We start from the raw sequence: 57,051 nt of genomic DNA on the forward strand, positions 1-57,051 counted from the left end.
AAGAGTCGCCAAATTCGGTTGAGCAGGGAGTGCCGTCGTCGGTAAAACTCAGTTGTGCTTTTTTCATGCCGCAGGTGGTGCTCTAGTGTTGTGTTGGCAGTGCTAAAAAGCGATTGAGCCAATCTTCAAAGAAGGTTTTGGGTAACACGATATCGTTTAGTGAGAAGCGGTTGAGATCATCAAGGGTGTATTGGCTGGCTAAGTATAGCTCCCACTGTACGATGACATCATCAGCAAGACAGATCGCATCGGCTGGACTGATATGAAATTCTTCGCTGTTGCTGAGGTCGTAGTGTTCAACAAATTGGCTGCACCATTCCACAATTTGGAAATGGCTAAAGCGCGACATCGAGCCTAATAAGCCTTGGCTGAGTAAGTCGGCAAGATTTTCTAAGGTGTGAGGTTTGTCGATAGGTTTTTCAGACCAAGCCATTTGTCGTGTCCATAACCATTTGTTGTCTCCAAAATAATCAATGGACAGAGTGTAGCATGTTCGCTTGGGGTTAAAGAACGCCCTGATGGGCGTTCTTTAAATAACAGGAGGATAAAGCGAGCAAGAAAACTGGCTTAAGACCAGCTGTCGCGACGCTTTTTACCCGCAACGCGAGGTAGGATAACACCCAGAATAATACCTAGGATGATTAGACCGCCGCCAGCCAATAACCACTGGTTATCATTGTATTCACGCAATGATTGGTTCTCGGCTTTTAACACATCGTTTTCATTTTTTAGGTTGGCGTTTTCTTCTGAAACTTCTTGGATACGCGCATCAAGGTCAATCGCATCACTGCTGATCGCTCGAATACGGTTCAGTTCTTTAGTTAATTCGGCGTTGTCGGTACGTAAGGTTAAAATTTCGCCGTTTACGTCGCCTTTGTCGGTCAGTAGATCAGAGTACTTTTTCTCTAGATCTTCAATTTGGTTTTGCAGCTGGTTTTTCTCTGCTTCGATATTGGCAATCTTAAGTGCACTGGTCTGTTCACTGGCCAAGTAGCGACGAGGAATCCAACCTTCTAGGCCGGCATCGGTTCGAACACGGCTGTAGCTGCTGCCGTCAGGTGCTTCTAAAACTTCCATGCGAGTGCCCGACTGAATGACTTTTAGGACACGGCCAGAACTGGATGGCTCTGAACGAATGCTGACCCATAATACATCACTTAACCAAGCGGTTTCTGCGAACGTCGCAATAGGTGCAGAAAACAGTGAGAAGACAAGTAACAGTTTAACGACGGATCTGGAAGGCATGGATATTTCCTATGAATAAGTGGTTATATAAAAAGCTGTTTCGCCTAGTCAAAGGCACCCAGTAACATTAATAGCGCATAAGTTAAGGGCCAGAGGCCTTTAATGCAACACAAAGGCCATATTTTTGTTAACCTGAGCGCATATTGCAAACCTCGTTAAGCTGGTCTTTTCGTGGATTATTTTTATCGGACAAGACACTTAAGGATTCGCATCGTTCATGATACCGAATTGCGCCCACGAATGGGAATTGCATTGCCATAGCCGGTTTTCGGATGGCTCGCTTTCATTACCCGAACTATTTCAACTGGCTCAACAAAATGGTGTGCAACATTTGGCATTAACCGACCACGATACCTGTGCTGGGTACCGTCATGCCGTTGATAATCAGCTAGTGCCCGAGGATTTAACCCTGTATCCGGCTGCTGAGCTTTCCTGTATCTGGGCCAAGCGCACCTTGCATATTGTTGGTCTAGGTATCGATGCTTATTCTGAGCAGTGGCTGGCGATAGAGAAAGACTATGACCGGCGGCGCGAAAAGCGTTTTCAGCGCATCGTCTATTTACTGCAAAAAAATGGCTTGAGCGTTGATGAGGCCGCTATCCGCAAGCTGGCAGAACCAGGGCCGCCAGCGCGCCCGCATATTGCTCAATATTTGGTCGACTCTGGTCAGGCTAAAAATATAGCCGCTGTTTTTAAACGCTGGCTAGGTCAGGGGCAGCTGGGTGATGTTAAAAGCCACTGGCCAGATTTAATCGATGCTGTTGCGGCTATTCAACAGTGTGGCGGTATCGCCGTGATCGCTCACCCGCATCGCTATAAACTGACTTGGACCAAAGCCAGAGAGCTGATTGCAGACTTCAGCGCAGCGGGTGGCCGTGGCATCGAAGTCGCTTGCATTGGCATTCACCCAGATATGAGTAAGTTTTTAGTGGCGCAGGCGCAAGAGCACGATTTGCTAGTCAGCGGTGGTAGTGATTTTCACCACTTGCACACCCAATGGCTCAAGCTCGGCACCTATCCGATGTGGCCGAACCATGTAACCAGCGTTAAAGAGTGGCTCTTGCAGCGCGATGTTGCACTGGCGCGTTAAGCGAGTCTCAAGCTTCGCATACGAAAGCTTTGCCGTTGTTCAATTTGTGATAAAGTAGCGGCCTATTCTATCGAGTACTTGGCGGGAGCCAACATGAGTCAATTTTTTGTTATTCACCCCGATAACCCGCAGCCGCGTTTAATCAAACAGGCTGTCGATATTTTACGTAGCGGTGGCGTCATCGCTTACCCAACCGATACCGCCTATGCATTGGGTTGCATGATGGGCGATAAAAACGGTATTGACCGCCTTCGTCGTATTCGGCAGATCGACGATAAGCACAATTTAACCTTGGTTTGTCGCGACCTGTCTGACTTATCCACCTTTGCCAAGGTCGATAACGTCGCCTTTCGCTTGATCAAAAATAACACCCCCGGCCCCTATACCTTTATTTTAGAAGCCACGCGTGAAGTGCCACGCAGACTGTTGCACCCAAAACGCCGAACCATTGGTTTGCGTGTGCTGAGCAACCAGATTGCCGCAGATTTATTGCAAGAGTTAGGCGAGCCGATGTTATCAACCTCGTTAATTTTGCCGAACGAAGAAGAACCATTGGCCGACCCTTACTACATCCGCGATGTCTTAGAGCATGATTTAGACTTGGTCATCGATGGCGGCTTTTGTGGTTTTGAAGAATCAACCGTTGTCAGTTTGCTTGAAGGCGTCCCTGAAGTTGTGAGGCAAGGCGCTGGCGACACCGCCCCGTTCATGTAAACTCGACCCTATGATAGAAGATAACCAACCCACCGAAACATCGGCCGATGATGCCACACCTAAAGCCTCTGAACTGTTTAATGCAGCAGAGCTTCCGGTGCCGCAAGATAAGCTGACGCCAAAGCAGAAAGCCTTGCAGGCTTTGCGTGAGCGCGCTGCGGCTGAGCAGTCGGAAATGCCTTTCGCTGTTGTCGAAGGCGAAGCCATGACGCAGATCCCGATCGATCTGTACATTCCACCGGATGCGCTAGAAGTATTTCTCGATGCCTTCGAAGGGCCGCTCGATTTGCTACTTTATTTAATTCGTAAGCAAAACCTCGATATTCTCAACATCAACGTGTTCGAAATTACCCGCCAATATATGGATTACATTGGCTTAATGAACAACATGCAGCTCGAGTTAGCTGCAGAGTATTTGGTGATGGCCTCGATGTTGGCCGAAATTAAAAGCCGCATGCTGTTGCCACGCCAAGTTGCAGAAGGCGAGGAAGAAGAAGGCGATCCAAGAGCAGAGCTGATTCGTCGCTTACAGGAATACGAACAATTCAAAGAGGCAGCTGAAAATATCGATGAAATGCCACGTGTTGGCCGCGATATGTTTACCGCCGAAGAGATGCGCCCCGATTACGAACGGCCAAAACTTCACCCTGAGGTCGACTTACGGGAAGTGATGCTAGCATTCAAAGAGGTAATGGGCCGAGCTGAAATGTTTGAAGAGCATGAGGTTCATAAAGAAACCCTATCGACCCGAGCGCGAATGTCGGAAGTGTTAGAGCAGTTACAAGGCAAGGCGTTTGTGCCATTTATTAACCTATTCAACACAGACGAAGGTCGAATGGGTGTCGTGGTGACATTTTTAGCGATTATGGAGCTTTCCAAAGAGTCGCTGATTGATCTGGTGCAGAACGAGGTGTTTGCGCCGATTCACGTTAAAGCACGATCAGAATAATGCATGGCAAAAACGATAAATTGTAAAAACGTTAAAAAGTACAGCAGTCGGATAAATTATGACGGATCAAAATAATCAACATTCGCAACAGGATGCCCAAGGCTTAAACGATGAGGCTGCATCCGGCGAGACAACTGAACGCCAAGAGCAGGCGGTTGAAGTCGAAGATCAAGCGATTGATGAAAGCCAAGATCAAGCGGATCAAGGCCAAATAGATCAAGCAGCAGGCGAAACTGAAGAGACAGCCGAGCTAAGCGATCAGCAAGAATCGGAATCGTCTGCCAGTACTGACACTGAGTCAGCGCAAACAGAACAGAAGCCGTTAACCGACGATTCAGCAACAGAGAGCGCTACTGACGAAAGCGCGCAGCTGCAAGATGCCGACCCAGCTGCGCATGGCGATATCGAAATGACCGAGCCAAACGAAGATGTGCTCGACGATAACGAGCAGGGCGACCCTTATGGCGGGCATACCCCTGAAGCGTTAAAAAATATTATAGAGTCAGCTTTGTTTGCCTCCGGTACCACACTGAACGTCAGTCATTTACGGGCGTTATTTGAAGATCATGAGCGCCCGCACGGTCGAACAGTTCGGGCGTTGTTAACTGAATTGGTCGCAGCCTATGAAAACCGTGGCGTGCAATTAGTTGAAGTTGCCAGCGGCTATCGCTTTCAGACCGAAGCTAAAACTGCCCAATGGGTGGCACGCTTGTGGGATGAAAAACCGCAACGCTATTCACGCGCCCTGTTAGAAACGATTGCGCTCATTGCTTATCGCCAGCCGATTACCCGAAGTGAAATTGAAGACGTACGTGGTGTCGCCGTCAGCTCTAGTATTATTCGTACGCTTTTGGAGCGCGAATGGGTACGAGTGGTTGGTCATCGCGATGTTCCCGGTCGCCCTGCAATGTACGCTACAACCCGTCAGTTTTTAGATTACTTTGGTTTAAGCTCGTTAGATCAGCTACCTAATTTGTCGGAAATTAGAAACATGGAAGAGCTGAATCCTCAGATGGATTTAGACACCAAAGAAAACACTGCTGAAACTGATCAGCAGTCAGAAATATCGTTCAGCGGCCTAATCGACAAAATACGCGATACTCAAGCGAGTGGTAAAACGGGTAATGAATTTATCGACGAGCAGCTCGATGATGAATTACAACAGATGGACGATGTGAACAATCAATTCGAACAAGCATTAGAGCAACAGCGGGCAGAAAAAGAACACCCCAATTTAGACTTGGAAGATGAAGACGAGGCAGAAGCAAGCGCGCCGTCAGAGTTAACCGAAGAACCAACCGAACAAACAGATGTGGCGCAGATAAATACGCCAAACCCAACTGGCAGTGTCCTAAATCAAACTGACAGTGCCTCTCAGCCTGAAGATGCCGATCTTGAGCTTTCCGAGCAAGAGAAGTGGAAAATCATTCAGGAAAAACTAGCACAGCAACAAGCTCTGTTGGACGATCGTGAGACCGACCAGCCGAGCGAGGAAAACGATGATGAGTGAAGAAAGAATTCAAAAAGTATTGGCGCAAGCCGGTGCCGGTTCACGCCGAGAAATGGAACGCGCGATTGAAGAAGGTCGCGTCATGGTTAATGGTGAATCAGTCAAGCTCGGCGATAAGATGACACTGTCTGATGAACTGACTCTCGATGGCAAAAGCATTAAGTTAGAAAGTAAAGCAGTGCGTCGTGTGCTGATTTATAACAAGCCCGAAGGCGAAATTTGCACCCGTAAAGACCCAGAAGGCCGACATACGGTTTTCGATAAACTGCCTAAGTTGCCCGGTGAGCGTTGGGTTGCGGTTGGTCGTTTGGATATCAACACCTCTGGCTTGCTGCTGTTTACCAACGACGGCGAAATGGCGAACCGTTTAATGCACCCAAGCCGACAGGTTGAACGCGAATACGCCGTGCGCGTGCTCGGTGAAGTGACGCAAGAACAAATCGATACCATGTGCGAAGGCGTACAGCTGGAAGATGGTTTTGCTAAGTTTACCGATGTGCAGTTTTTTGATGGCCGCGGTGCTAACCAGTGGTTCCATGTGGTGATTATGGAAGGGCGTAATCGTGAAGTTCGTCGCTTATGGGAAAGCCAAGGCTTGCAAGTTTCTCGTTTAAAACGAGTGCGCTATGGTTCGGTGTTTTTAGATTCAGAAGTGCGCGCCGGTACTTGGCAAGAATTACCGAAAAAAGAAATCGATAAACTTGCCGCCAGTGTTGAACTGCCCGCCATGCCGTGGAAGTCAATCGTGAAAAATAAGTTTGATCCACTAAAACGAAAAATGGAAAAACAACGAACAAGACGTTCGGTAGGAAAGCGTTAATCGAACAATGAATGACATTCAGAGCGTTGATGTTTTAATTATAGGGGCCGGAGCATCCGGCCTTTTTTGTGCCATCGAAGCGGCTAAGCGAGGCCGTAACGTTTTGGTTGTCGACCATGCCAACAAAGCTGGTAAGAAAATCTTGATGAGTGGCGGCGGTCGTTGCAACTTCACCAATATGGATGTTACACCGGCTCACTATTTAAGCCAAAACCCACACTTTGTGCGCAGCGCGTTAAGCCGTTATAGCCAATGGGATTTTATCGGCCTCGTTTGCCAGCATGAGGTGGCTTACCACGAACGAGACCACGGCCAGTTATTTTGTGATAACAACTCAAAAGATATTTTGAATCTATTACTGAGTGAATTAAAAACTGCCGGTGCTCAGTTACAACTCAATACTAAAATCGAATCAGTCGAGAAAAAAGACGGCTTGTTCCTACTGCAAAGCAGTTCTGGCGTTATACAGGCGCAATCGTTAGTTGTCGCGACAGGCGGACTTTCTATACCAACAATGGGCGCTAGTGATTTTGGTTATAAAATCGCGCAGCAGTTTGGTCACAGTTTGGTGGAATATCGAGCCTCGCTGGTTCCTTTCACTTGGAACACGGCAGATAAGCAAAGCTGGAGTGAGCTTTCTGGCTTATCACAAACCGTCACGGTCAGTACAGAAAGTGGCCAGGCTTTTCATCTCGATGCATTAATTACTCATCGAGGTTTAAGTGGCCCAGCGATGTTACAAATTTCTAACTATTGGCAACCCGGTGAGGCGCTGTTTATCGATTGGCTGCCAAGCATTGAGATCGAAGTAGAAATTCAACAAGCCAGACATCAACAGGGCAAAAAGCAACTGAAGAATTTTTTAACAGGCTTTATGCCCACTCGCTTAGCAGAACATTTTTGTGCGCTTTGGCAACTAGAAAAACTACTGGCCGATTTAACTAAAGACGATGTTGCAACCATTAAAAGCCAGTTGCATCAGTGGTGTTTTAAGCCCGGTGGAACAGAAGGCTATCGCACCGCTGAAGTTACCTTGGGTGGCGTCAGCACCGAGCAAGTATCATCAAAAACCATGCAAAGCCAGCTGTGTGAAAATCTCTATTTGATTGGTGAGGTGCTGGATGTTACCGGTCACTTAGGCGGTTATAACTTTCAATGGGCATGGTCCAGTGGTTGGGCTGCTGGCCAAGAATGTTGATGGCGTTTGTATCTATGTTGATGGTTTGTATATATGAAGAATGATGAATATTGCATTTTAAAGAGTTGCTCAAATGAATGATCTTAAAAAAATCGAAAACTCGATTAATGCCCAGAAAAATAACCTTTACCAGATAATAAAAAAACCTGCTTTGCTTGTTTGTTTTTTAATGTGGGTATTTCTATCACTATTAGTGACGCATAGTGAAAAAGATATCGGTGACGCTTTTTTTTACTTCGTAATGTTTTTTTGCATATTAATAGCAGCCTATATGCTTGTTATTTTTTTGCTTAAATTTACTGTTGGAGGCAAAGAGACTGTATTAGCTACTGCGACTGTTGAAGGCTTTATCCGTGAAAAGAAGGTTGAATACTTTACGCCAAAAACAGGAACCGTCACTAATTATATATATTATCTGGATGTCATAAATTCATCACCACGCTTAAGAACAGTGACGATTAACTTTGTGCAATACGATTGCGTGAGTGAAATGTATCGCCGTAATCCAGATAAGCTGATCAAAACGGAAGTCGCAATCTTAAAACCTAAAGCTGCTGACTTAATCTCTAGTTATACATTAGACGGAACGCTGGTTCTATTACCATTTAAAGAATATGTTTCTGACAAGGATACCGCAGGGAAAATTGTCGAAGATAGTGCAATAGATGAGCAGTACGTAGCTCCGTTGCAGCTCGGCCGACAGCCTGTTTTCAATGCTGCCAGATACCCTGAAATTAAAGAGAATGCTCAATATGAAGATGTGCTAACGCCCGGCATGTCAATTATTAAGTTTGAACACTTTGACGACGTAACGCTAGAGCAGGAGACAGTCTTCGAAGGCGATAAGTTAATGGATTATAGCTATATCAAAGATGCTATATCTGAGTCGGGTAATGTCTATAATGAGTTTATGGATTTTCGTACACGCGAGGAGCCTAAAGTACACCGTAAGGGGCCTAATTTTTTAGGCTACTGCCTTATCTTTTACGCGGTTAACTTTTTTTTCATCCGAAATCATTCCAGCTTCCAAGATTCATACTTGTTTCTAAACATATTGATCACTTCTGTTTTAGTACTAGGTTATGCTTTTTTTATCTATGTTCCTCTAAGGGTTTCGTTACCCGTTCGGTTTCATCGAAATAATGACGAAGTATATCTGTATGAAAAGCAGGGGCTGTATAAAGTTCCTTGGCAAGAGCTTGATGTTTCTATCGTTGCTAGAAAACAGGATTCCGATACCATTTATGATTTAGTTGTCTGGTTGCCAGGAAAATATAATCATGAAAATAAGAATGCGCCAGATACCTATAGAACGCTCTATAGCTCTAGCAATATACATGGGAAAGTTTATTTTTATTGGGATTATATTAACCGCTACATGAACTTTGATCCTTATTTTGAGCAGTATATTGAATCAGACGATAAGCCAAAAAAGAAAGAAAAAGAACAAAAAGACCCAACCAAAGGAGCGAGTTTATTTGATCTTTTTATAGGCCTTGTTGTGTTTTTTATGATCCCGGTAGTTATAATTTTTTTGGCATCAGACACAAGTGCTTTGAGAGCGAGGTTAAACCCGAATAAACAAAAGTGGCCCGATATCGTACATAAATGGAGCGGTCGCATTTCAAATTGGTACTGACTTGCAGTACCAATTAATCGTTATGGTTATTAAATTACAGGCTCTTGTTGATGGCTTATAAATTCTAGTAAGGAACTTTCAAAGGCAGTGAGAGCTTGGTCGAACTCTTCACGATAGGTAAAGCTACCCAATGCCATTCTTATGGCGTTTTCTTTAGTTGGTGTCGTAGCAGGGTGGTTAAATAAATCCGCAGTTCTTACTTTAATGTTTTTGGAATTCAGGTAGCCGCTAAGTTGGTTCATGTTGAATTGAGGAGGTAATTTTAGCCAAACATTCAAACCGCCTTCGGTTGCCTCTAAATGATGCTTGACGGAAAACTCCATAAAACGCTTCTGACGATAACGCATTTCTTGCGCTAATAGTTCTTGGTTGTATTGAAAGCTTTCATGCATTAAAAAGCGGCTGGCCAGTTCAATGTTTATGGTCGAGACCATCCAGCATTGGCTGTGTAGGTTTAAGTTAAACTCTTTTTGCCAGCCTTCTGGTACTAGAGTAAAGGCTATTCTTAATCCGCCAGCGACGTATTTAGATAAACTAGAAACATAAAACACTCGATCGGCTGCCAGTTGTTGCAGCGGCGTTCGCCAATCTTCAGGTAAGCAATAGTTAACATCATCTTCAATGATATAAAAATCATATTGCTGGCTGAGTGCAACAATCTTTTCTAACACTTCTGCGGTATAGCGAATGTTTGTTGGGTTTTGCATGTTTGGAGTAATGTACAGCACCTTAGGTCGATGCTGTTGGCAATAGTGCTCTAGAGCTTCAGTATCTAGGCCATCTTTAGTCAGCGGCACGGCTAAAGGCTTTAGACCGCAGGCATCAACGGCACGAAAAAATCCAGGGTAGGCGAGCTCCTCGTGTAAAATAAAATCTTCTTTATGTGTGAGTATTTGCAAGCAAGTATAAATACCCTGTTGTGCGCCTTGAGTAAAAACTAAAGTTTCTGCAGCCGTGTGAATGTTTTTACTAGCCAGCCAGTCGATAAAAATAGTTCGATGTTTATCAATGCCGGTGGCTGCATAAGTCATTACTTCTTCTATGGCGTGAGTATCTAACGCTAAATCCTGTAACGCATTTTTTACTAAATTTTGTTGCCCGAGCATTGGCTGCATGCTTGATGCAAAGTCATATTCTTTATTTTCTTGTTTGCTGATATCCATAACTGTACCCATAACAATTAAAATGCTGCTCATTTCATGGTGTATTAAAGCCGTTAGTTGAAATGTATACTTTAAATTATGTCGGTACAATTTGTTTATCGACTATAACGAGACTATTATCACTGCGTTACTGTTAACAAGCTTGCCAACGATATTTTTATAATTCGTTGCTGCTATTCTATGATTCGCGGTTGAACCCGCGTAACGAAAAATCATTAAAAAACTAAAAAGGAATAAGTTCGTGAGTATTATTGTAAGGCGAGCAGAAGCAAATGATGCTCGGGCAATCAAAGAGGTTTATGAAGGCAAAGCGGCTTATGGCAATACCTTGCAGCTACCCAAACCTTCGTATGAATTATGGCAGCAACGCTTTAGTAACGTGCCAGAAAATGTATATGCTTATGTAGCGCTGATCGAAGATGAAGTTGTTGGTAACTTGGGTTTTCATGTGCAGACTAATCCTCGTCGTCGGCATGTCGCAACCTTTGGTATGGGTGTTAAAGATAATTTTACTGGTCAGGGTGTTGGCAGCGCTTTACTCGCGACAGCAATCGATTTAGCCGATAACTGGCTCAATATTAAACGCATTGAAATCACGGCTTTTGTTGATAACACCAGTGCGATTAGCCTGTATAAAAAATTTGGTTTTGTTATTGAAGGCGAAGCGCCTGCTTACGCCTTCCGTAACGGTGAGTTTGCTTCGGTGTACCACATGGCTAGAGTCGTGAGCTAAAGCGCTTGACACTCTGGTAATGCTTTAGACATGATGTCACCAATAAAACCTGCACCAATAGTTAATGAGATATGCCTCGACTCTACATCGATATGTGTGTCAAAGTTGGCCTAATAGTTCTTCTAGCTCGTTTTGCCATTGCTGCTGTTTTTTCGGTTTTTGGAATTTTTTCTTCCTTGCTTTATCTTCTGTGAGTAATGTTTCTAATTGGTAGACGCGTTCTAATAGTAACTCTTCATTAGTTGTTGAGCCTGTATCTTCACCTGCAACCGAGGTTGAGCTGTTATTGTTTCTAGGTCTAGCAACAGAATCAATAGAAGTATCTCTGTTAGGGTGGTTGTTTAATGAGTCGTGGATCGTTGTATCAAGCGAACGATAGAAGTCATTCAGATCGTGAATTTCTTTTAATTGCCCAGCCTCTATTAACCAATAGCGAGTCGCCACTCGTTCAATAAATAATTTATCGTGTGAGGTGAGTAGCAAGGAAAGTCCATCGGCCATGAGTTCCTGCTCTAATTGTTCCTTACCCTGTAAATCAATGTGGTTGGTCGGTTCATCCATGATCAGTAAGTTTGGCTGCTCTAATTGAAAACCTAGTAAAACTAACCGTGCACGTTCGCCACCACTGAGCCTGTTAACGAGACGAGAGTGGTCGCGATACGCAAAGCCCCAGTGAATTAAGGTTTGGGTTATATCGTCTGCTTGTGCGTGGCTGTGCTCAAGTAGCCAGTCGAAAATGCTGATCGGCTGATCGAATAGCTCCAACTCCTGATCAAAATAACCAATGCGAACATTCGGGTTGAAACGAGTTGTGGTTTGTTGGCCAATATCCTTTTCGCTGTTAGCTAATAACGACTTAATGCAACTGGATTTGCCGCTGCCGTTAATACCTAAGAGTGCAATTCGATCACCGGGCCGAAAAACCAGTTCATCAATAGCATAAAGTAAGCGACCGTCAGGTGCAGTGATGCGTTCGTTCTCAAAAGTGAACAGTTGTTTCGAGCGCAAAAGCTCGGTATCAACCGATAGCGATAAGCCTGTACCTTGCGAGATAAAGGTTTTGTTTGCTTCTAGCTTATCAACACGTTTTTCCATCGTTTTTGCTTTACGAGCGAGATCTTCGTTATCGTAAACCTTACCCCATGTTGCGAGCCGTTTTGCGCTAACTTTTAGCTTATCGATTTGCTTCTCTTCGCTGGCACGAGTTTTAGCGGCGGCTTCATCTTGGTCGGCGAGCGCAAGCCTTGCCAAGCTGTAAGGTAAAGCGAAACTATAACAACGTTCATCGCGTAGCCATAAGGTTCGATTAGTCACACTATCGAGCAAATCCCTATCGTGCGAAATCATCAAAAAAGCCGGAACCTGTGGTTGCGATAAAAATTGCTTTAATGCATTCATAGCGCTTACGTCCATATGGTTTCCGGGTTCGTCGAGTAAAATCAATTCCGGCTCCTTGATAATCGCGCGCGCAAAAAGAATTAAACTCTTTTGGCCACCGCTGAGTTCGGCCATTTTTTGTTTAAACTGGTCGTTGCTAAAGCCAAGACTGTAAAGGAGGGTTTCTGCTTCGTATTTGCGGCTGAGACGTTCATCGAATTCTATCGTATCGAGTAATGAATCGAGCATGGTTAGCTCGGCTAAACCTTCAGGAACAAACTGTTCAACTGAGCCAACCTTTAATCCGCGTTGAATCTGAATGCGTCCGTCGTCTGGCGTTTGCCTGTTGAGTAAGAGTGATAATAGTGAAGACTTTCCACAACCGTTATGACCTACAAGACCAATGCGATCACCGGGTTCAATAGAAAAGGAAAGATTATCAAACAGCTTTTTAGTACCTGCTTGAAAAGAAATATTAAGAACATTTATTAAGGACATGTTTCACCTATGCGCAATTGAATTAATCATTGCACAGATGAGCACTGAGAAGGGTGGTTCAGTTTTTCAGCGAAATCTGTGCGTTAAACAAGATTCGCTAAGCGTGGGTCGCCAAGATGAAATGCGTAAGTTAATACGCAAGAAAATGCAGCAATGTGCATGGGTAGCCTCCTTATATAATCGTGATGGTTTTTAGTGTCGCCTTGGTTAAAGCGTACAGTGTACCGCAAAGATTTATGGTTAATATAAAACCTTATACGTACCTTGAAATCTTATAGGTACTGAGAAAGCTCAGTACGAATAGCTCAGTACCCATAACCTCGACCCTGAAACGCTATTTTACCTTGAACTATCGGTAGAACGCTAGAGTTGTTCGGCTTATAAGTTTTCGGCCACCTTAACATCGGCTTGCCAATGCGAGACGATGTCGGCGATCTCAGGACGGCAGCTGCCACAATTACTGCCACAGCGGAGTTCACGCTGAAGTTCACTTTGGCTTGCCTCGGGGTGTTGTTTTAAGTAATCGCTAATGTCGCTGTGATAAACATTAAAACAACTGCATACGCGTTGACCGATGACGTCGATACTTTTAGACATCAGCTCGTTTTCTAATTCGCTGTTACATTGGCCTTGTTCGAACATGCGCATTAACGCATCTAATGCTGGAATGGGCGATTGTTCTGAAACACTGACGATGTAGTCAATCTGCGAATCCACAATGCCGGTAATGCGATATTCATCTTGGTTGGGTCGCCGGTATTGCAACTGCTTTTCTACGTTTGGTAAGAGGCTAAGACACTCCGATTCAAGCATTGATTCTGATAGTGCCTGTAGATAAAAATAACCACGATTGACTTCAATAGACACCGAAAAATTATCGTTATGATTCAATGAAATAGCTTGCTGACTGAATAGTGCTAACCAGCGCTTGGTTGTAACTGCCTGTGCCTGAACCCGATTCTGTTTGTATTGTGGCTGCCCAGAAACAGGGTCGGCAATAAATTGAGTTAGATTGTTAGCTTTGGTTTTATTCGCGAACTGCTGGTTCCAATGAATCGACATATAGCACTCTCCTGGACTCTGTGATGTGCTGAGTTTTGCGATAGCTAGCGTGTTCGAATTTTTGTTGGCTATTTTCACAAGGTCATTAGCCATTATTGATAATTTTTTTGCATCGAGTGGGTTAATCAGCACACTTGGGTAAAGCTCGTGACTGTTGAGTTTTTTTGCAGCACTGGTGCGAGTCATGGTGTGCCATTGATCGCGCCCGCGCCCATTATTGAGTATTAAGCTATTTTTATCAGCGGCGTTAAGTTCAGGTAACTTAGGCGTAATGGCGATAAAATTGGCTTTTTTATCAGCGGTAAAAAACTGCTGGTCATCAAACATTCGCGCTTTGCCACTGGGGTAGGTTTCATTCACCGGCCACTGAATCGGCTTTAGGCTATCGTATTGCTGTTGAGTGATGTTGGAAAATGCGCTGATGTCGAAGTCTCGGCTGCCGTTGTTTTCAAAGCCGCTTAGCTGAGCGTGTTCTCTAAAAATTTCGTAGGCGTGTTCATATTGGAAGGCGTCACCGTAACCTAGCCGCTTTGCAACTTCGCTGATAATCCACCAATCGTGGCGTGCTTGGCCGAGTGGCTGGATAAAACCACGTTGTCGAGAAATAGTGCGGTCAGCGTTGGTCACGGTGCCATTTTTTTCACCCCAGCCCGTGGCGGGTAACAGCACATCGGCGTATTGGGTGGTGTCTGTTTCGGCCATGCAGTCAGAAACAATTAGGCACTCGCACTGTTGCAAGATTCTTTTTATGCGGTCTGAGTCGGGTAATGAAACCGCTGGGTTTGTACCGATTACCCAAAGCACTTTAATTTTATCTTGCTCAACCGCTTCGAACATATCTAATGCTTTTAAGCCGGGTGCTTTAGCAATGTTGTTGCTGCGCCAAAAACGGCTGACTTTATCGATGCCTGTGGCATCGAATTCCATATGAGCGGCCAACGTGTTGGCTAAACCGCCAACTTCACGTCCGCCCATGGCGTTAGGTTGGCCAGTGATGGAGTAAGGGCCACAGCCCGGTTTGCCAATTTGGCCACTAGCTAAGTGGACATTAATAATGGCGTTGCACTTATCGGTGCCACTGTTGGATTGATTAATGCCCATAGAATAAAAACTAATACTGCGCTTAGCATTGGCAAACCAATCATAAAACTGGCGTAATTTATTTTCTGAAATACCACAAAACAGAGCGACCTCTGTTAGCGTTTGTGGGCAGGCTTCAAGTGCCTGTTCAAAATTGTTGGTGTGCTGATTAATAAATGTTTGATCGAGTTTCCCAACACGCGCTAAATAAGCCAGTAGACCATTGTAAAGCATGGCATCGGTGCCGGGTTTAATTGCCAAATGCAAATCTGCTTCGCCAGCCGTCGCCGATCTTTTAGGGTCGATCACCACCATTTTATAGTGGGGATTTTTTTTCTGAGCTGCTCGCATGCGTTGATACAAAATCGGATGCGTCCAAGCCGCATTGGAGCCGATGAGGATCATCAAGTCGGTTTCTTCTAAATCGTCATAGCTGTTCGGTACGGTGTCGCTGCCAAAGGCACGCTTATAGGCCGCGACCGCCGAAGACATGCAGAGCCGTGAATTGGTATCAACGTTCGCGCTACCGATAAAGCCTTTCATCAGCTTATTGGCAACATAATAATCTTCGCTAAGAATCTGGCCGCTTAAATAAAAGGCGACTGAATCGGGACCGTATTGTTCAATACTTTGGCGAAACTTCTCTGCAACGTAGTCCAGAGCTTGTGTCCATGACGTCTGTTGGTTTTCGACAACGGGGGCTTGCAAACGGCCATGGCTGGTTAACGTTGACGAAAGCTGACTGCCTTTAATGCACAGCTTACCGGCATTGGCAGGGTGCTCGGCATCACCCTGAACGCTGACGCTATCATTGACTGGTTTGGCTAAAACACCACAGCCAACACCACAGTAAGGACAGGTTGATTTAATCGTCTCGCTAGCAAGCGGTTTTAGCTTTGGCACAACAAAACCTGTTGGTTTTCTATTTTTGCCGCCCAAACAGGCACGTACATATTTTCATCTTCTAGGCACAGGCCAGTTAAAAAACTAAAGTGCTGCTTGTAAAGTGGCGAGGCAACACAGAGCTGCCCTTTAATGTCACAGACAATGCCTCGCGCAAGCACGTTGGCTCGACTAAAAGGATCGAAATGGCCAATGGCGTAGACGCTGGGCTCTAAGTGTGGCAAATAAAAAATCGCCACCTGTTGGTTGTCGAATTTGGCGGCAACGCCAGAGTATGGGATTAGGTCCTTTGTACTACAGACGGCTTGCCAAGTTTTGTGTGTCGTAGACATGCTGTTCTCCTTGAAAGCTTGTAGGGGTTAACCGGCGTTGCTGACGGCAATGAGTTGTTCTTTTTCATCCGTGCGAGCAGGGCGTATTTGACCGCGCTCTTGTACGAAGACAATGTTGTCGTCGCTATCGGCGGCGTTGACAAAGGTGCGGAAGCGTTTCAGTTTTTCTTCGTCGCGTAACGTTGTTGCCCATTCACATTGGAATGTGTTTAGTAGCCGTTCCATCTGTACTTCAAGGTCGGCATTGATACCTAAGTGATCATCGATGACGACAGATTTTAAATAATCCAAACCGCCTTCTAAGTTTTCTAACCAACGAGCAGTACGCTGTAAGCGCTCGCCAGTACGGATGTAAAACATAAAGATTCGGTCGATGTATTTAATCAACGTGTCATCGTCGAGGTCGGTTGCAAATAGATCGGCGTGTCGAGGTTTCATGCCGCCGTTACCGCAAACATAAAGGTTCCAGCCGTTTTCGGTAGCGATGACGCCAAAGTCTTTACTTTGTGCTTCGGCACATTCTCGAGTACAGCCACTGACGGCGAACTTAACTTTGTGTGGTGCGCGAATGCCTTTGTAGCGGTCTTCAATATGGATCGCCATGCCAACCGAGTCTTGAACACCATAGCGACACCAAGTGCTGCCAACGCAGCTTTTAACGGTACGTACCGACTTGCCATAGGCTTGGCCGGTTTCAAAACCCGCATCGACCAACTGCTGCCAAATCAGCGGCAGCTGATGCAGTTGTGCACCGAATAAATCAATACGCTGACCGCCGGTAATCTTGGTGTAGAGCTTAAATTCTTTAGCGACTTCGCCAATTTTAATCAGCGCGTCTGGGGTGATTTCGCCGCCTGCAATTCGCGGCACAACAGAATAGGTGCCATCCTTTTGCATGTTGGCTAAAAAAGTATCGTTGGTGTCTTGCAAGCTAACATGCTCTTCGTTGAGTACGTGCTCGTTCCAAGTCGCTGCCAGAATACCGCCGACTGTCGGTTTGCAAATTTCACAACCCAAACCTTGGCCGTGCTCGGCTAAAAGTTGCGCATAGGTTTTAATTTGTTTAGTTAAAATAATGTGCGTTAGTTCTTCACGGCTGTAAGAAAAGTGCTCGCATAAATGGTTGTTTACTTCCACGCCACGTTTGGCTAATTCGGCGTTGACGGTGTCTTTTAATAGTTGAGCACAACCGCCACAGCCACTGCCTGCGCCGGTGCAATCCGATACATCCGCAGCGGTACAGCAGCCGTTATCAACTGCGGCAATAACATCGCCTTTGGTGACATTCAAACAAGAACAAATGGTGGCTGTATCGGGCAGCATATCTGCACCAAGCGCTGGCGCCGAATCGGTAGAAGGCAGGATTAACGACTGAGGTTCCGCTGGTAATTCAATCGCATTTAGGCTGTATTGCAGCAGGGTATCGTAGTAGCTGTTATCACCGACCAACACCGCGCCGAGTAATTTTTTACCATCTGCACTGACCACCATTTTACGGTAGGTTTTTTTGGTGCCATCGTAATATTGGTAGATTTCAGCGCCTTCGGTTTGGGCGTGAGCGTCACCAATGGAGCCGACATCGATGCCCAATAACTTCAGTTTGGTCGACATGTCTGCGCCAGTGAAGTTGGCTTCGATAGAAAAAATATCGGATGCCGCTGTTTCTGCCATGCGATAGCCGGGAGCGACTAAGCCATAAATTTTATTTTGCCATAACGCCACTTCGCCGATGGCATAGATATTTTCGTCTGAGGTTTGACATTGGTCGTTGATAATAACGCCGCCGCGTTCGTGAACATCCAAACCGCATTCTCGCGCCAATTGGTCTCTTGGCCGAATACCGGCAGAGAACACCACCATGTCGGTTTCTAATGGGTCATGATCTTTAAAGGTCATTCGGTAGCGACTGCTTTCGCCAGCTTCAATCAGTGTCGTGGCGTAGCCAGTATGCACCTGAACATCGGTTTCTTCGATTAATCGCTTGAGCAATTCGCCGCCGTCTTCATCAACCTGAACCGGCATCAGCCTAGGTGCAAATTCAATGACGTGCGCTTCTAAGCCGAGTTGCTTTAACGCGTTCGCCGCTTCTAAACCGAGTAAGCCGCCGCCAATAACAACGCCGGTTTTGGCTCCTTGAGCACTGTTGCGAATGGCATCTAAATCGTCGAGGGTGCGATAAACAAAACAGTGTTCTTGTTCGTGCCCAGGCACTGGCGGCACAAAGGGATACGAGCCTGTGCCCAGAACCAACTTATCGTAGTTAAAACTTTGGCCGCTGGCTGTAGTCACCTGCTGTGTTTTGCGGTTAATGCCTGTTACGGCATCGCCCATAATAAAATGAATGCCCAGCTGGTCGTATTCTTCCGCGCTGGTTAGAGCTAAGTGATCGGCATCGTTGTCAAAGTATTCCGATAGATGAACACGGTCGTAAGCAGGGTAGTGTTCTTCACCGATTACCGTGACTTGCCAGTCGGCAGCGTTTTTTTGTGCTTTTAGATTTTGCATGAACTGAATAACAAAATGGTGGCCGACCATCCCATTGCCTACAACAACCAATCGATTCATTTCTCTTCTCCTAGGCAAAAAAAAACGCCCGAAACATCCTGCAGTTAAGCAGTGTGTTTCGAGCGCCTTTGCTCTTATGATTTTTCTATCTGTCGTGTGATTTTTTAGCTTGCTAAAAAATCAATTAAATCTGTTTATGTCTAAATTTAAAGGCATTAATTATGCCATTTTAAAAATAACCTCGCGGTGTTCCTTTGAGACCGTTGATGTTACTGGTCTGGCTTGGCATAAAACAGCTCGCGCAGTTGAACCGCTACTGTGCTTTTTTGCACCGTTGAAGTGCGGTTGTCAAAATCAGGCGTCACAATCGGGTCGCTTTTCGGTACAGTTCAAGGTCGAAGGCTTGTTGAGCGGACTCAATATCCTGTACTACCCGTTCAGGGTGCCAGCGCTTAATGTTTTCTGCGATTGCTTTGGTGCGCTCAAAAGTTTGTTCGGTTGCCTGATTAGAAAAATATATTTTTTTACCGACAGGATTTTTAAAGCAACGGCTAACATCTTCATTGCTCATAGAGAGTACATCGCACTCAACCATCCATTCGGTCAGTTGTTGTGATTCAATGTTTTGCTCTAACCATTCACAGGCTTTATAGATAGCCCGTGTTAGGCCTAATACCGCGGTTTCATTTTTATTGGCCCATAGACTGTTTAGGCCGAGGCTTTTTTCTGGTGCATCTGGCCAAAGTTCATGCGCAGAGGCAACGACTTCGCAGCCACCCTGTTCTTGGGAGTAGCTGTTCCATGGTTCGCCAACGCAAAAACCATCGATATCCCCACGCGATAGCGCTTGCCACATCGACTTAGGCGGCACCACGCGGATGTTCACTTCGCTTGGGTCGACCTGCTGTTGTTCGAGCCACATTCGCAGCTGTAAGTTATGCATAGAAAAGGGATAAACCACACCAAAAGAAAGCTTGTTATTGCCGCGAGCTTCTTCTTTAACCAGCTGTTTAAGAGGTTTGTCGGTTTTAGTAATACGATGAGATAACGTAATGGCATTGCCATTAAGCCCCATGTTTATCGGGCTGATCATTCTTGGTGTTTCATGATAAAGCGCTTCGGCAACAATGGCCGGCGTCAGCATGTGGCCGCCTTGGTAAACTCCTAAGGTTATTTTTTCTATGAGACTGGCCCAGCTGTATTCTTTGTGAAGCTCCACTTGAACATTGTTTTGTTCAAATAACCCCAGTTTTTGTGCCACGATCAGCGGCGCGCAATCTAACAATGGGATAAAGCCTAATTCTATTTTATCGGACATAACTAACGTACTTTCCTGTTAACTAAATAGCTCAACGATATCGCTTGCGACATCACGTAGTGGTCGATTTTTTTGCATCGCTAGGTTACGTAAGGTGGTATAGGACTCGTTTTCATCAATGCCTTTGTGTTTCATCAGTAGCCCTTTGGCTTTCTCGATGACTTTACGATCTTGTAATTCGGAACGAGCGCTAAGTAACTCTGACTTTAGCGCTTGGTATTCATTAAATCTGGCAATGGCTGTGCGTAGCACGCCTCGTAATCGACCTTCGGTTAAGCCGTCGACCACATAAGCACTGGCGCCAGCTTTGATCGCTTGTTCGATAATACCCTCGTCATCGTGCTCAGAAACAACCAACACGGGCTTGGGGTTTTTATCACTGACTAGTGCAAGGTCTTCTAATACGTCTCGGTCGGGTGCTTTGGTGTCAACGATAATGACATCCGGTGAGAACGCATTCACCATTTGATAAATAGAGCTGGTCGTTCGGCTGCGATAAATGACCTGGTGCCCATGACTTTGCAATGCCTCTTTTAATATTGCTGCACGACCGGGTTCGTCATCGACAAGCATAATGTTTAGAGCGTCTGTTGCAGGCATAGTGTTCCGCTAATGGTTTTAACTTAGTCACATTTTGCAGCGAATAGACAAGCTTGGCTAGCAAAATTTATAGCGCTATGTTTTTGCCGAAACATGATGCATGTGTCTATTGGCGTCATTGAATAAGCTGATTCGATTTGCAATGTGACGCGATTAGAGTAGCGCCTTCGAGTACTCATCTATTACTTTATTAAAGTGCTCAGACTAAAAAATTCAAGAAACTTTGCAGCTATATTTTTTTATAGGCTAATTGTTTTTTGCATAAAAATGGTGCGAGAGAAATTATTTTGTGCCATCGCTGCCCAATTTTGTTGAACGATTAACAACGAATAAAATACCTAACAGGGCTCGCGCCGCGCTATTAAGCCAGTTAGCATGTTGTGGCACAGCAAATGCAGGAATAACTCGAACATGAAAATTACAAAGCCCGATTTTATGGCTTTGACATAAACTGAATTTAGGCAAAGGCGCCAAAGACTAAACCAACTATACTGGTTTAGCTTTGGCGCTTTTTTTTTTGGGGAGAGAAAAATGAATTTTAAAAAGATCCTGTCAGCCGTTGGTGTGAGTCTGGTTGTTGGCGGTTTAGCGTCGGTGCAAGCAGAGGTCGGTGCACCAGAAAAAGAAGATTTAAAATTTGGCTTCATTAAGTTGACCGATATGGCGCCGTTGGCAATCGCTTATGAAAAAGGTTACTTCGAAGATGAAGGCCTTTATGTTGAGCTTGAAGCGCAAGCAAACTGGAAGGTCTTGCTTGATCGTGTCATTACTGGTGAATTGGATGGCGCTCACATGTTAGCAGGTCAGCCATTGGCCGCGACGATTGGTTACGGCACCAAGGCGCACATTATCACTCCATTTTCTATGGACTTGAACGGCAATGGTATTACCGTTTCCAATCAAATCTGGGATGAAATGCAAAACTATGTACCTAGAGACAGCTCTGGCAAGCCGGTTCACCCGATTAAAGCAGACTATTTAAAACCAGTTGTCGATAGTTACATTGCCGATAGCAAGCCGTTTAACATGGGCATGGTATTCCCAGTATCGACCCATAACTATGAACTGCGTTACTGGTTGGCGGCAGGCAATATTCACCCAGGCTATTACGCGCCCCATAAAGGTGATACTTCTGGCCAAATAGATGCCGATGTTTTGCTATCGGTCACACCACCGCCACAAATGCCTGCAACGATGGAAGCCGGTACTATTTATGGTTATTGCGTTGGTGAACCGTGGAACCAGCAAGCAGTCTTTAAAGGCATCGGTGTACCGGTCATTACCGATTATGAAATTTGGAAAAATAATCCAGAAAAAGTTTTTGGTATTAACGCTGAATTTGCAGAAAAGTATCCGAACACGACTGTACGCTTAACTAAGGCGTTGATCCGTGCAGCGAAATGGTTAGATGAAAATGACAATGCTAACCGTGAAGAGGCCGTTGAGATTTTAAGTCAACCTTATTACGTTGGTGCAGATTACGAAGTGATTGCCAACTCGATGACTGGCACCTTTGAATACGAGAAGGGCGATAAGCGAGACATTCCAGATTTCAACGTGTTCTTCCGTTACAACGCAACCTATCCATACTATTCCGATGCTATTTGGTATTTAACTCAGATGCGTCGTTGGGGGCAGATCAGTGAGCACAAAGATGATCAGTGGTATTTCGATATTGCTAAAGACGTCTACCGTCCTGACATCTATGAAACAGCCGCCAAAGCTCTGTTAGAAGAGGGTGGTTTCTCCGCTTCTGAATTCCCTAACTTTGCAACAGAAACAGGCTTTAAAGCACCACAGAAAGATTTCATTGACGGTATTACTTATGATGGCAGTAAGCCTGTTGAGTACCTAGAGAAATTCAAGATTGGTCTTAAGCAAGAAGTATTGTAGTGAGTTTTCAGTTAACAAACTGATTTGTAGTTAACAACTGATTAATAGCTAACAAACTGATTTTTAGTGTATAGAAGTAAATAGCCACCGGGGTTGCAGTTCCTTGAACTCAACCTCCATTAGCAAAAGAGGTTCTTGATATGGAGCAGGCAACAATCGCTTCCTTGAATGTCAAAAAAATAAGTTTTCGCTTTGCAAAAAAATTGCAGATGCTGGCTTATCCGCTGTTAGGTATTGCCATCTTTATGGCGTTATGGAGTTTTACTGCCTCCAATATCAATACCTCGCTGGGCACCTTTCCGGGGCCGTTAAAAGTTTATGAGCAAGCCGGTAACTTGCTGAAAGAGCATCAAGCAGAAAAACAACGAGAAGCTGCATTTTATCAACGCCAAGAAGAGCGTAATGCAAAAAAATTAGCAGCAGATCCAAACGCAGAAATTCGAGTACGCGAATTTAATGGCCGGCCAACCTTTATTACGCAAATTGGTACCAGCCTTGTAACAGTGTTGTATGGTTTTGTTTTAGCCAGTGCGATTGCTATTCCACTGGGCGTGTTAATTGGTTTGAGTAGTGTCGCCTATGCAGCGGCGAATCCGATTATTCAGATACTTAAACCGGTATCACCGTTAGCTTGGCTGCCGTTGGTGACTATTGTGGTCAGTGCGGTTTATGTTTCGGATGATCCGATGTTTGAAAAGTCTTTTTTAACATCGATGATTACCGTCACGCTGTGTAGCCTTTGGCCAACACTTATTAACACCGCTGTGGGCGTAGCCTCGATCGAAAAGGACTTTAATAATATTTCTAAAGTATTGCGCTTAGGGCCAATAGCTCATGTGCAAAAAATTGTTTTACCTGCCAGTGTGCCGATGATTTTTACCGGCTTGAGGTTATCTCTTGGTATTGCTTGGATGGTACTGATCGCAGCAGAAATGTTGGCGCAGAATCCAGGTTTGGGTAAGTTTGTTTGGGATGAATTCCAAAACGGCAGTTCCGATTCGTTGTCGCGCATTATGGCAGCGGTTTTGGTGATTGGCTTTATCGGCTTCTTGCTCGACCGTGCCATGCTGCTGTGTCAAAAATGGTTTTCTTGGGATAAAAGCGCCGTTCTGCGCTAGGAGAAAAAGATGGAAAAAGTATTGTTAGAGTTATCTCAAGTAGCCATTGAATTCCCAACCGACAAGGGGCCTTTTTGCGCGGTTCAAAACGTACAGCTTAAAGTTAAGAAGGGTGAGTTTGTTTCGTTAATTGGTCACTCTGGCTGCGGTAAAAGTACAGTATTGAATATGGTTGCAGGTTTGAACCAAGCGACCACTGGCGGCATTGTTATGAACGGTCGAGAAATAAACCAGCCGGGCCCAGAGCGAGCAGTGGTGTTCCAAAACCATTCGCTGCTGCCTTGGCTAACCTGTTATCAAAATGTTGAGCTAGCGGTAAAAACTATTTTTAAGCAGCAGATGTCGCGCCAAGAGATGCATGAATGGATTCTGCATAATTTAGACTTGGTGCATATGACGCACGCTAAGGATAAGCGGCCGTCAGAGATTTCTGGTGGTATGAAACAGCGTGTCGGCATTGCGCGAGCGTTAGCGATGAAGCCAGAAATTTTGTTAATGGATGAACCTTTTGGGGCGCTGGATGCGCTGACCAGAGCGCATTTACAAGATTCATTAATGGATATTCAAGCCAAGCTTAATAACACCGTGATTATGATTACGCACGATGTTGATGAGGCGGTGCTGCTTTCGGATCGTATTGTCATGATGACGAACGGCCCAGCAGCTACCATTGGCGATATTTTAGAGGTTAATCTGGAGCGGCCGCGTAAGCGTTTAGCTGTTGCTGAAATGCCTGAATATCATCGCCTTCGCACTGAGGTTTTGAGTTTCTTATATGAAAAGCATAACAAGGTAGAACCGATCGATCAGGCATCGACGGAAAAGAATAAAAATAAGGCAGGCAAGGTTGCTTAAGCCAAATAGGATTGCTTACTGAGTTTTGTTGCTTGGTTTGTCATTCCTCTAGTGTTGTCACACTTTTAAGATTGTCATACTTAAGGCCGCTTTATTAGCGGTCTTTTTATTTTAGAGCCTTTATGCCGATGCTCGTCGTTGACCAAACTAAGTCATTATTTCTCAGCAGGAATCGTGGCAAATACAGTAAATGATAATCATTTTTATTGAATAATCATTCTAAAATAGTATCCTCAGCCCCAGATTATTGATTAGAGCCGAATATCTACTTTCGGATTCACTGCTGTATGGGGAAATCAAATGCCTGCCGTTCTCGCTAAAATACCATCTGCTTGGTGTTGCCGAGTGTTTATGATAACTGCCACTGGACTGATGTCTGCCGCCTTATCGGCTAACGAGTTGGATACAGCTCGCGCGCTCGATGGTGAAATTGTTGAAGCCGCAGCGCTTAGCCAAGAACAGATCGATGCCATCGAAGATCAGCGTTTAGACTCACTTGCGCAAATCGCGGCACTAGAGGAGCAAATTGCAGACCTCAACATCTATCGCGATCATTTGATCAGCCTAATTGCAGACCAAGACAAAGAAGCCGACTCATTAAACCAGCAAATGCAAGGTATTGCCGATACTCGGCAAGGTGTTGTGCCGCTGATGTATCGCATGATCGCAGGGTTAAAGCAGCACTTGGCTGAAGATGACCCGATCCGTTACCAAGCCAGAAAAGCCCGAATTGAACGGTTAGAAACCATGATGTCGGTTGCCAATGTGAGCGATGCTGAAAAGTTCCGCCGTATTCTAGAGGCTTACCAAATAGAATTGGATTACGGCAAAAAGCTGGGTGTGTATCAAGCTGAAATTAGTGTCGATAACAATAATCGCATTCCTGTTGATGTGTTGTATCTAGGTCGTGCGTCATTAGTTGCTCGCAGCTTGGATGGACAGGATTTTTGGGCGTGGAATGATCTGGCGCGAGTTTGGCAGCCACTAAAACGATCTCATGCCACTCAGGTGAATCAAGCATTTGCCATGGCGAGCCAACAGGTTGGTCCAAGCATTTTGCAATTACCGCTCTCTTTTAAACTAGAACGTCCTGCAGAAAGTTCTGCGCAGCCGGAGGAGCTTTAATATGAAAGCAACAATTAAGCCCTTACTGTTGGCGCTGTCTTTTTTACCTGCTTTGTTATGGGCTGAAGATACTGCAACCAATTCCGTTGATCAGGCGAACTCGGCTGACCAGAGCAATCTAGTCGAACAAACCATTCAGGCGCAGCAGCAATCGGCAGAGCATAATGCATTGCGTGAGCAGCAATTCGCGCTTACTGCTGCCGAAGTCGAAGCCAAACGTCAACAATTAGAAGCCATAAAACAACAGCTAGAGCAGCAGACAGAAGCACTCAACCAGCAGTTTAATGCCAATGAAGATGAACTGGCTCGCCTAGAAGAAAAGCTACGTTTAGAAACCGGCAGTTTGGGTGAACTATTTGGCGTTGTACGCCAAGTTGCTAAAGAGCTGCAACTGGAAGGTGAACAAAGTTTGGTGTCGATTAGTAATCCAACCTTTAGCGAATTGCTTGACGATATTGTTGCCGCGACAGTGTTGCCGTCTATCGAGCAACTCAATGCGTTATGGCTAGGAATGCAAACGGATATCAGCGCGGGCGCTGAATTACAGCAACTGACTTTGCGTGTTTTAACCAGCAAGGGTGATGTAGCCGAGCAGTCGGTTTACCGCCTAGGTAATGTCGCTCTGATTGGCGAGCAAGGTTTTTTAAAGTGGGACGCGAAACAACAGCTGGCCAGTGCCTATTTAAAACAGCCTGATAACGCGCCGACCTTAAATGGAATATCAGAACTAATCGAAACAGGGCTGCAAAGTTTAGCGATTGATCCAACCTTGGGAGTGATGTTAGAGCAATTAGGCAATACGCCGAGCCTTTCTGATCGTTTGGCGCAAGGCGGCGTTGTTGGCAAGGTGATTCTAGCGTTGTTGCTCTTAGGCTTGGCGATTGGTGGCTTTCACGGTTGGCGATTATTTACTATTGGGCAGAAAATCACTCAACAACTTAAATCGACAGACCAACCTGGTGATAATCCGCTAGGAAGAATCCTCAGTGTTTACAACGAAGAACAGAGCCAAACATTGGAAGCCTTAGAATTGCGCTTACTTGAAGCCATTGTTGATGAGCAGCAAGGGCTAGAAAAAGGCCTTTCAATGATCAAACTGCTTGCCGCCCTAGCGCCAATGCTTGGCTTGCTCGGTACCGTGACAGGCATGATCGAAACTTTCCAAATGATTACCCAATTCGGTAACGGCGATCCTGCCATTATGGCCAATGGTATTTCGATGGCGTTGATCACTACGGTACTTGGTTTGGTGGCTGCAATGCCGTTATTGCTATTGCATAACCTATTAAGCTCACAAGCCGACCATATCCGTGTGGTGCTAGAAAAGCAGGGCATTGGATTAGTTGCCAATAAAGCAGAAAGTGCGCAAGAGGCTGCTTATGTCGCTTAGTTTGAATTTTCTGTCTGTGGCTGGCCTGCAAGATGGCTTGTTTATGGTCAGTCAATTTATGAACAAGGGTGGCCCTGTTTTGTGGTGCTTGGCGCTGGTGGTGTTTGCCACCTGGTTGTTGGTCGCCGAACGCATCCTATTTTTAAAGTGGGGCTTTCCAGAAAAGCAACAGCAGTGGCTGGCGGCATGGCAAGCGCGCCAAGATCAGTCTTCTTGGTATGCAACCGCGCAGCGTAATGCTTGGTTAGGCGAGGCTTATTTATTGCTTAATCAACATCTTAATTTAATTAAGTTGTTGATCGCCATATGCCCTCTGTTGGGATTGTTAGGTACGGTGACCGGCATGATTTCGGTATTCGACCTGATGGCTTCGCAAGGCAACAGCGAACCGCGCTTAATGGCGTCAGGTATTTCCTTGGCAACATTGCCGACAATGGCTGGCATGGTTTGCGCGCTGACCGGATTGTTTGTACACGCGCAAATCGCCAAAGCCTGTTTACAGCGTGAACGTCAATTAGAAAAATTATTAAGGAGTCAATAAAGGATGCGACTTAATCGCCCCGTTGCTGCGCGCGAAGAAGCGCAGGTGGATTTAACCTCCATGCTCGATATTGTTTTTATTATGTTAATTTTCTTTATTGTCACCAGTTCTTTTGTGCGTGAATCCGGTGTGGAAGTGAATCGGCCGCAAGCAGAAAATTCGGTGAGCCAAAAAGAAGCCGGAATTTTTATTGCTATTACCGACGCCAATGATGTTTACATCGACAAACGAGTCGTTGATGTGGAGCGAGTGCAGGCGACATTAGAGCACCTTTTAATCGATCAGCCGGATGCTTCTTTGGTTATTCAAGCGGATGAATACGCCTATAACGGCACGGTGGTTAAAGTCATGGATGCTGCCAAAGGTGCCGGTGTTGGTAATATTGCGTTAGCGACTGAGGCGCGCTGATGACTCGTTTTCTGCTTGCTGTTCCTTTATCGCTGATGGCTGCATTTAGCATCTTTAGCTTTATGGCCTGGCTGGTTAATGAAGACCATTACGCCGTGGTTGAGACACAGCCGCCATTAAGATTCGACATGCTGATGATTGAGCAGGAGTCCGATACGCAACGCCGGAAACGAGCCGCGCCTGAGCCACCAACACCCTTAACACCACCGCCGCCACAAAGCCTAGCCAGTGCAGCAGCGCCATCGCTCAACACCAGCAGCGCCTTAGATTTACCCGAATTTGATTTTGATATGAGCGTCGGTGACTTGGCTATTACGCCACCATCTTTTGCCGATTTAGGTGGCAGTCAAGAACTGGTGCCGCTTTATCGCGTACCGCCGCAATATCCGCCAGCGGCACAGCGACAAAACCTTGAAGGCTATGTTGAGCTGAGTTTTACCATCGACCCCGAAGGGAAGGTCCGCGATATAAAAGTACTCAATGCTGAACCGAGAAATGTTTTTGATCGCGATGCGATAAGAGCACTGCGCCGTTGGAAATATCAGGCAAAGATTGTCGACGGTGTTGCCGTGGCACAAACCGGTCAGCGTATTAAGTTGGAGTTTTCTTTAGAGTAATGAACCTTTCTATCCGATCGATACGACGACTCTTTTATAATGTTGGCTTTTTCTTCAGCCTGTTGCTGTTTGCTTATTCTAGCTATGCAGAAAATCTATTGCCCCGCAGTGCGGTGATTGTGCAAAAGGCGCAAGCATTACAGCAAGAAGACGAGCTGGTTGAAGCGATCGACTTGCTGCGTAATTATCAATCCAGAGCACCCTATGACCGGGCTTTTATAAATCGTATGCTCGGCGTGTTTTATTGGCAAAACGAACAGCCTGAACTGGCGGTGGATTATCTACGCCAAGCGGTAGAAAGTGGTTTGCTGCAAGATCAGCAAATGCAGACAACACGACGGATGCTAGCTGATTTATTGCTAATGCAAGAAGAATTTCAAGCGGCCTTGACGATCTATCTAGAGTTGGTGAATACCGAAAGCGAAGCCGATAGCCGTCAGCAACTTTGGTTGAGAATAAGCCAGAGTTATTTTCAACTTAAACAGTGGACTGATGTACTTTCGGCAACCGATCAGTATCTGAATCTCGATGGCGCTGCGGATAGACCCTTGTTGGTGATGCGTTTAGGCGCTCAGTTAGAACTCAAACGTTGGCAAGCGGCGTTAGTGAGTTTGGATGGGCTCATTTTATTAGAGCCTAACGAAACTGGCTGGTGGCGACAAAGTGCCGGTTTGCAGCTGCTATTAGAAGACCAGCAACAGGCGCGAGCAACACTTGCGTTGGCGTATCGAAACGGAGTTGCGTTAACTCCTGATGATTTAAAAACGCTGGCTCAACTTTATTTGCAAACCGGTGTTCCTGAGCAAGCGGCCTTGTTGATTAGCGAAATACCTGAGCTGCAACAGGATGTCGATCTTCTCACCATGCAAGCGCAGCTGTGGCAGGTTGCCAAAGAATGGCAACGAGCTATTGATGTTTGGATATTAGCAACAGGGATTGATAACAGCTTAGGTTGGAATTTGGTACGGCTATATCACCAAGAGCAGCAGTTTGAATTAGCACTGCAAGCGCTCGATAACATAGCAGCAGAAGATCAAGAACAGCAAGAGCGTATTGAACTGACTAGAGTGCAATTGTTGTATCGGTTAAAAGATTACTCCCAAGCCTTGCATTACGCTCGCCTAGCCAATCGGAAAACCGAATCAGAGCAAAGTCGCTCTTGGGTAGAATTATTACAACGCAAAATCAATAACCAATCGGCCAGCTAATATCTTTTAGTCTGGCCTTGGATTTTTCGTTATTAACTCTTACGCGCCAGTAGATGAACAGTACTGGTTGCACGTTCTAAAAAAGCACCTTCACAATAACTTAAATAGAATTGCCATAAGTTTTTAAAGGCTTGGTCGTAACCATGCTGGCTAATTTGCGACCAGTTTTTATTAAAGTTTTGCTGCCAAATATTCAGTGTCTTCGCATAGTCTAAGCCGATGTCGCTAATCGATTCGGTCACCATGTCGGTGTGTTTAGTCAGTTGCTGAGTCAGCAAAGTAATAGAAGGTAAAAAACCGCCAGGGAATATATAACGCTGAATAAAGTCGACATGGTTACGATAGTGCTCGAAACGTTGGTCGGCAATGGTGATCGCTTGGATCAGCATTTTGCCTTTGGGTTTGACTAGACTATTACACACTTGAAAGAATCGACTGAGATGCTCGTAGCCAACGGCCTCGATCATTTCAACGGACATCAATTTATCATACTGGCCGGTTAACAGGCGGTAATCCTTTTTAAGCAGTGTAATTTTATCGCTTAAGCCGAGCGCCTCGATTCGTTTTTTGGCATAGGCATGTTGAGAATCAGAAATGGTCGTAGTTGTTACACGGCAGCCGTAGTGTTGTGCTGCATAAATGGCTAAACCGCCCCAGCCGGTGCCAATTTCAACTACATGGTCGGACTCGGTTAGCTCTAACTGATCGCAGATGGTTTTGAATTTATTCAGCTGAGCATCGCCAAGTGATTGCAGCGGCTCTGCAAAAACAGCCGACGAATAAACCATTTCGTCACATAAAAATTGGCTAAACAACTCATCGCCTAAATCGTAATGGGCTAAAATGTTTTTCTTTGAACCCTTAATGCTGTTTGCTCGTAAGCGATGCAGCAGTTTGTTTTTTGCAGCGCCAATCCAGCTATAATACTTTTCTAGTTTATCGGTGATTTTTTGTGCTCGAGCAAAAACGCGGATCACGGTCGTTAGGTCATCGGCTTGCCATTTTCCTTCGATAAAGGCTTTTGCGGCACCAATGCTGCCACCGAAGATAAAGTCTTTATACATCGATAAGTCATAAACCTGAATGCTGGCCACTAGCTGTTCTTGGTCGCTGCTGTGAGTACCAAAACTGAACTGCTGTTGAGCAGAATCTTCGATTTGCTCTTTAATCATCAGTTGGCCGTCTTCGAGTTTAGAAAAGAAGTGGTGAACAATGGCGCGACATCGAAGTGTTAACCAGCTTGCGCCTTTAGCGGATTGAAGTTTTGCAGTTTGATCCATACGAATATCTCCGATTAATTATTTAGCCGTCGAATCAGTCTGTTTGACTTGATAGGGGACAAATTTAATTTTCTTTCTGAAAAGGTGAAACGCCTGAACATAAATACCTTTAACGACAGCAAAGGTCATCATCGGCTGTCGTATCCAGACTTTAAAAAGTTGTTTATTGGTTAGAGGGCGTCGATCCAACTTTAGCGTTGCGTCGAATGCCTTGGTGCTGTTCTTGGTGCTGTTCTTGGTGCTGCTGGTTCGTCGATTTTCGATATGAACACTGAGTTTTTCTTTCTCGTGACTCGGTGCTTTAACTTGCCAGTGATAACTCATGTCTAAATCCATAAAGGGCGATACATGGAATGTTTTTTCTGATGGCTGAGTTTCAGCTTGTGTCATATCGACAAGATAGTAATGGCGTTTGTTCCAAGGCGTATTGCTGACTTCTACAAGCAATTGCGTACATTGGCCTGTTTTGTCGTAGCAAAAAATAAAATTTGCCGGACTGAAATAAATACCAAAGCAGCGGCACTGTACTAACAGCGTAACCTTATCTGGCGTACTGTCTTTAGCGCCTAATTCTTTCAGTTTTGTTGTAATGCGTTCTCTTAAACTGCTGTTGGTAGTTAAATTCTGCCTATTTGAATTATCCGCTGCGCGCTTTAAATTTAAATAGTCTTGCTGTTTAAATCGAATCGCTTTAAACCATTGGGTGCCAAAGAGTGAAAATCGATTCAGCTGACCTTGTTCTAATTCATCAAGGTCAACGGCCATCATATAAAGTGGATAATTAAAATTATGCGCCTGCTGTTCAAATCGACGATGCGTTACATTGCCGTTATAGATGGCACTGTGTTTGGGTTGTACTTTAGTCATTAACGGGCGCCTTATTGTTTAGGTAGCAGCCAAAGCGGCCAGCAACATCGACCGCACTCTTTACGCCATCTTCATGAAAGCCGTTGTACCAATATGCGCCAACAAAATGAGTGTTATTGACGCCGCAAATAGCTGCACGATTCTTTTGCGCGGCAATCGATTGCACATTAAATACCGGATGGTGGTAAACAAATTTTCTTAACACTTTATCGGCATCGATTTTGTCGTCTTGATTCAACGTGACGCAGTAAGTCGTGTCTGAGCTTAAGCCCTGTAAGATATTCATGTTGTAAGTAACGCTGGCAGGCTTTTCGTAATTGCCATCTAGCTGATAGTTCCATGACGCCCAGGCAAGTTGCCTTTTCGGTAGCATGCCGGTGTCGGTGTGCAGTACCACGCTGTTTTCGCGATAGGGTATGGCACCTAAGATTTTGGACTCTTGTTCGCTGACATCGGCCAGAAGTTCAAGTGCCTGATCACTATGGCAGGCAAACACCACTTCATCGAATGTCTTTATCGCGCCATCTGCAAAGCTAATCTCAACATGCGATTGGTGGCGCTTAACCGAACGGATATCGGCGTTTAGCTGTATCGATTGTTTAAAGGGCTGGATCATCGGTTCGATATACATTTTTGAACCGCCAGGAATAACATACCATTGTGGCCGACCAGCGATATCGAGTAGGCCATGGTGCTGAAAGAAGCGGATGAAAAATTTCAACTCAAACACTTTCATCTCTTTTAATGACGCAGACCAAATAGCGGCACCCATTGGCAGGATGTAATGTTCGCAAAAAAATTCGCTAAAATTATGTTCGGTTAAAAAATCGCCTAAGGTGTCGTTGCAGTCTTCAAGACCTTGTTGATACAAAGCCTGACACTGCTTATTAAAGCGTAGAATTTCTTTAATGAGACGCCAAAAATTGGCTCGGACAATATTGCGGCGCTGAGCAAATAATGTATTCAGCGTATGGCCGTTATACTCCAAGCCGGTTTGTTGATTATGGACGGAAAAGCTCATCTGGGTTGGTTGGCGGCCTACGCCAATTTCGTCTAATAACGCCAAAAAATTTGGGTAGGTACGGTCGTTAAAAACAATAAAGCCAGTATCCACATTTAACGGCTGGCCGTTATCCGTTACCTCAATGGTTGCGGTATGGCCACCAATGTAGTCGTTTTTTTCAAATAGCGTGACCTGGTGTTTTTTAGATAGCAAGTAAGCTGTTGTTAAACCAGAAATGCCGCTACCGATAATTGCAATGTTCTTCATGACGCCGATCGTCCTTTAATCGCTTTAATAATTCTTCCTAACAGCGGGATTTGTTCATATAGCATAGCGCCAACATCCAAATAATCGCGGTGATAGTAAACAAGATTTTCTTGGCCTTTAAGATGACTGTGACCTTGGACAGTTACTTCTGCGCCGCCATTTAATTTTGGGTGCACATAGGTCATGGTCCAAAATACTGAAGCATTGTTGTTTTGATAAAAAACTTCATCGATATGAAAGCGGCATTCTTTTAGGTTGGTGTACAGCTTATTAAAATAGGCTGTCAGATGTTTTAGACCGTAGATTTCATGCATTGGGTCTTGGAACTCAACAGTGTCACTGTAGATGGTTTTTAATAGGTGCAGGTTGGAGGTGTTTAAACTTTCATAGGTGGTTAAAAATTGTGCTAGCCAGTTGGGTAGCCCTTCATCAAAGTTGGAGTCCTGTTGCATTTTTTATCACCTTTGCTTGATCACTGTTTGGTCGTCGTCATAGTTACGTACCGGCGCGCAAAAAAGATCAATTTTATTGTGAGTAACGTAACCTTAAATCTTCAGGGTAAGGATTGAAGTAAGTCTGTTGTTGTAAGTAGCTTTTCGGGTAAAGATTAAGGTAATGCTTGAGTTGCTCAATGGGTACCAAAAGAGGTACCAGACCTTGGCGGTAACGATGGATTTGATCGGTTAGAATTTCTCGCTCTTGACTGTTCAGCTCGTCTGCAAAGTAACCTTGTAGATGCTGTAACGTGTTGGTGTGTTTTTTTCGTGTTGCGATTAATTTCAAGGTTTGCATGCAGCCTTGGATATAGCGTGAAGCCTGTTCGTCGACAGCGATGGATGCATCGGCAAGGATCTGACCCAGCCGTTTTACTGCTAGCGGATCATGGCTCATTAGGGTGTATTTTAATTGGCTGTGAAAATCGATTAACTTTTTTCGGCTAATGCCGCTGGCAATAAGTTGTTGCCAACGATGATAGATGTAGACACGGGCGATAAAATTTTCACGGATGTCGGCATCGTTTAGTCGGCCATTTTCTTCACATGGCAATAAAGGGTTGTGCGCCATAATTTCTGCCGCGAACAGACCAACACCATTGGAGCTGCTGGATTGGCCGCTGGCTGCGTAAACCTTGACTCGCTCCATACCGCAGCTCGGACTTTTGGCGCAAAAAATAAAACCACTGAGGTGGTCTACTTTTTCAGCGATCTGTTTGCCGTAGTCGATCATGGCGTCAGTGACATCATTGCTGCCATCGGCAGATGCCAAGATGATGCGTTCTTGCTGTTGTGTTTGGCGAATGGTTGGTCGGGGAATAGTCATGCCGACCGCAACTTCTGGGCAGTAATGCTGATATTTAACGTGCTTACCAAGCTGATCCATACAAAAACTGGATCGCTTGGCGCTACCGTCGTAACGAACTTTTTCGCCTGCTAAGCAGGCGCTGATACCGATGGTTATGGTTTGTTGTTGTTCCATCTGGCTTCCTTCGATGTTCAATAAACCTTAAATTTCCAATAAACCTTAGATGCTCAGTAAATAAGTTTGCCGATTGGGTTCAATAATTTATTTAGACCTTTGTTAAAGTGCATGGAGTTATTCAACACCGTGTAGCATAGGCAACCTTCTTCGGTAACTGGACTGTGATGATGACTGGCGTCTAGCACCATAAAATCGCCAGCCACGTAAGAGCCCATATCATCACTAAAGCTACCGTCTAAGATCAGAGTGATCTCAAAGCCTTTGTGAGTATGCTCTGGCACGGTACCGCCGGGCAAAATTTGCAAAAGGCTGGCTCGGATATCGCCTTCATCAAGTGATAGGCGGCTTCTTGCAATATAGCCCAAACTGGTCCATTTGCTTAATGCGATATTGGTCAGCGCATTCGGCAAGGTGTATTCGGTGTTGTTCACCTGAATGGTTTTACGCTGCCGAGTATTAGGAACGTCTTGAGCGTCAGATTCGGTAATCAGCTCAATCATCGCGCTCATGCTTGCAGGCAGATTGCTGTTGCTCGCTCTGTTAAAGTCAACCACGTTGTTAAAATCAGAGTGGCTGTTAAAGTCGTCAGCATCGTTAAAGTAACGCTCAGCTTCTAGCTCTTGCAATTCCGCAATGTTTTGTTGGCAGTGTGGACACATTTCTTGGTGAATCGCGACAGCCGTTGCCATGGCTGCGGGTAAGTCGCCACGCACATAAGCGGCGAGTATTTCGTTATCTGGGTGGTGATTAATCATCGTCCACCTCCATCATTTGTTTCAATTTCACAATCGCCAAGCGTAGGCGAGACTTTACCGTTCCCAGTGGGATCTCAAGTTGTTGAGCAACCTGTTCATGGGTTTGTTCTTTAAAGTAAAACTCATGAATGACCTGCTGCTGTTTTTCTGGCAGCTTGGCGATGGTCTGTTTCACCCAAGCTTTATCGAGATCGCCAGACAAAAGGCTAAGCGGTGTTTGCTCGTCTTCCATGACCGGCCAGAGATCTTCACTGAGGTTATCTTCTTTGCTGTTATTGATTTTACGCAACAGATCAAAAGCGACGTTTCTGGATAAGGTATAAACCCAAGTCGTTGGCGCGCCTTTATCTGCGTTGTACAGGTGAGCTTTTCGCCAGACGTTGGTCATCGCCTCTTGCACGACTTCATTCGCGAGAGATTCATTGCCGTACTTGCTCAGAGCAAATTGATGCACTCTGGGTGAAAAGTATTTAAATAATTCAGTAAAGGCAGCCTTGTCGCGATTTGTTGCGACCTTGCTGAGCCATTGGGCAAGTTGTTGATGTTCATCTTGTTGTTTCATAGCGACAGATTTAATGCAATTTGCCGAGTATTGCAACGTCGATGATTGTTTTAGCTGCATAAGTTGAGTTCTCTTAAGCGCGAAGCTGTCATCATTCGGATTCATCGTAGTGTCTGTTTGATTATTTTTTACGCGGCAAAACTCGTTTTGGATCAGTCTTTCTACGATAAAACCCGAGGTGATGTAATTGCTACGATTTAACAGGCTGTTTGGAGGACATTTATCTGCGCTATGATCGAGTGGTCTGTTAATCAAAGGAGTGATTAGGATGCAAACGATACTTATGCTGCTGATTGTCAGCTTTTTACTGCTATTTCCTATTGTGTCGGTGGCGGCACAAAACGGCTTGGCGTTAATGCATGCCAAGCAGAGTAACGTCGCGATTGCCGACTTCAGTCAATATCAGGTAACAGAAAAATACGATGGCGTACGAGTGCTTTGGCATAAGGGTGTACTCAGCACCCGTAGCGGTAATCGCATTGCTGCTCCAGCATGGTTTTTAGCGGCATTGCCAGAACTGAGCTTGGAGGGGGAATTATGGCTTGGCTATGGCCAGTTTGATCAGGTTTCGTCTCTGGTTCGCAGCCACAGTGAAGACGATGAGCGTTGGCAAAGCGTCAGTCTGATGGTGTTTGATTTACCGATGAGCCTTTTGCCTTATCAGCAACGATATCAACTGTTAGAGCAATTGGTGACGCAGGTTGAGCAGTCATGGTTTCAGCGCGTCGCAGGTTATCCGGTCAATGATCAGCGCGAATTAACAAATACCTTAGCTAAAGTTGTTGCCGCAGGCGGTGAAGGGTTAATGCTGAATCAACGCGATGCGCTTTATCAGCCGGTACGGTCTGACGCCATTATTAAGCTTAAACCTAAATACGATGCCGAAGCCGAAGTGATCGGTTACAGCCCTGGTAAGGGTAAGTATCAAGGCATGATGGGGGCGTTGATTGTGCGCGACTCTGATGGCCGGCGGTTCAAAGTAGGTACTGGTTTTAGTGATGCCGAGCGCGCTGAGCCACCAAAAATAGGTCAATGGATCAGCTATCAATATTCTGGCCAAACATCGACTGGGTTGCCTCGGTTTCCAAGCTTTTTGCGTCTTTATCAAGCGCTCTAACGTATAGCAATTCTATCGTTTTTGCACAGAGGCATTTATACTCAAGACTGTGATATTTTTCTATTAGGTGCCTTTGTGATCGATAACTCGCCAACGCTGTCATTTCTTATTCTAGGTAGTGACAGTCAGGTTGGAGCCGCCATGGTTCAGCTGCTGAAGTCGCGTTCTATTCCTTATGTTGCGTTACGCTGCGAGCATTGCTGGCAAGAGGATGCTTTGCGCGCCTTTTTAGCCGAGCATCGAAAGGTTCAGTTTGTGCTCAATGCATTATTTGAGCAGCCTGAAGAATCAGCGCAGCCAGATTTTAAGCAGTGGTATTCACTCGCCCAGCGACTGCAAGTTGAAACCCACGCTAATAAACAGGTGTTATTACTGCTTTCGTCTGCTCAGGTTTTTTCTGGTGGCAGCGCTCGGCCATATTTAGAAACCGATCAGCCAGATGCTGGTTTACCTTATGGCGATGCTATGGCAGCGATTGAACAGTCGGTTTTAAAAGCCGGGCAGCAGAGCATAGTTGTGCGCGTTGGCTGGCTGTTTAGTGATCAGCCTGAGCACTTTTTGGCTTGCTTGGTCGACGCTGCGGTACAACAAGAAAAGCTCAGTTTTTCTGGTAAATTAAGTGGTAATCCGACCGATTCAAACGCCGTAGCCAAGGTTTTCTTAGCTATTGCTGAGCAGGTTGATTGTGGCGTTGAAGAACCTGCGCTCTGGGGCATTTACCATTATGCCGATAGTGACGCCTGTACTATGCATACCTTTGCCAAAGCGGTTATCACGGTGGTGAAGTCGATGACTGAGGTGCGGGTTGAAAGCATTTTAGAAAGCGACTCGCCAGATATGGTCGATGCCGTGTTGCAGCCAGAAAACTATGAGTTGAGTTGCCGGAAAATCTTATCGACCTTTGGCATTAAACAGCGCCCTTGGCGTCGTTCGGTGCAAGAGGTTCTTACTGGCTTGCTCGATGAGCCGCTCTCTTAGTTCGTTACTATTAAGATATTAGATCGTTACTACGAAGATAAAAGTATCGGTTGTATATCGCCGTCGTCGCCCCTATATATCAGGCAACTTAACGACGGCAGCGGTACTGATGATTCCATTCTCTATTCTTGATCTTTCAACTGTATCAGAGGGGCAGTCTGTTGCGGACTCCTTAACACAAACTCGTAATCTTGCCGTTGAAGCCGAGTCTTTAGGCTATCAGCGTTATTGGCTGGCGGAACATCATGGCATGAAAGGCATTGCCAGTTCGGCTACCTCAGTGATTCTGGCCAATATTGGCGCAGCAACTCAAACGATTCGCCTAGGTGCGGGTGGCGTCATGTTGCCCAATCATGCACCGTTAGTGATTGCAGAACAGTTTGGCACCTTGGCCGAGCTGTATGGCGACCGTATCGATTTGGGGCTAGGTCGTGCGCCTGGAACGGATATGAATACGGCGCAAGCGTTGCGTCGTGCTTTGGATGTTTCAGTCGATCAATACCCGCAAGACATCCAAGAGTTACAGCGTTATTTAAGCGATGCAGAACAGTCAGTTATCGCCGTGCCAGGCCAAGGCACGCATGTGCCACTTTGGTTGCTCGGGTCGAGTTTATACAGCGCTGAATTGGCTGCGCATTTCGGATTGCCCTATTCATTTGCGTCGCACTTTGCACCCGATCACTTGCAGCAGGCGCTGCAAATTTATAAAGAAACCTTTCGTGCCAGTGATGCCCTTGCTAAACCCTATGCCATGGCTGGCGTGATGGTGGTGTTGGCGGATACTCAGGTCGAGGCAGATTATCTATTCACGTCGGTTCAGCAAAAGTTCGTGCAGATGCGCACCGGCGGTAACAGCCGTTTTCCAGCACCTGTCGATTCTATGGATGGCCGTTGGACACAGGCCGATAAGCAAATGGTTGATCACGTATTGCGCTATGCGTTAGTTGGTACCAAAGACAGTATTAAAGATCAGCTCGCTCGCTTTATAGCGACCACAAATATCGATGAGCTGATCATTTCGATTCCTGTTTTTGATACCGATGCGCGCAGCCACAGTATGAATTTAATGGCTCAATTGAGAGACAGCATGTAAGACGATGAGCTACTTGGCTCAAAGCTTACATGCTTGTTGGATATTGATTGTTAGCCAATGGGTCCTGCTGCTTTAATTTCTTGCCTTACATCGTACTGCTCAAAGTTTGCTTGGAACTCTTTTGCCAGCTCGCTCGCGCGTTGTTCGAATGCATTTGAGTCGGCCCAGGTCTCTTTTGGGTTAAGCAACTGGCTCTCAACACCCTCAACAAGCGTTGGGATATCTAAGTTTAAGACATCAATATGCTCGGTTGGTGTGTGCTCAAGTGAGCCATTGGTAATGGCAGTAATGATTGCTCGTGTCGTCGGAATGCTAAAGCGCTTGCCAGTACCGTAAGGGCCTCCAGTCCAGCCAGTGTTAACCATATATACCTTGGCATGACTTTGCTCTAAGCGTTTGATTAACAATTCTGCATAAAGCTGCGCAGGCCTTGGGAAAAAGGGCGCGCCAAAGCAGGTGGAAAAGGTTGAGGTAATATCGCTGGCTGTGCCCACTTCTGTTGAACCGACAAGTGCCGTATAGCCACTTAAAAAGTAGTAGGCGGCAGCCTCGTTACTTAATATGGCGACTGGTGGTAAAACCCCGTTTAGATCGCAAGTTAAAAACACCACCGCTGATGGTTCGCCTGCCAGATTATCCGGCTGGCGCTTTTTAATGTGGCTCAGTGGATAGGCAACACGGCCGTTTTTACTGAGGCTAACGTCGAAGTAGTCGGTGCTTCGGTCGGGCTTAAGCATAACGTTTTCGAGTATGGCGCCAAAGTGTATTGCCTCCCAAATCATCGGTTCATTCTTATGGGTTAAATCGATGGTTTTAGCGTAGCAACCGCCTTCAAAGTTGAATACGACATCAGGGCTCCAGCCATGTTCATCGTCACCAATTAAATAGCGATCGGGGTCGGCCGATAGGGTTGTCTTACCGGTGCCAGATAAACCAAAAAATAACGAGGTCTTGCCATCTTCACCGACGTTAGCAGAGCAGTGCATTGGCAGAATATCCGCTTCAGGCAGCAAAAAGTTTTGCACCGCGAATAAGGCTTTTTTCATTTCTCCGGCGTAACCGAGCCCTGCAATGAGTACCTTGCGCTGATCAAAACTGATGATTGCAGCCGCTTCGCTGTGAGTGCCGTCGCGTTCTGGCAAGCAGCAAAAGCTGGGTACATTGAGTACCTGCCAAACTGGTTTTTCTTGCGCGTTCCAATGTTCAGGCACAATAAAGAGATTGCGCGCAAAAGCCTGGTGCCAAGCTAGCTCGGTAACGACTTTAACCGGCAGACTAGAGTCCGCCGCCGCACCTACTTCTAAGTGACCAATAAAACTGTCCTTGGCTGAAATATAGTCGCTGACGCGTTGCCAGAGTTGATTGAAGTGATCGATAGAAAAGGGTCGATTAATTTCGCCCCAGTCGATTAACTGGTTTGAGCTGGGCTCGTCAACAATAAAGCGATCTTTTGGTGAGCGGCCGGTACGATTACCAGTCGTTACGGTAAAGGCGCCGTTGGCGGCAAAGCAACCTTCGTTTTTTTTAACGGCAATTTCTAACAGCTCTGCGGTGGGTAAATCTACGTATGTAAACTCTTGAATGGCGTTCATGGTTTTTCTCCTAGAGGGATGAAATTACGCCAGGTGGTGCATCGATTTTATGATTATATTGCTACACCGATAAAGCTTCACTAGGCACCTTCTTCTAGTGCCTTGTTGGCGGCCGTCGAACAGCCGCTGTTACACAGGTAAAATCGAGTCACCTTTGCCTGTTGCAGCTATAACTATAGACGGTTTTGGTTAGGGTAGGGTGAGTTGCGGTTGATTGTGATCAATAGCTTTTATTATTGCGCTATAAGCCGCTATTTAAGCGGCTGAATAGGCTCAATTTAAGTAACGCTTGAAGAACGGTGAGCTGATTAGCTTTGTCGATTGACGGCAATATCAGCAAGGCTGAGTAATGCGGTTTTGTAATCACTATCGGCAAAGTCTGCCAATGCTTGTTTAGCGAGCTGAGCATGTTGCTGTGCTTTCGCTTCTGCATAATCGATAGAGCCGTTGGCTTGGATGATTTTTTGAATCGCGGCCAATTGCTCCAGACTGCCTTGGCGGATTGCTGAGCGAATCAATTGAGCGTCGGCTTCGCTGCCATGACTCATAGCGTGAATCAGTGGCAGTGTTGGTTTACCTTCGGCTAAGTCATCACCGATGTTTTTGCCAAGCTTTTCAGCGTCGCCGCTGTAGTCTAGAACATCATCAATGAGCTGGAAGGCCAAGCCTAAATGCAGCCCGTAGTCGGCAAGTGCATTGGCTTGCTGTTCGTTACAGCCTGAAAGCAGCGCTGATGTTTGAGTCGAGGCTTGAAATAGAATCGCCGTTTTCCCGGTGATGACATCCATGTATTGCGCTTCACTGATGTTTGGGTTTTTCACGTTCATCAGTTGCAGTACTTCGCCTTCGGCGATTTTTCGTGTCGTACTGGCAAGGCTGTTCATAATCTCTAGATGCGCTATTTTTACTAACAGTTCAAAAGAGCGGGCATATAGAAAGTCGCCAACTAGTACGCTTGGAGCGTTACCCCATTGAGCGTTAGCCGTTGGCCTTCCTCGGCGCATATCGGATGTGTCGACAACATCATCGTGCAGAAGTGTCGCAGTGTGTAAAAATTCGATGACGGTGGCCAATTCACAGTGTGCTCGGCTAATGTTTCCATTCATTCCCGCGGCTAAAATAACCAACATTGGGCGCATGCGTTTGCCACCACTGGAAATAATGTAATCAGCAATTTTCTCAACCATGGGCACATGAGAGGCCAATTGCTCATGAATAATGGTGTTCAGGGTGTCGAAATCTGGCTGGATTAGTTGAGAAATGGCGTTGGAATTCATGAACAGCGTTATCTTTATTAGGATTGTATGCGCGATGCTAGGCAGCTGCGTTCAGCCTGTCAAGATGGCACAAAAACGACTTGCATCCACAGCGCTGAATCCGTATTATTCCGGCCCCAATCGGAATGCACCATTCCCTGCCATAGGGTGCCAACAGCGTAGGCGTCGCCTTTAGAAGCAGGTAGAAATGGGTTTCACCGATCGGTTTATTACTAATTTGGAGAATTACATGTACGCTGTAATCGTATCTGGCGGTAAGCAATACCGCGTCAGCGAAGGCCAAACGGTCAAGCTGGAAAAAATCGAAGCTGAAACAGGCGCTAAAATCGATTTTGATAAAATTTTATTAGTTGCAGATGGCGACAAGATCAACATCGGTCAGCCAACTGTTAAAGGTGCTAAGGTTTCTGCTGAAATCATCGCTCAAGGTCGTCATAAGAAAGTTAAGATCTTGAAGTTCAAGCGTCGTAAGCACCACATGAAGCAAATGGGCCACCGTCAGTGGTTCACTGAAGTTAAAATCACAGGCATTAGTGCATAACGGAGATTAATCATGGCTCACAAGAAAGCTGGTGGTAGTACTCGTAACGGTCGTGACTCGGAAAGCAAACGTCTTGGCGTTAAAGCCTTTGGTGGTCAGTCCGTTTCAGCTGGTTCTATTATTGTTCGTCAACGTGGTACTCGTTTCCACGCTGGTGAAAACGTAGGTATCGGCAAAGACCATACTTTATTCGCGAAAGCAGATGGTAAAGTCGAGTTTGTTGTTAAAGGTGCTCACAACCGTAAGTTTGTAAACATCGTAGCGTAAGCTGCTCTAGCAACACCTTTAAAAGCCTCGCTACTTTGCGGGGCTTTTTAGTTTTTACAGGGTTGCTAAAATAACAGTCACAGTACTATTACCTGCAGCGACGAAGTTTGATGCAGGTGGCATAATGCAATACACAGGCACGATACCGGACCTCAAAGCTCAGTGACTGGCCGATCATCAAGCACAGCCTATTAAGCAAATACAGAGAATAGATATGAAATTCGTAGATGAAGCAACAATCGCAGTGGAAGCAGGTAAGGGTGGCAAAGGCTGCTTGAGCTTTCGCCGCGAAAAATTTATTGCTAAAGGTGGCCCTGATGGCGGCGATGGTGGCTTTGGTGGCAGTGTTTGGGTTCGTGCCGACGAGAATGCCAATACCCTGATTGATTATCGCTATACCCGGCGTTATAAAGCTGAAAATGGCCGACCTGGCCAAGGTGCCGATATGACTGGGCGTGGCGGCAAGGATACTTATTTAACGGTGCCGGTTGGAACAACGGTGATCGATGTTGATACCGATGAGGTGTTAGTCGACCTACGTCACCACGGTGAAGAATTCAAAGTCGCCGAAGGTGGTGCCCGTGGTCTTGGTAATACACGTTTTAAATCCAGTATTAACCGTGCACCAAGGCAAACGACACCAGGTAAAGAGGGCGAAAGCCGTAACCTCAAGTTCGAATTAAAAGTCTTAGCCGATGTTGGTTTGCTGGGTTTACCGAATGCCGGTAAGTCGACTTTGATTCGTTCGGTTAGTGCTGCCAAGCCAAAGGTTGCTGACTACCCGTTTACAACGATGGTACCGAACTTAGGTGTGGTGCGTGTTGATGAGATGCGCTCTTTCGTTATGGCGGATATTCCAGGTTTGATCGAAGGTGCATCAGAAGGTGCCGGTCTTGGTATTCGATTCCTTAAGCATTTGGTGCGTACTCGTGTATTACTGCACGTGGTAGATATGTTCCCATTTGATGAAACAACACCTGCTGATAATGCTTTAGCGATTGCCAACGAATTGACTGCGTTTAGCCCGACATTAGCAGAGCGCGAACGTTGGTTAGTGTTAAACAAAATTGATTTAGTACCTGAAGATGAGCGTCAAAGCCGTATCGATTCGGTGATTGAGGCGCTGGATTGGCAAGGGCCTGTGCATGTTATATCGGCGATGACTCATCAGGGAACTGAGCAGCTTGCTGCCGAGCTCATGACTTGGTTAGAGCAACGAAATGAGCGTCTAAAAGAAAACCCTGAGCTGGCAGAAGAAGATGAGGCCTTGCGTGAGCAGGTCGAGTTTGAAGCGCGTGAACGCATCGAAATGTTGTCCTCTGAGCGTAAGGCAGCCCGTGCTAAGGCAAAAGCCGAGCAGATGTCAGATGACGACGATGATGATGACGATCACGATATGGAAATCATCTACCAACCTTAATCTAACCGATGCCAATAGCCCTAAACAGCAATGATTAGGGCTTTTTTAAAGCGCAAGCTTTGACACTTTATGACTTTAATGCCGCAGCTTTGATACTTTAATCTAGAGGGTACATAGTGCAACAGATCGCTTCTTCCATCACTCATGGACAACGCTGGGTTGTCAAAATAGGTTCCGCCTTGTTGACCAACGATGGTGCTGGGCTTGATGCTACGCGCATCGCAAGCTGGGTTCAGCAGATGGCAGAATTGAAGCAGGCAGGCATTGATATCGTGCTGGTCTCTTCGGGTGCTGTTGCTGCGGGGATGGCGCGTTTAGGTTGGCAAGAACGACCAGAAAGTATGGAGTTATTACAGGCTGCTGCTGCGGTTGGTCAAACCCAGCTGGTTCAAACCTATGAAGCCTTGTTTGAGCAGTATCAGCTACATACCGCTCAGGTGTTATTAACTCACGATGACTTGGCTGACCGTAAACGCTATTTAAATGCTCGCAATACTTTACGAGCTCTTCAGGCGATGCCGATTATTCCTATTGTTAATGAAAACGATACTGTCGTGACCGATGAAATTCGCTTTGGCGATAACGATACCTTAGGTGCGTTGGTCGCAAATCTAGTCGAAGCCGATGCACTGATTCTGTTGACCGACCAAGATGGCCTTTATGATGCCGATCCTCGCTCTAACCCGAATGCTCAGCTTATCCCTCAAGCCCAAGCCAATGATCCAGCGATTGTTGCTGTTGCTGGCGGCGGCGGTAAATTAGGTCGTGGCGGCATGGCAACAAAGGTACGTGCAGCCCGTTTGGCGGCAAGATCTGGAGCAATGACGGTAATTGCTGGTGGCCGCATTGATGATGTTCTGTTGCGTTTGCGTGCTGGTGAGTCGTTAGGTACTCGTTTGGTGCCGGATATGGAACCGATTGCTGCTCGTAAGCAATGGCTTGCCGGTCACTTACAAACCAAAGGTGATGTCATTATTGATGACGGTGCTGCCGCTGCATTGATTAAAAAGGGTAAGAGCCTTTTACCGGTTGGTGTTGTTTCGATATCTGGGCATTTTCAGCGTGGCGAATGCGTCTCCGTTAAAAATACTCAAGGCGCGGTTATTGCCCGTGGTCTGGTTAATTACGATGCATTGGAGGCCAGCAAAGTCTGTGGTCAACACAGTGATCAGGTACAGCAAAGCTTAGGTTATATTGCAGAGCTAGAATTGATTCATCGTGATAATTTAGTGCTGTTGTAATGATTTTTTGAGGGTATTGATATGCAACGTTGTCATTGGTGTGGCGAGGACCCAGTGTATCAGCATTATCATGATACGGTTTGGGGACGGCCTGAATACGACAGTTTAGAGTTGTTTGAAAAGCTTTGCCTAGATGGTCAGCAGGCCGGTTTAAGTTGGATTACCATTCTTAAAAAACAAGCTAACTACGAAGCGGCGTTTTTCAATTTTGATCCCTACCAAATGGCGCAAATGGATGAGGCGGATGTAGAACGACTCATGCAGGATACTGGTATTGTGCGTAATCGGTTAAAAATACAATCACTGATCCGTAATGCGAAGGCCTATGTGGCGTTTGCTGAGCAAGGTGATTTTTCTCACTTTTTATGGTCATTTGTTGGCGGTCGTAGCATTGTTAATCAGTGGCAAGAATCATCGCAAATACCGACCCAAACAACAGAAAGTGAAGCCATGTCGAAGGCGTTAAAGAAATTAGGTTTTAATTTTGTCGGCCCGACTATTTGTTATGCCTTTATGCAAGCCTGTGGGCTGGTAATGGATCATGTGACGAGTTGCCATTGTTACCAAGAATGTAAGACGCTGGCAGAAAGGCAGAGTTAAGGCTGGATTTTGCGATTAGCCGGTCGATGACAGGCTAATCGCAAACTTTTGATTGTCAGTTCGCGACACTGACCTCAAAAGAGCGTACCCGACGATTATCTGCCGTGGTTACTTTAATTTCGATAGCATCGATCTGAATGGTATCGTCTCGTTTAGGTACACGGCCAAACTCATGCATCACCACACCGCCGATGGTATCGAACTCCTCGTCACTGAAATTGGTAGAGAAGTGATTGTTAAAGTCTTCAACCGGTGTCAGTGCCTGCACGATGTAGCCGCCGTTGCCATTTGAGGCGATGTTTTTAATGGTTTCGTCGTCGTGCTCGTCTTCAATTTCCCCGACGATCTCTTCCAGTACATCTTCAATAGTCACCAAACCAGCAATGCCGCTGTATTCATCAACGACAATCGCCATGTGGTAGCGATTGGTACGGAAGTCCCGCAGTAGCACGTTAACGCGCTTGCTTTCGGGGACAAAATTCACATCGCGAATAATGTCTTTAATGTGCTTTTGCATCAGTTCTTCACTGAAGTCGTATTTCAGTGTCAGCGAAAGCATGTCTTTGGCGAGCAATACACCAACGACTTCATCGCTGTTTTCACCTAATACTGGGAAGCGCGAGTGACCCGATTCGGTCACTTTGGTGGCCCATTGCTTGATGCTTTCGCCGTATTCAAGGCAGACCATGTGGGAGCGCGGAATCATAATGTCGCGCACGTGTAGGTCGGATACGTTTAACGCGCCCTGAATAATACGTAACGAGTCATCATCAAGAATCTTGTTCTCATGTGCCTCATGGATGATAGCGAGTAGCTCATCTCTGTCTTTAGGTTCCCCGGTAAAGGCGTCTCCGAGTCTTTCAAATAAAGACTTTTTACCGGGGCTTCTACTCGTCGGTCGATCATCACTCATAATGTTTGTCCTTGGTATTCACTCAAATAGGGGTCAGGAATGCCTAGCGTTTCCAGAATATTGCGCTCTAGCTGTTCCATTTCAATGGCTTCTTCATCATTTTGGTGGTCATAACCCAATAGATGAAGCGTACCGTGTACGACCATATGGGCCCAATGGTTGAGCTCGGGTTTTTGTTGTTGTTTTGCTTCGTGCGCAATGACCGATGCGCAAATAACCAGATCACCTAATAGGTGATCGAGTTCGGAACTGGGGATTCCCTCAGGTGCCTCAAAAGGAAAAGAAAGCACATTGGTTGGCTTGTCTTTACCGCGGTATTGGGCGTTAAGGGATTGGCTTTCGTCTGCGTCGACGAGTCGAATGCTGAGTTCAGCTTCGTCTCTTCTGCCTGCTAAGGCGGCGTTTAACCAGCGCTCAAAATCGGCTGCCGAGGGAGGAGGTTCGTCGCTGGTTGCTAGCTGTAAATCGAGAGTTAACATCATTTGTCTTCTTTCGCCTCATAGGCATCGACAATACGTTGCACCAGCGGGTGGCGCACAACATCACTCGACTCAAAGTGGGTGAAGCTAATGCCTTCTATATTTTCTAACACCTCAATGGCGTGACGTAAACCAGAAGCTTGGCCTCGTGGTAAGTCGATCTGTGTTGGATCGCCGGTAATCACTGCCGTAGAGCCAAAGCCAATACGGGTTAAGAACATCTTCATTTGTTCACGTGTGGTGTTTTGGCTTTCATCGAGAATAATAAAGGAGTGGCTCAAGGTTCGGCCACGCATATAAGCCAGTGGTGCCACCTCGATAACATTACGTTCAATTAGTCGGTCGACCTTTTCAAAGCCGAGCATGTCGTAAAGCGCGTCATACAGCGGGCGTAAATAGGGATCAACCTTTTGGCTTAGATCGCCGGGTAAGAAACCGAGTTTTTCACCGGCTTCGACAGCAGGCCGAACTAATAAAATTCGGCGTACTTCGTCTTTTTGTAGCGCCTGCACTGCGCAGGCAACGGCTAAGTATGTTTTACCGGTACCGGCTGGGCCAATACCAAAATTAATGTCGTGATTCAGAACGCTGTGAACATAACGTTTTTGGTTGCCGCCACGCGGACGCACGACCAACTTAGGTGTGTGCACCACGTAAAGTTTATCGTCGTGCATCTTGGTCGGCGCTTTTAGCCGTTGAGCCTCGCTAGGCTGCAATGCTAAATGGATGGCGTCCGGTGTTAAGTCTCGCTGACCGCCGGTTTCTTTATAGAGCTGCTTTATGGCGCGCTCTGCCATACTGACTTGGTCTGTTTCACCGCTGACTTCGAACTGATTGCCTCGATTGGTAATGCGTACGTCGAGCCGCTCGGCAATCAATTTTAGATTGTCGTTGGCTAGGCCGCATAAGGATGCCAAGCGTTGAGGATGGTCAGGTTCTAACGAAAATTGTGCCGAAGATGAATGGCCGTCAAGCCTGCCTTCAGCCGATGAGGGGGTGTTCAAGTCAATTAAGTCCTTCGTTTTTTCAGTTTAAGCATACTGAGTAGTTCGTGCATGTCAAAAAGTCTTTTCCTCAGCGCTACCTAATAGCGTTAGGCATGCTGAGAAGTGACTTGATTGATACTCAATATGGATGTCTAAGTAAGCCAAATAGTTACTTGTTTAGGATCAATAGGCAAGGTCTGCGTTGATGATTTCACCGCGTAGGCTGTTGGTGAAAGCCTCGGTGATATGCACCTGTACAAACTTGCCGATTAGGCTGTCGTCGTCACAGACAAAGAAGGTATTACGGTTGTTTTCGCTGCGGCCGTAAAGATCTTCAGGGTTGCGTTCGCTGCGGCCTGTGACGAGGATCATTTGAACAGTACCAACCATACGTCGAGCGATTTGGTTGGTTTGCTGGATAATGCGTTGTTGCAAAATTTGTAAGCGCTGTTTTTTGGTTTCTTCAGGTAAGTCACAGCTTAGCTCGGCTGCTGGAGTACCTGGTCGAGCGCTATAGATAAAGCTGAAAGAATGATCAAAACCAATCTGCTGAATCAGGTTCATGGTGTCTTCGAAGTCTTGGTCCGTTTCACCAGGAAAGGCAATGATAAAGTCTGACGAAAAGCTAATGTCTGGTCGGTTAGCGCGAATACGCTCCATTTTATCGATGTATTCGTCGACCTTATGGCCTCGTTTCATCGCGGCTAAAATATTGTTAGAACCACTTTGCACAGGCAAGTGCAGATGGCTAACCAGCTCAGGAACGTCTTTGTAGGCGTCAATGAGGCTATCGCTGAATTCAACAGGGTGGCTGGTGGTAAAGCGAATACGGTCAATACCGTCAATATGGGCGGTCAGCGTAATTAGGTCGGCAAGATCAGCTACTGTGCCGTCGTGCTTAGTGCCGCGATAGGCATTTACATTTTGACCTAAATAGTTGATTTCTCGAACGCCTTGCTCTGCTAAGTGTATGACCTCTGCAATAACATCGTCGAATGGTCGGCTAACTTCTTCACCGCGCGTGTAGGGCACAACACAGAAGGTACAGTATTTTGAACAGCCTTCCATCACGGAGACGAACGCAGAAATGCCATCACTAGAAGGTGCAGGTAAGTGGTCAAATTTCTCTACTTCAGGGAAGGTGACATCCACCATGGCGATGCGGTTGCCGGTTGTTTTAGCGGCAGCATCGGTTGCATCGATCATGGTTGGTAGGCGGTGCAATGTCTGCGGGCCAAAAATCAGGTCAACGTGCGGTGCACGCTCAGAAATAGCCTTGCCCTCTTGCGAGGCAACACAGCCACCGACACCAATTTTTAAATTCGGATTTTTTTCTTTTAGTGACTTCCAGCGACCGAGCTGGTGAAACACCTTTTCTTGCGCTTTTTCGCGGATAGAGCAGGTATTTAGCAGAATGACGTCCGCTTCGGTTTCGTCATCTGTTAGCTCATATCCGTGGCTGTCATTCAATAAGTCGCCCATTCTCGATGAGTCGTACTCATTCATTTGGCAGCCATGCGTTTTAATAAAGAGTTTCTTTGTTGTCATTAGGTTTTATTTAAGTCAAAAAATCAGGGTGCGAAATTATACCTGTCAGCGAGTAAATTCCAAACAAAGTCTGTAAAAATCCTAACCAGTGTGTAGACTTGGCGGCTGATTTTTCTGTCAATTCAGTGAATTATTGTCTAATCGGAAAGCTATGAGTTCTAAAAAATCCATTTACCGCGTTATTTTTGTCAATCAAGATAAACTCTATGAGATTTACTGTAATCAAATTTTTCAAAGCGATATGTACGGCTTTATTGAGGTCGAAAATCTGATTTTTGGTGAAAAAAGCCAGCTAGTGGTCGACCCCGGTGAAGAGCGCCTGCAAAAAGAGTTTTCAGGCGTCAATCGATCCTATATCCCCATGCATTCTATTGTTCGTATCGATGAAGTCGAAAAAGAGGGCACGCCCAAGGTGTCCGATTCAAAAGGCGCGACGATAGCCAGCTTCCCAAGTGCCATACCAAAAAGAGTCGATTAACCTGCCGCTACCACTTTTTTATGACATTCCTGTGGTTATTTCGGTCTATACTGCAAGAGGTAAGCTCTTGTAAGTTAGAAAAATAGCCCCATACCTTAGATATGCAGGGAATGATTGTCCTTAATAAAAAGAGAGGTGCCTTATGGAAGTCACAATGTTAACGACTCTTAGCGCTGTTCTAATTGTTTTGTTTGTACAGCAAAAAATCACGGCGAAACTTAAGCCTGTGCCCGTCAAAGTGCAGCGACAACAGCCTTATCAAAGGTAATCGCTCGCTTAACTCTGTTAGGTCCTCATTTTGTTTAGTCCTCGTGGACAGACAGTGTGGACCTAACGAGTAATAGGCTAAAAGCTTCTTACCTATAAGTGCTCTTTACCATTTCACCTATTTTGATGTTCTCTCAGCGTTTTCCCCAACTTCTACTTCTATTTAAAAGTGCCTATGTCATGCCTGTAGATAGTGCTGTCTTCATTTCGGCTAACTAAGCCTAGATTGAAGCTTAATGATTGGCTCATCTATAATCGGTTTTAATGCACTGAAGAGCGTGATTTACTTTTTTGCGAACCTATAAACGAGATCTAATGTTGAATTATCGATTTTCCCCCATTGCTGGCCGTATCATGTTTGGTTTTTTGCTGTATTTGGGTTTTGATTCTCACAGCCTCTATGCGAATAATCATACTGGCAATCCTCTGTTATCACCCCGAACCGCTTTGCAACAACCGCCGTTACCTGACTTTGCCGCCGTGACCGATACGGAGCAAAAAAAGCAGCAGTTTTTTGATTTTTTACAGCCGCAGATTAGCCGAATCAATTTACGGATAGAGTCTGAGCGAGCATGGTTAGTGCTGGTTTACCAAACCATTGAGCAGGGCGAAACGCTAGCCTATTGGCAGCAGCAGATGCTGGGTGAATTGCACGATTATTATCGTGTTGCAGAACCGATTGCGTCTAGTGCTGCCTTTGAGCAGCTGATGCTTCGGGTTGATACCATTCCAGCTTCGCTAGTTTTGGCTCAGGCGGCGAATGAGAGCGCTTGGGGAACGAGCCGTTTTGCCGTAGAAGGAAATAATTTATTTGGTCAGTGGTGCTTTAGTCAGGGCTGTGGTTTAGTGCCAACAGGCCGCGATAGTGATGCCTCACATGAGGTTCGCGTGTTTTATTCGGTTGCTGATTCGGTCGACAGCTATTTCCGAAACCTCAATACACATCGGCAATATGCTGCTTTTCGAGCGCTCCGAGCGCAATCTCGGGATCGCAACGAGCTGTTAAATAGCACCGAATTAGTTTGGGGCATCAAGGGTTATAGCAGTCGAGGTGATTTATATATCACTGAACTGATTGATATGATTCGATACAATGCCTTGCAGCAGTATGACCAGCCAGCATTTTATGCTTCTCAGCCGATCCAGATTAAAGCGGATGGTTGATAAAGAGTTAATAGCGGCGCATGTCGGATGATTGAGTGACGTTTATAACAGATTGATGTTTATAACAGGTTTAAGAAAAGAGGAATCCCTTTGGACTATCGCCAACCAAGCCAGCAATTAACCTTTAAATGCATACCGTTCGACCAATTGGATAGCGTGACACTTTATGAGATGCTGGCTTTGCGCCTAGCTGTGTTCTCGGTAGAGCAGAATTGCCCTTATCAGGACTTAGACGGTAAGGACATCTCTGCTTGGCATCTATTGGGTTATCAGGATGGTAAATTGGTTGCCGTCGCTCGGTTATTGATGCCGGATGTATCCTATAGTGGTGCTTGCTCAGTAGGGCGAGTCTGTTGCCATATTGATTATCGAGATCAAAAGGTTGGTCAGCGTCTCATGGCTGAAGCAGTAAAACAGTGCCGGACTCTGTTTTCTGGTTTCCCTATTACCATTAGCGCACAGCACTATTTGGTGCGTTTTTATCAGCAGTTTGGTTTTCAAACGGTTGGTTCAACCTATTTAGAAGACGATATTTTACATATTGAAATGACTCATCAGGCCGCTTAAATGGCTTGTTGATGTTTCGAACGATCTCTTGAGACGGTATTTTACGATGGCCCGCGCAGTTAGTTGTGTGTGGTGAGTGGCTAGTAGTTAAAAGGTGCAGCAGTGAATCCTATTAAACAGAAGATCGGTAAGCTTTATGTGCGCCATTTTGCAAACTTGGCCAGTTGGTTCCGTGGTCTTCTAAATATTGGCGTTGCATTCCAGCGTTTATTTGGTGCTGAGCGTTGCGAAGCCTTTTCTCGTCGCTTGCGTCAGTTAACCAAAGGTCGAACCCCGGTTTGGTTGTCGACACTGCCAGCCGCTTCGCGCCCGGTTTATGCACGTAATGAATTAATCCGTCTAACAAAAGAAAGCACGGTTGTGTATTGGCCTTCTTGTGTCAGTCAATCGTTCGGTTCGGCACTTAATGATGATCGAGTGAATATTCCTAACGCCGTGCAAAGCGTATTAAATAAAGCCAATCTGAATGTGGTTTATCCACAACCCACTCGCGGCTTGTGCTGTGGTGCTTATCTTAGACATAAAGGGTTGGCTGATGCTGCTGATCAGATGCAAGAAGAATTAATTTCAACCCTATGGGAAGTTTCCAGTGCAGGTCGTTATCCGGTATTAGCCGATACCAGCGCATGTAGCGAAGCCCTAATGGCTCAAGCGCGTGCACGCGGTATTCACCTTTACGAAAGCTCAGAGTTTATTGATAAGTTTTTACTGGATCGATTAGATATTACACCGGAGATACAGCGTGTTGCGGTATTTGTCAGCTGTGCCACACGCCAGCTAGGCGTTGAATCGAGCTTTTATCGAGTGGTTGATAAATTAACACCCGATTGGGTTGAGCCGGATGGTATTGATTGCTGTGGTAGCGTTGGGGATCAAGCCTTTACTCAGCCAGAGCGAGCTCAGCATGCGCTGGCTTACTTACCTTTCCAGATCGATACCTGTGCTTACGGTATTTCTAACAATCGTATGTGTGAAATTAGCTTAAGTCGCTATGGCGAACTGACCTTTTATTCTCTGTTTGAAATATTGGATCGATGCTCGCAAGGCCGCCAGAGCAGCTCAAGCTGAGCGCTCTGGTCAGTTGGATCAGGCTAAAAGCGTTTCTTTTACCAGCTGTAGAATCTTTTTGGTGTTTTTACCCGCTTTGATCTGATCTTGGCTAGAAAAGTCGTCACTTTGTTCTTTTTGGGCCGAGCGGATCAGCGCTCGCAATTGTTGCCGATCAGTTTCTGGATGCTGATCGATCCATTGACCTAAGGCGTCCGTCGACGTTAATAGCTTATAGCGCCATAATTCAGCCTGGTTTTGAATGCGTTGATAATAGTCTGACGAAGGGTCGAGTTTATCGAGGCAGAGTTGGATAGCTTCGATATCCAAGTTTCTCATCAGCTTACCGATGTATTGCAGATGTCGACGCATCGCTTCATTACTTTTAATGCGCTTACTTTCTTCAATCGCGGCAAACATTTCATCATTTAATGGAAAAGACGCAAGCTCAGAGGCTTTAACACGTAAAAGTTGCTCGCCCATTTGCTGCAATTTATGCATGTCTTTTTTAATTTCGGTCTTACTGACCCAAATAATGTCATCGTTATCGGGCGTGGAATCTGTCATAAATTGGTTACCTAGGGCTTATCTTTAGAGTAAAAATGCGGTTGCTAGACCCAAAAAGGTCAAAAAACCAAATACATCGGTGAGTGTGGTTAAAATAACGCTACCGGAAAGTGCAGGGTCAATGTTAGCGGATTTTAAGACAAACGGCAGCAAGGTTCCTGAAAGAACGGCTAAGCAGATGTTTACCAAGATTGCCGCAGCGATGACCAAAGCCAATGAAACGCTGTGATACCAACCGACGGTAATAGCGCCAATCACCAATGCCCACAGGCCGCCATTGAGCAAACCAACTCCTAGCTCACGAAGTAGCATCCAGCGTAAATTACCGCGTGTTATATGGCCGGTGGCCATGCCGCGAATTATAAGCGTCAGTGTTTGGCTGCCAGCGATACCGCCCATGCTGGCCACAACAGGACTCAGCACTGCCAGTGCGACAATCTGTGCTATCGAGGTTTCAAATCGACTCATCACAGCTGCAGCAATAAAGGCGGTTGCCATGTTAATGCCGAGCCAAACCGCACGTTCACGGCTACTTTTGACGACTGGCGCAAAGATATCACCCTCTTCATCAAGACCGGCCATGCTGAGCATGTTGTGATCGGCGTTCTCTCGGATAACATCGACCACGTCATCGATGGTAATGCGGCCAATGAGAATGCCTTCAGCGTTGATAACCGGTGCTGAGACTAGATCGTGACGTTCAAATACCTGCGCTACTTCTTCTTCGTCGGCGTATGCGTCAATGCCCTTGATGTCGCTGGACATTATATTGCTCACTAATTCATCAGGGCGATTGGTCAGCAATTGAGTGATGGCTAAAGAGCCTTGGTAATTGAGGTTTCGGTCAGTGACCCAAACTCGGTCTAAAGATTCTGGCAAGGACAGTTTGCGTAAATAGCGCAACACCGTTTCAACGTTAACATCGGCACGCACCATGATTAAATCGGTATTCATTAAGCCGCCGGCGGTGTCTTCAGGGTAGGCGAGTAGGCCTTCGACCTGAGCACGTTCTTGGATTGGCAGCAGTTGCAGAACCCGATCTGAGACGTCTGGCGATATATGTTGCAGCATGTCTGCAAGATCATCGCTTTCAATATTCTGAATCGTCTCGACAATCTCTTCGGCTGACATCTTGCCTAATAGGGCTTGCTGGATGTCGTCATTTAAGTGAGTTAGGACATCACCTTGATTGTCTTCGCTGATGAAGCTCCACAGTAGAATCCGTGTTTTTGAGGGTGTCGACTCAAGTAAGTGAGCAAGATCAACGGTCGATAGGTTGTGGTTAAACAGGGTTTCGATAGCCGTGAAATCGCCGCTATCGATGGCTTTATAAATTAGCGATCGATACTGGTCAAAGATTGCGTCGTTAGAACCAGAGTGCATGAAGGGTTACTGTCCTTGAGTGATATTCAGTGGCGACTATTCGTCTTCATCGAATCGATTATTAATTAACGCCGAAACCTGTTGCCAGGCTTCAATTTCGTCGCTGCCTTCTAATGTGCAAACAATTTCGGTGCCTTGGGTTGCTGCTAACATCATGATCGACATAATGCTCTTGGCGTCAGCTTGACGAGCGCCTTTACTGATGTGTATTTGGCTTTCAAACTGGCTGGCAGTATTGACCAGCTTTGCAGCCGCGCGAGCGTGTAATCCCAATTTATTAATGATGGTAATGGTTTGCTCAATCAATCGGTGTCCTGCCCTAAATCTCGGTGTCTAATCTGGATCGATGCGTAGTCTGTTTGGAAGGCTGCAAACAGCCGCTCGGCTAAATAGACTGATCGATGCTGACCGCCGGTACAGCCAATGGCTACAGTCAGATAGCTGCGCTGGTTTTTTTCGTACTCCGGTAACCAACGCTGCATGTAATTAAAAATATCTTGATACATTAAATTCACTGAGGCTTCTTTTTCTAAGAATGCCTGAATGGGTTGGTCTTTGCCGGTGAACTGGCGCAAGTTCTTATCCCAATAGGGGTTTGGCAGGCAGCGTACATCAAAGACTAAATCGGTATCTTTCGGAAGCCCGTGTTTAAAGCCGAAGCTCATAAATTGCAAGGCTAGGCCGGTCGGCTTTTCAATCAGTTGCTGCTTGATCTGCAAACGTAAGTCTTGCACCGATAGCGCACTGGTATCAATACGTAAATTACAACAGCTGGCGATAGGTCCGAGAAGTTTGGTCTCGCTCTCAATCGCTTCGGCTAAAGAGTGTGACTGATCTGTCAGTGGGTGTTTACGCCGAGTAGCACTGAAGCGCTGTAATAAAATAGAGTCGTCAGCATCTAAAAACACCACTTCCACTGCAACGGAGCTGCTGATGTTTTGCAGTATCGCCGGTAGAGTACTGATGCTGTCGGTGGAATTACGTGCATCAATACAGACCGCGGCTTTGCGGCTGTTTGGATTGCTCGACATCCAGTTGATGAGTTCCGGTAAAAGCGCTGGCGGTAGGTTATCAATACAGTTATAACCGGCGTCTTCTAGGCTGTTGAGCACGGTAGATTTGCCCGAGCCTGAACGACCGCTGATTAAGATCAAACGAAAGTCTGTCGACGTCATGTGATTGCCCAATCGGTTACTGGTGAGGTTAGTTTCCAATAAAGTGATTGTATAAGTCTAGAGGTGTTTGGCTGCTTTTAATATTAGCCAAGGCTTCAGGATTGCTAACTTGCTCGACCACACTGGCCAGCAGTTGAAGGTGATCATCGGTGGCTTCAACAGGCACCACTAAAGCGAAGATAAGGTCTACCTGCTGTTTGTCGATAGAATCAAAATCGACAGCCTCAGGTATTTTTATCAGAGCCGC

57 protein-coding genes (2 of these 57 cut by a window edge) are annotated in these 57,051 nt (G+C 45.8%); 29 read left to right on the plus strand and 28 right to left on the minus strand.

Going from position 1 to position 57,051, the window contains the following annotated elements; translation table 11 throughout:
* From mnmC to FME95_RS11950, 3 genes are all read right to left on the minus strand, one after another.
* Positions 1-67, minus strand: partial view of a bifunctional tRNA (5-methylaminomethyl-2-thiouridine)(34)-methyltransferase MnmC2/FAD-dependent 5-carboxymethylaminomethyl-2-thiouridine(34) oxidoreductase MnmC1 gene (gene mnmC, locus FME95_RS11940; RefSeq protein ID WP_147714713.1) — the beginning only. The gene continues 1,898 nt to the left of window position 1, outside the view; the window shows 67 of its 1,965 coding nt (coding positions 1-67); it begins with the start codon at positions 65-67; its stop codon lies beyond the left edge, outside the window.
* Between the two features lie 15 nt (positions 68-82).
* Positions 83-433, minus strand: a complete 351-nt coding sequence (locus tag FME95_RS11945) for a hypothetical protein (RefSeq protein ID WP_147714714.1) — start codon at positions 431-433, stop codon at positions 83-85.
* Positions 434-567: 134 nt separating this feature from the next.
* Positions 568-1,245 (minus strand): TIGR04211 family SH3 domain-containing protein, encoded by a 678-nt coding sequence (locus tag FME95_RS11950; protein WP_147714715.1) that lies wholly within the window; start codon positions 1,243-1,245, stop codon positions 568-570.
* 217 nt (positions 1,246-1,462) lie between these two features.
* Here FME95_RS11950 and FME95_RS11955 point away from each other — a divergent pair, with 217 nt between their 5' ends.
* From FME95_RS11955 to FME95_RS11985, 7 genes are all read left to right on the plus strand, one after another.
* On the plus strand, positions 1,463-2,335 hold the full coding sequence (locus FME95_RS11955; RefSeq protein ID WP_147714716.1) for a PHP domain-containing protein: 873 nt from the start codon (positions 1,463-1,465) through the stop codon (positions 2,333-2,335).
* A 93-nt stretch (positions 2,336-2,428) separates the two neighbouring features.
* Entirely contained in the window at positions 2,429-3,049 is a 621-nt protein-coding gene (locus FME95_RS11960) for an L-threonylcarbamoyladenylate synthase (protein ID WP_147714717.1), read from the plus strand.
* Positions 3,050-3,059: 10 nt separating this feature from the next.
* Complete coding sequence (locus FME95_RS11965; protein WP_187265525.1) at positions 3,060-3,998, plus strand: segregation/condensation protein A; 939 nt, start codon at positions 3,060-3,062, stop codon at positions 3,996-3,998.
* Positions 3,999-4,056: 58 nt separating this feature from the next.
* Positions 4,057-5,508 (plus strand): SMC-Scp complex subunit ScpB, encoded by a 1,452-nt coding sequence (gene scpB / locus FME95_RS11970; protein WP_246109371.1) that lies wholly within the window; start codon positions 4,057-4,059, stop codon positions 5,506-5,508.
* Positions 5,501-6,328: a 23S rRNA pseudouridine(2605) synthase RluB gene (gene rluB / locus FME95_RS11975; RefSeq protein WP_147714718.1), complete on the plus strand. Its 828-nt coding sequence runs from the start codon at positions 5,501-5,503 to the stop codon at positions 6,326-6,328. The genes scpB and rluB overlap by 8 nt, the downstream gene beginning before the upstream one ends.
* Before the next feature lie 7 nt (positions 6,329-6,335).
* Positions 6,336-7,526, plus strand: a complete 1,191-nt coding sequence (locus tag FME95_RS11980) for a BaiN/RdsA family NAD(P)/FAD-dependent oxidoreductase (protein WP_147714719.1) — start codon at positions 6,336-6,338, stop codon at positions 7,524-7,526.
* A gap of 73 nt (positions 7,527-7,599) precedes the next feature.
* The gene (locus FME95_RS11985; protein ID WP_147714720.1) at positions 7,600-9,165 is read left to right on the plus strand and encodes a DUF6708 domain-containing protein; all 1,566 of its coding nucleotides are present in this window, start codon (positions 7,600-7,602) and stop codon (positions 9,163-9,165) included.
* Positions 9,166-9,194: 29 nt separating this feature from the next.
* On the opposite strand, the gene FME95_RS11990 is transcribed toward FME95_RS11985, so the two are convergent.
* On the minus strand, positions 9,195-10,328 hold the full coding sequence (locus FME95_RS11990; protein WP_187265526.1) for an aminotransferase-like domain-containing protein: 1,134 nt from the start codon (positions 10,326-10,328) through the stop codon (positions 9,195-9,197).
* A 241-nt stretch (positions 10,329-10,569) separates the two neighbouring features.
* Between FME95_RS11990 and FME95_RS11995 the strand changes: the two genes are divergently transcribed.
* Positions 10,570-11,061, plus strand: a complete 492-nt coding sequence (locus FME95_RS11995) for a GNAT family N-acetyltransferase (protein WP_147714722.1) — start codon at positions 10,570-10,572, stop codon at positions 11,059-11,061.
* Positions 11,062-11,160: 99 nt separating this feature from the next.
* Here the strand turns inward: FME95_RS11995 and FME95_RS12000 are convergent, their stop codons facing one another.
* The 6 genes from FME95_RS12000 to FME95_RS12025 form a co-directional block, all read right to left on the minus strand.
* Complete coding sequence (locus FME95_RS12000; RefSeq protein ID WP_147714723.1) at positions 11,161-12,936, minus strand: ABC-F family ATP-binding cassette domain-containing protein; 1,776 nt, start codon at positions 12,934-12,936, stop codon at positions 11,161-11,163.
* A 378-nt stretch (positions 12,937-13,314) separates the two neighbouring features.
* Complete coding sequence (locus FME95_RS12005) at positions 13,315-15,981, minus strand: nitrate reductase (protein ID WP_246109372.1); 2,667 nt, start codon at positions 15,979-15,981, stop codon at positions 13,315-13,317.
* Positions 15,969-16,313, minus strand: a complete 345-nt coding sequence (gene nirD / locus FME95_RS12010; RefSeq protein ID WP_147714724.1) for a nitrite reductase small subunit NirD — start codon at positions 16,311-16,313, stop codon at positions 15,969-15,971. The genes FME95_RS12005 and nirD overlap by 13 nt, the downstream gene beginning before the upstream one ends.
* Before the next feature lie 27 nt (positions 16,314-16,340).
* Complete coding sequence (gene nirB, locus FME95_RS12015) at positions 16,341-18,878, minus strand: nitrite reductase large subunit NirB (protein WP_147714725.1); 2,538 nt, start codon at positions 18,876-18,878, stop codon at positions 16,341-16,343.
* A gap of 301 nt (positions 18,879-19,179) precedes the next feature.
* On the minus strand, positions 19,180-20,136 hold the full coding sequence (locus tag FME95_RS12020) for a CmpA/NrtA family ABC transporter substrate-binding protein (RefSeq protein WP_147714726.1): 957 nt from the start codon (positions 20,134-20,136) through the stop codon (positions 19,180-19,182).
* 18 nt (positions 20,137-20,154) lie between these two features.
* On the minus strand, positions 20,155-20,736 hold the full coding sequence (locus FME95_RS12025) for an ANTAR domain-containing response regulator (protein WP_147714727.1): 582 nt from the start codon (positions 20,734-20,736) through the stop codon (positions 20,155-20,157).
* A 531-nt stretch (positions 20,737-21,267) separates the two neighbouring features.
* Here FME95_RS12025 and FME95_RS12030 point away from each other — a divergent pair.
* The 9 genes from FME95_RS12030 (at position 21,268) to FME95_RS12070 (ending at position 29,891) form a co-directional block, all read left to right on the plus strand.
* Complete coding sequence (locus FME95_RS12030) at positions 21,268-22,629, plus strand: CmpA/NrtA family ABC transporter substrate-binding protein (RefSeq protein WP_147714728.1); 1,362 nt, start codon at positions 21,268-21,270, stop codon at positions 22,627-22,629.
* 209 nt (positions 22,630-22,838) lie between these two features.
* Complete coding sequence (locus FME95_RS12035; RefSeq protein ID WP_246109378.1) at positions 22,839-23,747, plus strand: ABC transporter permease; 909 nt, start codon at positions 22,839-22,841, stop codon at positions 23,745-23,747.
* Positions 23,748-23,756: 9 nt separating this feature from the next.
* On the plus strand, positions 23,757-24,602 hold the full coding sequence (locus FME95_RS12040) for an ABC transporter ATP-binding protein (RefSeq protein ID WP_147714730.1): 846 nt from the start codon (positions 23,757-23,759) through the stop codon (positions 24,600-24,602).
* Positions 24,603-24,902: 300 nt separating this feature from the next.
* The gene (locus tag FME95_RS12045; RefSeq protein WP_222709980.1) at positions 24,903-25,727 is read left to right on the plus strand and encodes a DUF3450 domain-containing protein; all 825 of its coding nucleotides are present in this window, start codon (positions 24,903-24,905) and stop codon (positions 25,725-25,727) included.
* 1 nt (position 25,728) lies between these two features.
* On the plus strand, positions 25,729-27,117 hold the full coding sequence (locus FME95_RS12050) for a MotA/TolQ/ExbB proton channel family protein (RefSeq protein WP_147714731.1): 1,389 nt from the start codon (positions 25,729-25,731) through the stop codon (positions 27,115-27,117).
* Entirely contained in the window at positions 27,107-27,658 is a 552-nt protein-coding gene (locus tag FME95_RS12055; RefSeq protein WP_147714732.1) for a MotA/TolQ/ExbB proton channel family protein, read from the plus strand. Before FME95_RS12050 ends, FME95_RS12055 begins: the two co-directional genes overlap by 11 nt.
* 3 nt (positions 27,659-27,661) lie before the next feature.
* Positions 27,662-28,066 (plus strand): ExbD/TolR family protein, encoded by a 405-nt coding sequence (locus FME95_RS12060; RefSeq protein ID WP_147714733.1) that lies wholly within the window; start codon positions 27,662-27,664, stop codon positions 28,064-28,066.
* On the plus strand, positions 28,066-28,683 hold the full coding sequence (locus FME95_RS12065; protein WP_147714734.1) for an energy transducer TonB: 618 nt from the start codon (positions 28,066-28,068) through the stop codon (positions 28,681-28,683). Before FME95_RS12060 ends, FME95_RS12065 begins: the two co-directional genes overlap by 1 nt.
* Complete coding sequence (locus FME95_RS12070) at positions 28,683-29,891, plus strand: tetratricopeptide repeat protein (RefSeq protein ID WP_147714735.1); 1,209 nt, start codon at positions 28,683-28,685, stop codon at positions 29,889-29,891. The genes FME95_RS12065 and FME95_RS12070 overlap by 1 nt, the downstream gene beginning before the upstream one ends.
* 32 nt (positions 29,892-29,923) lie before the next feature.
* Here the strand turns inward: FME95_RS12070 and FME95_RS12075 are convergent, their stop codons facing one another.
* The 7 genes from FME95_RS12075 to FME95_RS12105 form a co-directional block, all read right to left on the minus strand.
* On the minus strand, positions 29,924-31,171 hold the full coding sequence (locus FME95_RS12075) for an SAM-dependent methyltransferase (RefSeq protein ID WP_147714736.1): 1,248 nt from the start codon (positions 31,169-31,171) through the stop codon (positions 29,924-29,926).
* An 18-nt stretch (positions 31,172-31,189) separates the two neighbouring features.
* The gene (locus FME95_RS12080; protein ID WP_147714737.1) at positions 31,190-32,038 is read right to left on the minus strand and encodes a DUF1365 domain-containing protein; all 849 of its coding nucleotides are present in this window, start codon (positions 32,036-32,038) and stop codon (positions 31,190-31,192) included.
* A complete protein-coding gene (locus FME95_RS12085; RefSeq protein ID WP_147714738.1) occupies positions 32,031-33,308 on the minus strand; it encodes an NAD(P)/FAD-dependent oxidoreductase in 1,278 nt (425 codons plus the stop codon). Before FME95_RS12085 ends, FME95_RS12080 begins: the two co-directional genes overlap by 8 nt.
* Positions 33,305-33,760 (minus strand): nuclear transport factor 2 family protein, encoded by a 456-nt coding sequence (locus FME95_RS12090; protein WP_147714739.1) that lies wholly within the window; start codon positions 33,758-33,760, stop codon positions 33,305-33,307. Before FME95_RS12090 ends, FME95_RS12085 begins: the two co-directional genes overlap by 4 nt.
* A 73-nt stretch (positions 33,761-33,833) precedes the next feature.
* Entirely contained in the window at positions 33,834-34,784 is a 951-nt protein-coding gene (locus FME95_RS12095) for a YbgA family protein (protein WP_147714740.1), read from the minus strand.
* Between the two features lie 53 nt (positions 34,785-34,837).
* A complete protein-coding gene (locus FME95_RS12100; RefSeq protein WP_147714741.1) occupies positions 34,838-35,542 on the minus strand; it encodes a ChrR family anti-sigma-E factor in 705 nt (234 codons plus the stop codon).
* Positions 35,535-36,164 carry a sigma-70 family RNA polymerase sigma factor gene (locus FME95_RS12105; RefSeq protein WP_147714742.1) on the minus strand — a complete coding sequence of 210 codons (630 nt, stop codon included), beginning with the start codon at positions 36,162-36,164 and terminating at the stop codon, positions 35,535-35,537. Before FME95_RS12105 ends, FME95_RS12100 begins: the two co-directional genes overlap by 8 nt.
* Positions 36,165-36,372: 208 nt before the next feature.
* Between FME95_RS12105 and FME95_RS12110 the strand changes: the two genes are divergently transcribed.
* The 3 genes from FME95_RS12110 (at position 36,373) to FME95_RS12120 (ending at position 39,292) form a co-directional block, all read left to right on the plus strand.
* Positions 36,373-37,221 carry a DNA ligase gene (locus tag FME95_RS12110; RefSeq protein ID WP_147714743.1) on the plus strand — a complete coding sequence of 283 codons (849 nt, stop codon included), beginning with the start codon at positions 36,373-36,375 and terminating at the stop codon, positions 37,219-37,221.
* A 75-nt stretch (positions 37,222-37,296) separates the two neighbouring features.
* Positions 37,297-38,199 carry a sugar nucleotide-binding protein gene (locus FME95_RS12115; RefSeq protein WP_147714744.1) on the plus strand — a complete coding sequence of 301 codons (903 nt, stop codon included), beginning with the start codon at positions 37,297-37,299 and terminating at the stop codon, positions 38,197-38,199.
* A gap of 109 nt (positions 38,200-38,308) precedes the next feature.
* Positions 38,309-39,292, plus strand: a complete 984-nt coding sequence (locus FME95_RS12120) for an LLM class flavin-dependent oxidoreductase (RefSeq protein WP_147714745.1) — start codon at positions 38,309-38,311, stop codon at positions 39,290-39,292.
* Between the two features lie 50 nt (positions 39,293-39,342).
* Here FME95_RS12120 and FME95_RS12125 read toward each other — a convergent pair whose 3' ends face one another.
* Together FME95_RS12125 and FME95_RS12130 are read right to left on the minus strand one after the other, a co-directional pair.
* Positions 39,343-40,884 carry a phosphoenolpyruvate carboxykinase gene (locus FME95_RS12125; RefSeq protein WP_147714746.1) on the minus strand — a complete coding sequence of 514 codons (1,542 nt, stop codon included), beginning with the start codon at positions 40,882-40,884 and terminating at the stop codon, positions 39,343-39,345.
* Positions 40,885-41,192: 308 nt separating this feature from the next.
* On the minus strand, positions 41,193-42,161 hold the full coding sequence (locus FME95_RS12130; protein ID WP_147714747.1) for a polyprenyl synthetase family protein: 969 nt from the start codon (positions 42,159-42,161) through the stop codon (positions 41,193-41,195).
* A 229-nt stretch (positions 42,162-42,390) separates the two neighbouring features.
* Between FME95_RS12130 and rplU the strand changes: the two genes are divergently transcribed.
* The 5 genes from rplU to FME95_RS12155 all read left to right on the plus strand — a co-directional run bounded on the left by rplU (position 42,391) and on the right by FME95_RS12155 (position 46,230).
* Positions 42,391-42,702, plus strand: a complete 312-nt coding sequence (gene rplU, locus FME95_RS12135; protein ID WP_147714748.1) for a 50S ribosomal protein L21 — start codon at positions 42,391-42,393, stop codon at positions 42,700-42,702.
* Between the two features lie 12 nt (positions 42,703-42,714).
* A complete protein-coding gene (gene rpmA, locus FME95_RS12140) occupies positions 42,715-42,969 on the plus strand; it encodes a 50S ribosomal protein L27 (RefSeq protein ID WP_147714749.1) in 255 nt (84 codons plus the stop codon).
* Between the two features lie 214 nt (positions 42,970-43,183).
* On the plus strand, positions 43,184-44,389 hold the full coding sequence (gene cgtA / locus FME95_RS12145) for an Obg family GTPase CgtA (RefSeq protein ID WP_147714750.1): 1,206 nt from the start codon (positions 43,184-43,186) through the stop codon (positions 44,387-44,389).
* Positions 44,390-44,505: 116 nt separating this feature from the next.
* The gene (gene proB, locus FME95_RS12150; protein WP_246109373.1) at positions 44,506-45,630 is read left to right on the plus strand and encodes a glutamate 5-kinase; all 1,125 of its coding nucleotides are present in this window, start codon (positions 44,506-44,508) and stop codon (positions 45,628-45,630) included.
* A gap of 21 nt (positions 45,631-45,651) precedes the next feature.
* On the plus strand, positions 45,652-46,230 hold the full coding sequence (locus FME95_RS12155; RefSeq protein WP_222709981.1) for a DNA-3-methyladenine glycosylase I: 579 nt from the start codon (positions 45,652-45,654) through the stop codon (positions 46,228-46,230).
* 55 nt (positions 46,231-46,285) lie between these two features.
* Here the strand turns inward: FME95_RS12155 and FME95_RS12160 are convergent, their stop codons facing one another.
* From FME95_RS12160 to miaB, 4 genes are all read right to left on the minus strand, one after another.
* A complete protein-coding gene (locus FME95_RS12160; protein ID WP_147714752.1) occupies positions 46,286-47,143 on the minus strand; it encodes a CorC family transporter in 858 nt (285 codons plus the stop codon).
* Positions 47,140-47,625, minus strand: coding sequence for an rRNA maturation RNase YbeY (ybeY, locus tag FME95_RS12165; protein WP_147714753.1), 486 nt, complete (start codon positions 47,623-47,625; stop codon positions 47,140-47,142). The genes FME95_RS12160 and ybeY overlap by 4 nt, the downstream gene beginning before the upstream one ends.
* Positions 47,622-48,626 (minus strand): PhoH family protein, encoded by a 1,005-nt coding sequence (locus tag FME95_RS12170; RefSeq protein ID WP_147714754.1) that lies wholly within the window; start codon positions 48,624-48,626, stop codon positions 47,622-47,624. The genes ybeY and FME95_RS12170 overlap by 4 nt, the downstream gene beginning before the upstream one ends.
* 165 nt (positions 48,627-48,791) lie before the next feature.
* Positions 48,792-50,156 (minus strand): tRNA (N6-isopentenyl adenosine(37)-C2)-methylthiotransferase MiaB, encoded by a 1,365-nt coding sequence (gene miaB / locus FME95_RS12175; RefSeq protein WP_147714755.1) that lies wholly within the window; start codon positions 50,154-50,156, stop codon positions 48,792-48,794.
* A gap of 151 nt (positions 50,157-50,307) precedes the next feature.
* Here miaB and FME95_RS12180 point away from each other — a divergent pair, with 151 nt between their 5' ends.
* From FME95_RS12180 to FME95_RS12195, 4 genes are all read left to right on the plus strand, one after another.
* Positions 50,308-50,634, plus strand: coding sequence for a DUF1820 family protein (locus tag FME95_RS12180; protein ID WP_147714756.1), 327 nt, complete (start codon positions 50,308-50,310; stop codon positions 50,632-50,634).
* 582 nt (positions 50,635-51,216) lie between these two features.
* On the plus strand, positions 51,217-52,065 hold the full coding sequence (locus FME95_RS12185; protein ID WP_147714757.1) for a glucosaminidase domain-containing protein: 849 nt from the start codon (positions 51,217-51,219) through the stop codon (positions 52,063-52,065).
* A gap of 90 nt (positions 52,066-52,155) precedes the next feature.
* Positions 52,156-52,632 (plus strand): GNAT family N-acetyltransferase, encoded by a 477-nt coding sequence (locus FME95_RS12190; protein WP_222709982.1) that lies wholly within the window; start codon positions 52,156-52,158, stop codon positions 52,630-52,632.
* A 102-nt stretch (positions 52,633-52,734) separates the two neighbouring features.
* Positions 52,735-53,700 (plus strand): heterodisulfide reductase-related iron-sulfur binding cluster, encoded by a 966-nt coding sequence (locus FME95_RS12195; RefSeq protein WP_147714758.1) that lies wholly within the window; start codon positions 52,735-52,737, stop codon positions 53,698-53,700.
* Positions 53,701-53,718: 18 nt separating this feature from the next.
* Here FME95_RS12195 and yjgA read toward each other — a convergent pair whose 3' ends face one another.
* The 5 genes in view from yjgA to FME95_RS12220 are tightly spaced (at most 36 nt apart) and all read right to left on the minus strand, a layout consistent with a single transcriptional unit that may run on beyond the window.
* A complete protein-coding gene (gene yjgA, locus FME95_RS12200) occupies positions 53,719-54,246 on the minus strand; it encodes a ribosome biogenesis factor YjgA (protein ID WP_147714759.1) in 528 nt (175 codons plus the stop codon).
* 24 nt (positions 54,247-54,270) lie between these two features.
* The gene (gene mgtE, locus FME95_RS12205) at positions 54,271-55,629 is read right to left on the minus strand and encodes a magnesium transporter (protein WP_147714760.1); all 1,359 of its coding nucleotides are present in this window, start codon (positions 55,627-55,629) and stop codon (positions 54,271-54,273) included.
* 36 nt (positions 55,630-55,665) lie between these two features.
* Entirely contained in the window at positions 55,666-55,935 is a 270-nt protein-coding gene (locus FME95_RS12210) for an HPr family phosphocarrier protein (protein ID WP_147714761.1), read from the minus strand.
* A complete protein-coding gene (gene rapZ / locus FME95_RS12215; protein WP_147714762.1) occupies positions 55,932-56,804 on the minus strand; it encodes an RNase adapter RapZ in 873 nt (290 codons plus the stop codon). Before rapZ ends, FME95_RS12210 begins: the two co-directional genes overlap by 4 nt.
* 28 nt (positions 56,805-56,832) lie before the next feature.
* Positions 56,833-57,051, minus strand: partial view of a PTS sugar transporter subunit IIA gene (locus FME95_RS12220; protein WP_147714763.1) — the end only. The gene runs 234 nt beyond the window's last position; 219 of the gene's 453 nt are visible here — the last part of the coding sequence; its start codon lies off the right edge, out of view — the gene reads right to left on this strand; the stop codon is at positions 56,833-56,835.

Source organism: Reinekea thalattae (genome assembly GCF_008041945.1).
Lineage (GTDB): Bacteria > Pseudomonadota > Gammaproteobacteria > Pseudomonadales > Natronospirillaceae > Reinekea > Reinekea thalattae.

Excerpts from the sequence above, each read along its gene's own strand:
- FME95_RS11945 (WP_147714714.1), bottom strand. The coding sequence starts at position 433 with ATGGCTTGGTCTGAAAAACCTATCGACAAACCTCACACCTTAGAAAAT.
- FME95_RS11950 (WP_147714715.1), bottom strand. The coding sequence starts at position 1,245 with ATGCCTTCCAGATCCGTCGTTAAACTGTTACTTGTCTTCTCACTGTTT.
- FME95_RS11955 (WP_147714716.1), top strand. The coding sequence starts at position 1,463 with ATGATACCGAATTGCGCCCACGAATGGGAATTGCATTGCCATAGCCGG.
- FME95_RS11960 (WP_147714717.1), top strand. The coding sequence starts at position 2,429 with ATGAGTCAATTTTTTGTTATTCACCCCGATAACCCGCAGCCGCGTTTA.
- FME95_RS11965 (WP_187265525.1), top strand. The coding sequence starts at position 3,060 with ATGATAGAAGATAACCAACCCACCGAAACATCGGCCGATGATGCCACA.
- scpB (WP_246109371.1), top strand. The coding sequence starts at position 4,057 with ATGACGGATCAAAATAATCAACATTCGCAACAGGATGCCCAAGGCTTA.
- rluB (WP_147714718.1), top strand. The coding sequence starts at position 5,501 with ATGAGTGAAGAAAGAATTCAAAAAGTATTGGCGCAAGCCGGTGCCGGT.
- FME95_RS11980 (WP_147714719.1), top strand. The coding sequence starts at position 6,336 with ATGAATGACATTCAGAGCGTTGATGTTTTAATTATAGGGGCCGGAGCA.
- FME95_RS11985 (WP_147714720.1), top strand. The coding sequence starts at position 7,600 with ATGAATGATCTTAAAAAAATCGAAAACTCGATTAATGCCCAGAAAAAT.
- FME95_RS11990 (WP_187265526.1), bottom strand. The coding sequence starts at position 10,328 with ATGGATATCAGCAAACAAGAAAATAAAGAATATGACTTTGCATCAAGC.
- FME95_RS12000 (WP_147714723.1), bottom strand. The coding sequence starts at position 12,936 with ATGTCCTTAATAAATGTTCTTAATATTTCTTTTCAAGCAGGTACTAAA.
- nirD (WP_147714724.1), bottom strand. The coding sequence starts at position 16,313 with ATGTCTACGACACACAAAACTTGGCAAGCCGTCTGTAGTACAAAGGAC.
- nirB (WP_147714725.1), bottom strand. The coding sequence starts at position 18,878 with ATGAATCGATTGGTTGTTGTAGGCAATGGGATGGTCGGCCACCATTTT.
- FME95_RS12020 (WP_147714726.1), bottom strand. The coding sequence starts at position 20,136 with ATGTCCGATAAAATAGAATTAGGCTTTATCCCATTGTTAGATTGCGCG.
- FME95_RS12025 (WP_147714727.1), bottom strand. The coding sequence starts at position 20,736 with ATGCCTGCAACAGACGCTCTAAACATTATGCTTGTCGATGACGAACCC.
- FME95_RS12030 (WP_147714728.1), top strand. The coding sequence starts at position 21,268 with ATGAATTTTAAAAAGATCCTGTCAGCCGTTGGTGTGAGTCTGGTTGTT.
- FME95_RS12035 (WP_246109378.1), top strand. The coding sequence starts at position 22,839 with ATGCTGGCTTATCCGCTGTTAGGTATTGCCATCTTTATGGCGTTATGG.
- FME95_RS12040 (WP_147714730.1), top strand. The coding sequence starts at position 23,757 with ATGGAAAAAGTATTGTTAGAGTTATCTCAAGTAGCCATTGAATTCCCA.
- FME95_RS12045 (WP_222709980.1), top strand. The coding sequence starts at position 24,903 with ATGCCTGCCGTTCTCGCTAAAATACCATCTGCTTGGTGTTGCCGAGTG.
- FME95_RS12050 (WP_147714731.1), top strand. The coding sequence starts at position 25,729 with ATGAAAGCAACAATTAAGCCCTTACTGTTGGCGCTGTCTTTTTTACCT.
- FME95_RS12055 (WP_147714732.1), top strand. The coding sequence starts at position 27,107 with ATGTCGCTTAGTTTGAATTTTCTGTCTGTGGCTGGCCTGCAAGATGGC.
- FME95_RS12060 (WP_147714733.1), top strand. The coding sequence starts at position 27,662 with ATGCGACTTAATCGCCCCGTTGCTGCGCGCGAAGAAGCGCAGGTGGAT.
- FME95_RS12065 (WP_147714734.1), top strand. The coding sequence starts at position 28,066 with ATGACTCGTTTTCTGCTTGCTGTTCCTTTATCGCTGATGGCTGCATTT.
- FME95_RS12070 (WP_147714735.1), top strand. The coding sequence starts at position 28,683 with ATGAACCTTTCTATCCGATCGATACGACGACTCTTTTATAATGTTGGC.
- FME95_RS12075 (WP_147714736.1), bottom strand. The coding sequence starts at position 31,171 with ATGGATCAAACTGCAAAACTTCAATCCGCTAAAGGCGCAAGCTGGTTA.
- FME95_RS12080 (WP_147714737.1), bottom strand. The coding sequence starts at position 32,038 with ATGACTAAAGTACAACCCAAACACAGTGCCATCTATAACGGCAATGTA.
- FME95_RS12085 (WP_147714738.1), bottom strand. The coding sequence starts at position 33,308 with ATGAAGAACATTGCAATTATCGGTAGCGGCATTTCTGGTTTAACAACA.
- FME95_RS12090 (WP_147714739.1), bottom strand. The coding sequence starts at position 33,760 with ATGCAACAGGACTCCAACTTTGATGAAGGGCTACCCAACTGGCTAGCA.
- FME95_RS12095 (WP_147714740.1), bottom strand. The coding sequence starts at position 34,784 with ATGGAACAACAACAAACCATAACCATCGGTATCAGCGCCTGCTTAGCA.
- FME95_RS12100 (WP_147714741.1), bottom strand. The coding sequence starts at position 35,542 with ATGATTAATCACCACCCAGATAACGAAATACTCGCCGCTTATGTGCGT.
- FME95_RS12105 (WP_147714742.1), bottom strand. The coding sequence starts at position 36,164 with ATGCAGCTAAAACAATCATCGACGTTGCAATACTCGGCAAATTGCATT.
- FME95_RS12110 (WP_147714743.1), top strand. The coding sequence starts at position 36,373 with ATGCAAACGATACTTATGCTGCTGATTGTCAGCTTTTTACTGCTATTT.
- FME95_RS12120 (WP_147714745.1), top strand. The coding sequence starts at position 38,309 with ATGATTCCATTCTCTATTCTTGATCTTTCAACTGTATCAGAGGGGCAG.
- FME95_RS12125 (WP_147714746.1), bottom strand. The coding sequence starts at position 40,884 with ATGAACGCCATTCAAGAGTTTACATACGTAGATTTACCCACCGCAGAG.
- FME95_RS12130 (WP_147714747.1), bottom strand. The coding sequence starts at position 42,161 with ATGAATTCCAACGCCATTTCTCAACTAATCCAGCCAGATTTCGACACC.
- rplU (WP_147714748.1), top strand. The coding sequence starts at position 42,391 with ATGTACGCTGTAATCGTATCTGGCGGTAAGCAATACCGCGTCAGCGAA.
- rpmA (WP_147714749.1), top strand. The coding sequence starts at position 42,715 with ATGGCTCACAAGAAAGCTGGTGGTAGTACTCGTAACGGTCGTGACTCG.
- cgtA (WP_147714750.1), top strand. The coding sequence starts at position 43,184 with ATGAAATTCGTAGATGAAGCAACAATCGCAGTGGAAGCAGGTAAGGGT.
- FME95_RS12155 (WP_222709981.1), top strand. The coding sequence starts at position 45,652 with ATGCAACGTTGTCATTGGTGTGGCGAGGACCCAGTGTATCAGCATTAT.
- FME95_RS12160 (WP_147714752.1), bottom strand. The coding sequence starts at position 47,143 with ATGAGTGATGATCGACCGACGAGTAGAAGCCCCGGTAAAAAGTCTTTA.
- ybeY (WP_147714753.1), bottom strand. The coding sequence starts at position 47,625 with ATGATGTTAACTCTCGATTTACAGCTAGCAACCAGCGACGAACCTCCT.
- miaB (WP_147714755.1), bottom strand. The coding sequence starts at position 50,156 with ATGACAACAAAGAAACTCTTTATTAAAACGCATGGCTGCCAAATGAAT.
- FME95_RS12180 (WP_147714756.1), top strand. The coding sequence starts at position 50,308 with ATGAGTTCTAAAAAATCCATTTACCGCGTTATTTTTGTCAATCAAGAT.
- FME95_RS12185 (WP_147714757.1), top strand. The coding sequence starts at position 51,217 with ATGTTGAATTATCGATTTTCCCCCATTGCTGGCCGTATCATGTTTGGT.
- yjgA (WP_147714759.1), bottom strand. The coding sequence starts at position 54,246 with ATGACAGATTCCACGCCCGATAACGATGACATTATTTGGGTCAGTAAG.
- mgtE (WP_147714760.1), bottom strand. The coding sequence starts at position 55,629 with ATGCACTCTGGTTCTAACGACGCAATCTTTGACCAGTATCGATCGCTA.
- rapZ (WP_147714762.1), bottom strand. The coding sequence starts at position 56,804 with ATGACGTCGACAGACTTTCGTTTGATCTTAATCAGCGGTCGTTCAGGC.